The following is a 41,415-nucleotide window of genomic DNA, read 5'->3' on the forward strand; positions in this document are numbered from 1 at the left end:
ATCTTTGTTTTCGGACATGGGCGGCCCTCCCTTTGGGTTATCGTCCTAATTCTATCCGTTTTTGCGGTTCCCCACAAGAGATGTAGAAGATAAAACCTCTTGACCCGCGGCAATTATGTTTCTCTAGACCCACACGGCTCTTCTTTGCTAGGATAAAAAAGGACTTTTTGAACCCTCTGTAAAAGGTGGATCAGACTTTGGTGAATATCTATGACGATATACGAAAAGGAGAGCGGGGAGCTTGGGTAAGCATCGCGGCTTATCTGCTTTTGTCCTCCTTTAAGCTGATTAGCGGTTATTTGTTTGCGTCCAGCGCGCTGCTGGCCGACGGTTTTAACAACGTAACGGATATCGTGGCTTCGCTCGCCGTGTTGATCGGTCTGCGGATTTCACGGAAACCGCCGGATTCCGATCACGCCTATGGGCACTTCCGGGCCGAAACGGTCGCTGCGCTGATCGCATCGTTCATCATGGCGACGGTGGGGATTCAAGTGCTGGTGGATGCGGTTCGTTCCTTGTTCGCGGGCAAGGAGTCGCAGCCGGATTTATGGGCGGCCGGCGTGGCCGCGGCCTGTGCGGTGTGCATGTACGGCGTGTACCGGTATAACCGGAGATTGGCGAGGCAGATCAACAACCAGGCGCTGATGGCCGCGGCGAAGGACAATTTATCGGATGCCCTCGTTAGCATCGGGGCTGCGGTTGGCATTATCGGAGCGCAGTTCGGCCTGCCGTGGCTTGACGTGGTTGCTGCGATTGCGGTCGGCCTGTTGATCTGCAAAACCGCCTGGGATATTTTCCGGGATTCGACCTACCGGTTGACCGACGGCTTCGACCAGGCGGAGCTCAAGGACCTGCGCGGCGCCATCAGTCGTACGCCGGGCGTGGAGGGGATCAAGGACGTCAAAGCGAGGGTTCATGGCAATCACGTGCTGGTGGATGTCGTGATCGAGGTTGATCCCCATTTGAGCATTATTGAGGGCCATCGGATCAGCGACGAAATCGAAGATCGGCTGACGGATATGCATAACATAATGAACGTCCATGTCCACGTCGAGCCGAAGGATCTGGACGTTCTGGAGCCTGGGCGGCATCCTAGAGGGAAAAAATAGGGGAACTTCGGGTGTTCGGGTGCTGTATGCGTACACAGCTGGCGTTGCCCTAATGGATTTCGTCAGCTCGAGGAAACTTCGCTTCCTGTATGAGGGCAGCGTCTAATTATAGCATCACGGGATAAACTAGCATCATCAAAAAAAAGACCGGGGGATAACGGATAACCCCGGTCTTTTTTTGGCGGTGCTTGATTTTTGCTATTATGTATCAGGGTTACACCACCGCAGGAACATGTACCCAGGCCTTGCCGAGCCAAGTATAAATTTCGATCCACTCGCCGTCGCCGTTTACGTCGGAAGCATGGCTTCCGGTGCTGAATACGACCTGAGGGGAAAGGAAGTTCATAATTTTGCCGTTAGGGCTCTCACAAAACGGAGTGATGGCCGAAATCACGATCGGTTCGTTGTTTTCCTTCGCAAGGCTGCCCTGCTGGATCAGCGGTTCGTCAAACAGTTTCGTCGGCTCAACGATCGTTGTCGAAGTGCCGGTCACGGGAGCTGCCGCTGCTTCCGTCTCGGCCGCCGGACGGTCCTCATCGGCAAACGCGGCGGTCGCCATGGATGCCATCAGGCCAAAAGCTGCTGCAAACGTAATCATTTTTTTCATCTGTCATTCCTCCATTCATCTGTTTATTGGCTTCCCTACCATTTGAAATAACCCTCATCTGGCAGATTGAACCAATAAAACTTGATGTTTTATCTATTAAAAGCGTCAAGAGTTCAGGTATATTAATTTATAGTACTCATGCAAAAAAATCAACCAGGAAAGCGGTGGAACAAGTCCAATGATATCGAAGGAAAACGCGGTGATTTTATTCCAAGGGGACTCGATCACGGATGCAAACCGGGACAGGGGGCTCTACCAGAAGCATTTTATCGGGCAAAGCTATGTGTATTTGATTGCGGCGAAGCTGGCCAACGAACATGCGGAAAAACAGCCGGTATTCGTCAACCGGGGCATCAGCGGCAACCGGGTATCGGACCTTTATGCGCGCTGGAACGAGGACGCATTCAGCCTGAAGCCGGACGTGATCAGCATTTTGATCGGCGTCAACGATGCATGGCGGACGATGTCGGAGGAGCCGAGCGGCGTGACGGACCGTTTTGAAAGGGCATACAGACATCTGCTGGAAGAAACGAAGGAGGTGCTGCCCCATACCCGCCTGATCCTGTGCGAGCCGTTTGTTCTCAAGGGAGGAGCGACGGAGGCGAAATGGGAGGAGTGGCAAAAGCTTGTCGGCAAATACCAAGGGATCGTCCGCCAATTGTCGGAGGAATACGGAACGGTTTTTGTGCCGCTGCAGGATGCCTTTGACGAAGCCGTGAAAAGGGCCGAGCCGGAATATTGGCTTTACGACGGCGTGCATCCGACCCCGGCGGGTCACGACTTGATCGCCCGGCGCTGGCTCGAGGTGGTCGGCAGGGAAGGATTGGTGTGAGTTATGGAGTGAGGGCCTATACATTCAAAACGGTTTTTTTCCAAAGGAAGAAGACCGTTTTTTTTGATCGCAGCGCCTGATGTCGCATCATTCGGAGCATGATTCGAGTTTCATAGGCGATTTCAGTATAATGGGAGAATAGAAGGGCGGGAGAAAACCGCCCGGGACTGGAAAGGAGACGGAACATGAAAGTACTGTTTCGGACGATCGTTACGCTGCTTTTGCTTGCCGTCATCGCGTGCGGCCTCGTCATCTGGTATATTTCTCCCGATCAGAAGCTGGATTTGAGCTATCGGGACATTGACGTCAAAGCCAAAGCCGTCCAAATGCTGAAAACGCGCAAGCCGGAAATCACGCTCAGCGGCAGCGAACTGAACGAGTTGGCCAAAAAGGAACTGCTGAAGCATTTGGGGGATATTCCGCGGCAAATCACCGTCACCGGGGCTGAATTCCATTTCAGCGGCCAAGAAGTGACGGCGGATATTAACGGCAAATACGAGGATTTGATTCCGTTTGGCGCCAAGCTGAAATTTTACATGGAGGCCAACGGCAGCACGCTCGAGCTGCAGCATGAATCCACGCAAATCAAAGCGATTAAGATTCCCGCTTCCCAGTTGAAACTCGGAACGATTACGGTACAGCTAAAGGATCATCTGCCGGATATGCTGACCGTGGACCATATCGAGTTTCTGCCGGACGGGGCCAAGCTGAGCTTCAAGCTGGATTGGATGTCTTTGCCGTCGCTACTGCTTAAATAACAACGATTAGACGGATAAATCAAGAGCCGGGCGTCGAAAGCGACGTTTGGCTTTTTTTATGCCCGTTTTACTGTTTGGCAAAGGCCATGGGTTTGTTTCGGGCCTCACCCGACAGGGTAACTAACGCATATCAGCAAAAAACGGCCACGTGAAGAGCCGGATCAGCGCTTGTTGTCATCCTGGCCGCGGCCTTCCGCCGAAGCTGCCTATGGACAACGGTGCAATCTACTGAGGAAAGCGAGGTTTTGCTATGCTCGTCGGAGTGAGTGTCGCCGTCATCGCCGCCGCGTTCGCCGTGCTGGTCATCTATTTGATCAAAACGCTGCTGGCCGCGAAGGCATCGCTTGAAAAAACGACGCAAACGCTGCAGGAGATTCAGCAAACCATTGACGAACTGGGGTATGAAGTCAAACAAGTCGTCAGGCAGGCAAGCGACATTACCCGGGACGTTCGGCACAAAATGGAGCAAATCGATCCCGTGATGGACTCGGTAAAACATTTGGGCGAGGCGCTCAGCGAAATCACGCTTGCCGCGAAGCAAGCTTCAGCCGCCGTGATTCACAAAATCAAGCGGAAAAGCGAAAGCGTTCCCGCCAGACGGCAGTCCCCTTTGCTTGCCCCGGCCAATTCAGAGGAGCGCATGATTGAATCTTACGCTTCCACTTACGGGAGAAAAGGGAAGCAGAAAAAGGAGCCGGGCTGGATGAAATGGGGAGATCTCGCCGTTTCCGTCTGGCAGAAATTCCGCCATGAATGAAACGCCGTTTCGCACGAAAGGAAAAATCATCCGGGCTTGATCGGCCTTTTCATCATTCCATGTTTCACCATCGCACGAACCGGTTAATAGAAACATGAGCGGACGACAAAACGCTAAGGAGAGTGAATAACATGAATTCGTCAACCCATGCAAGATCGTATGCAAAAGTCGTGGAAAACGGCGTACAGGCCGTGGAGGAAGTCAATCGTCTTCGCAGCAGCGGTTACCTGAGCGAAAACATATTCGTTTTGGCCCATGACGACGACCGGACGGAACGGATAGCCGATACGGCGAATGCGAGCGAGATCGGCATTAAGGAAGAAGGCATGTTTGATGCTCTTGCCAATTTGTTCCGTCTCAAGGGCGACGAGCTTCGCGCCAAAATCACATCGCTTGGCTTTACGGAAGCGGAAGCCCAGTTCTACGAGAAGGAGCTGGACTTCGGGAAGGTTTTGGTCATTGCCAAACCTGCTTAAAGGCGTGGATGCCGCTTCGGATTTGGAATTCGGAATCCAGAATATAGATAAGGAATGGGACCTTTCGCCCCATTCCTTATCTGTGTTTTTGGAGCTGGGGCTACAAAATGGAAAATGTTGATCAATACGGCTCTCGGCCGAAAAGTTCTCTATTCGATTATGTTAGTATGGAAACAAGAGAATTCATAATACACTAAACCCATCGGCTCAAGGAGAGTGTTATGAGAATATTAATCGTTGACGATAATCCGACAAATATCATTATTATCCGGGAAATTTTGAAAAAAGAGAATTACCGGGACACCGCTTCGGCCTCCTCGGCCCAAGGGATGTTCGAAGCGTTGGGAATTGAAGGAAGCGGGGAAGATGATAGCGCCCTGCAGTCCCATGGTAAAAAGGTCAATATCGATTTGATTTTGCTTGACATGATGATGCCCGAAATCGACGGCATTGAGGCATGCCGGATCATCCAGCGCCACGAGCATCTCAAGGATATTCCCATCATCATGGTTACGGCGGTGGGCGACTCCAAAAAGCTGGCCGAGGCGCTGGACGCCGGAGCCGTCGACTATGTCACGAAACCGATCAACAAAGTGGAGCTCATGGCCAGAATCCGGCTGGCATTGCGGCTGAAAAAGGAAAACGACTGGCATAAGGAGCGCGATCAGCGCATCCAGGACGAGCTGCGGCTGGCGGCGCTTGTGCAGAATGCGGTGCTGAGCCCGCCGATTGAGGACAGCGCCTTCGAAGTGCATGCGATTTACCAGCCTTCCGCCGAGCTTGCCGGGGATTTGTACGCCTGGTATCCGCTTAGCGGAGGGCGGTACGGCGTCATTTTGCTGGACATGATGGGCCATGGCATATCCTCTTCGCTGTTTACGATGTTTATCGCATCGGTTTTGAAGGATACGGTCACGACCTACGTCGAGCCCGAAAAAGTGATTCAGGAGTTGAACCGCAGATTTAACCAGCTCCATATCGAAAACCAGCTTGTCCAATATTATTTTACGGCGATCTACCTGGTCGTGGATACGGTGGTGAAGCGGATCGATTACGTAAATGCAGGGCATCCGCCGGCGCTGTTTTTTCCGGACGGAAGGGAGGTCGTTCAACTCGACAAGGCATGCTGTCCGGTCGGCCTGTTCGAGAAAATGGACATCGAGCCGCAGACGATCCATTACGAAGGCGATGGGCACATCGCGCTGTATACCGACGGGCTGCTTGAGGTCGTGCAAGGGGAGCATGAGGAAAAAGTCGACTTTCTGATCAGCCGCTTGAGTCATTCCCACCGGTGGGACGAGAAGCGAATGTTCGATGCTTTTTTTGAAGACCGGGGCGCGCAGGAGCGGGAAGACGACAAATGCCTCGTCTGGATATCGTTAAAAGAGGGGGAAGGCGCGGAATGAAGCTGAAAACCAAGCTGATCATCGGCTTCTGCGTGTTGATGGTTCTTATGATCGTCATGACGATGATCGGCTACAACCGTTTAAGCGACATGAACCGGCAGCTGGACGAAATTTATAAAGAGAGATATTTGAAAGTCAGGTATTCCAGCAGCATGCGGAGCGAAGTGAACAACATTTCGCGGCTGCTCGTCAATGTAATGCTGAATAAGGACGATTCCCTTGAGGAGACCGAAAGCCAGATCAAGGATATGGTCGCCCGCGGGAATCAGAATTTGGAAAACCTTATCGCAAACACCAGCTCCGAAGAAGAGAGACGGATGCTGACCCGCGTGCAAAGCGCATGGAAAGGATTCCAACAATACGAACAGAAACAAATGGCGCTCGTGTCGCAAGGGCGATGGGAGGATGCCAACACGTACCGCAATACAAGCGGGCTCGCTTTGCAGGCGGAGGCGCTGGAGAGCGTAAACGAGCTTGCCTCCTTCCAAGATATGCAGGTCGACAGCGACATGAACGAAGCGAAAGCCAATTACGAGAGCTCCATCCAAATGACCGTCGCTTTGATGGCGCTTGGCCTGCTGCTGGGCGTGGCCGTGATCCTTTGGGTCATTCCGAGCATTACCAAAGGGCTGCATGTGGTGTCCATGATGATCGAGAGCTTCGGCAAAGGCCGCATCCGAACGATCCGCCGCATCAAGGTGACGTCCAAGGATGAAATCGGGCAGGTGGCCCGGGTATTCAAGGAAATGGCGGAGGACCTTGAGGAAAAGCAGCAGATTGAGCTCAGCTACCTGCAGGCCCAGAAGGACCTGAATTGGCTTAACTCCAACGTGAGACGCATTACGGAGCTGCTAAAGGGCATGAGTTCCAGACAGCAGGTCTCCCAAGCGTTTATTAGCGAATTTACACCGATCCTGGGAGGGATCTACGGGGCCATTTATATCCATGACGAGGACAAAGAGCCGGACAAGCTTGTTCTGAACGGCACCTACGCCCATGAGGGCGATCTGGCCACGAAACCAAGCATAGCAATCGGGGAAGGGCTTATCGGGCAAAGCGGGCTGGATCGCAAGCCGATCATGACGACGGTGCCGGAAAACTATTTGGCGGTGACGTCCGCGCTTGGCGAGAGCACCCCGGCACATCTGATGATTCAGCCGATCCTGTTCGAGGATGAGCTGCTGGGAGCCATCGAAGTGGCGTCGTTCGAGCCGTTTTCCGAGCTGCAGCAAAAGTTGCTCGCTCAGCTTGCCGACAGTTTGGGCATCGTGGTCAACAACATCAACGGAAGGCTGCGGGTGGAAGAGCTGCTGCGCGAGTCGCAGGCGCTCACCGAAGAGCTGCAGTGCCAATCCGAAGAGCTTCAAACGCAGCAGGAAGAACTGAGAAGAACGAACGAAAATTTGGAGGAGCAGACCGAAGCGCTCAAAAAATCCGAGGATCTGCTGCAGCGGCAGCAGGAGGAGCTGGAGCACTTCAACACCGAGCTGATCGCCAAGACACGGGCGCTCGAAGAGCAAATGCAGCAGCTTGAAGAAAAAAACATCGAAGTCGAAGACGCCAAGGCCAAGCTGGAGCGGCAGGCGATGCAGCTGGCGGTGACGAGCAAGTACAAATCGGAGTTTTTGGCGAACATGTCGCATGAGCTGCGGACGCCGCTGAACAGCCTGCTGATTTTGTCGCAGCTGCTGGCCGAGAACAAGGAAGGCAATTTGAGCGCCAAGCAGACGGAATATGCGCGCACGATATATACGTCCGGCGCGGATCTCTTGAAAATGATCGACGAAATTTTGGATCTTTCCAAAGTGGATGCCGGGAAGATGGAAATCAACCGGGAGCCGGTGCCGGTGCAGGAATGGAAAAGCTTTGTGCATCAAAACTTCATGCCGGTCGCGTCCAAAAAGCAGGTGGCGCTTAAGCTCAACGTGGATCAAGACCTGCCGGAATCGATCGTGACGGACGGCTACCGGGTGAAGCAAATCATCCGCAACCTGATGTCCAACGCGTTCAAATTCACGAACCGCGGCTCCGTCACCTTCAGCGTTCAGCGGGCCGAAGCGCGGGAACTGCCGTCCTACCTGGATGGGCGGAACAGCTACATCGCTTTGTCCGTGGAGGACACGGGCATCGGCATTCCCAAGGATAAGACGGAGCTTATCTTTGAAGCGTTCCAGCAGGTGGACGGGACGACCAGCCGCAAATACGGCGGAACGGGCCTGGGGCTTTCGATCAGCCGCGAGCTGGCCCGGCTTCTCGGCGGCGGCATCGAGGTTGAATCCGCCGAAGGCGTGGGCAGCCGCTTCACCTTGTACCTGCCTGTCATGTTTGACATGGCTGCATTCCAGTCGGCGCGCCGCGAAGCGGCGGCCGCAAGCGAGCCGCTGCTTGCCGAGGAAGCGGACAAGGCCGCCGGGACACCTCGTCCAGATGAAGCGGATGTTCAGGCTTTGACGGCGATCAAGGACGACCGGGACCTGATCGGGGAGAACGACAAGGTTCTGCTCATTATCGAAGACGATCCGAAGTTTGCCGACATCCTGCTCGAAATGGCCCGGGGCCGGGGATTCAAGGGGATCGTCGCCATGCAGGGCGACGTCGGGTTGCAGATGGCGGAATCGTATTTGCCGGATGCCATCATCCTCGATATCCAGCTGCCGGTGATGGACGGCTGGTCCATTCTCGGCGAGCTGAAAAGCAAATCGGCGACGCGGCATATCCCGGTCCATATCGTATCGGTCGTGGATGAAGTGAAGCAGGGGCTGAAGATGGGCGCGATCGCCTATCTGAAAAAGCCGTCCTCCAAAGAGGCGCTGGAAAAGGCGTTTTCGCACATCGAATCGTATACCGAAGGATCGGTCAAACATTTGCTGATCGTGGAGGATGACGAAACACAGCGCAGCTCGATCATCGAGCTGATCGACCACGACGACGTCGTTATTACGGCGGTTTCCACGGGCAAAGAGGCGCTGAGGGAGCTGCGGAACAAGCATTACGACAGCATGGTGCTGGATTTGATGCTCAGCGACATGACCGGCTTCGAGCTGCTGGATCAAATTCAGCAGGACGAGGAGCTGGAGGACCTGCCGATCATCATTTACACCGGCAAGGATTTGGACAGCAAGGAAGAAATGAGGCTCCGCAAATACGCCGAATCCATCATTATCAAGGACGTAAAATCGCCCGAGCGGCTGCTGGATGAAACGACGCTGTTCCTGCACCGGGTGGAAGCGAACTTGCCGGAAGACAAGCGCAAAATTTTACAAAGGCTGCACAACAAGGAAGTACTGTTCGAAGGCAAAAAGATTTTGCTGGTCGATGACGATATCCGGAACGTGTTCGCGTTGTCCAGCGTGCTGGAGAGCTACGACATGGACGTGACCTTCGCGGAAAACGGCCGGGAGGCGCTCGAAATATTGAACAGCGGCCGGCATTTCGACTTGGTGCTCATGGACATGATGATGCCCGAAATGGACGGCTACGAAGCGATGCGACAGATCCGCCGGCAGCCGGAATTCCAGAAGCTGCCGATCATCGCTTTGACGGCCAAAGCCATGAAGGAGGACCGCTCGAAATGTATCGAAGCCGGAGCCTCGGACTACGTCAAAAAACCGATCCAAACCGAACAGCTGCTTTCGCTTATGCGGGTCTGGCTGTATTCGTAACCCGGGGATTCGGGTAATGGAAAGTGTGATACGAAATACCGGGAGGAACATGAATGGATATTTGCATTTCGGATGATTTTGAGGAGCAATTGACGGCAGGAGGGAACCGGGAGCGCGAGGACATCGAGCTTGAGCTGTTGCTGGAAGGGATTCACCGGCTATACGGCTACGATTTCCGCAATTACGCGCTGCCGTCCCTCCGGCGGCGGATCTGGCATTTTATCCATTCGGAAAACGTGAAGAGCATTTCCGCCCTTCAGGAAAAAGTGCTGCATGACCGCGCGTGTTTCGAGCGGATGGTCCAGACGCTTTCCATTCCGGTGACCGAGATGTTCAGGGACCCGAACGTTTTTAAGGCCTTCCGCGAAAACATCGTGCCGATGCTGCGCACCTATCCGTACATCCGGATATGGCACGCGGGTTGTTCGACGGGCGAAGAGGTTTATTCCATGGCGATTTTGCTGCATGAGGAAGGATTGTACGAAAAATCGAGAATATACGCGACGGACATGAACGACCGCTCGCTTGCGGTCGCCAGGCAGGGGATATTCGGCATCGAAAAAATGAAGCAGTACACAAAAAATTACATCGAGGCCGGAGGCACCCGTTCGTTTTCGGAATATTACACGGCGAAATACAATTCGGTCATCTTTAAGCCGTTTTTGCAGAAAAACATCATTTTCGCCGAGCATAACCTGGCGACGGACCGTTCCTTTAACGAATTTAACGTCATTTTTTGCCGGAATGTGATGATCTATTTCAACGACACGCTCCGGAATCGGGTACACGGGCTGTTCCATGAAAGCTTAAGCCGTTTCGGCATTTTGGTCCTCGGCTCGAAAGAGTCGATGCAGTTTACGGAATACGGCGAGTACTACGAGCCGCTGGATCGTGTGGAGAAAATATACCGGAAAATGAAATAGGCTAATTGGGGGAAGTTCTATGGGGGTTCAAGAACCGATTCATATACTGCTCGTGGACGACCATCCGGAAAATTTGCTGGCCCTGGAGGCCGTGCTGGACAGCGAACGCTACAACCTCGTCAAGGCGACGTCCGGAGAAGAAGCGCTGCGCTGCCTGCTTAAGGATGAATTCGCCGTCATTGTGCTTGATGTGCAAATGCCGGGACTGGACGGGATCGAAACGGCGAAGCTGATCAAAAAAAGGGACAAAACGAAGGACATCCCGATCATTTTCGTTTCGGCGAACAGCAAGGAAGTGGAGCATTTGTTTGCGGGGTATTCCGCCGGCGCCATCGACTATATGGTTAAGCCGTTTATCCCCCAAATTTTGAAGACCAAAATCGAAGGGTTCGTCGAAATGTACTTGACGGGCAAAAAGCATAAAACCCAGTCGATGCTGCTGCAGCAAAAAACCCAGGAGTTGGAGAAAATCAACCAGGAGCTGGTGAAGGCCAAAGAGGCGGCGGAAATCGCCGCCAAAGCGAAAACCGAGTTTCTGGCCATGATGAGCCATGAAATCCGCACGCCGATGAACGGCGTGATCGGCATGGTCGACCTGTTGATGGAAACCGACCTCAAGGAAGAGCAAAAGGAATACGCGGAAATTATTCGCCACAGCGCCGACGCGCTCGTGACGGTGATCAACGACATCCTGGATTTCACCAAAATGGAGTCCGGCAAAATGGAGCTGGAGGAGCATCCTTTTGATCTCGTCGTCTGCATTCAGGAGGTGTTCAGCCTGTTTTCCGTCGAGGCCGGCAAAAAAAACCTGGAGCTCGTTTATTTCCTCGACGAACGGATTCCATCGGCGGTCTACGGCGATATGGCAAGGCTGCGTCAGGTGCTCATCAATTTGATCGCCAACGCGGTGAAGTTTACCCATGAAGGCGGCGTCTACCTGATGGTTTCTTTGAAGGAGCAGGCGGCCGGCGCCTTGGACATTGAATTTGCCGTAAAAGATACGGGCATCGGCATTGCGGAAGATAAAATCGACCGTCTCTTTAAGCCGTTTTCCCAGCTGGATTCGTCCATGACGCGCAAATACGGCGGAACCGGCCTCGGCTTGGCGATTTGCAAATCGCTTGTCGAGATGATGGGCGGCGACATCCGGGTCGAGCCGCCCGAAGATCAAGGAGCAACGTTTATTTTCAACATCATCGTAAAAGAAACGGAGCATGACGAATGCTTGGGCGGGCGCTTCGACGAGCTTTGCCTTCAGGTAAACCGGGACCGGAACGCGCCGCCGGACGTTCTGGTCGTCGACGATCACCCGGTGAACCAGAAGCTGATGGTCAACATGCTGGGCAAATTCGGGCTGAAGGCCGACGTCGCCGAGGACGGGAAGCAGGCCGTCGATAAAATGCAGAAGAGTCCGGGTTATCAATACATTTTTATGGACCTGCAAATGCCGGTGATGGACGGTCTGGAAGCCACAAAGCTTATTCGGGAGCGGCAGAAGCCTGTAAACCGGAGGCCGGTGATTGTCGCGATGACGGCCAACGTGATGGAGGGGACCTGCGACCGCTGCCTGAAAGCGGGGATGGATGATTACATCAGCAAACCTGTGCGGATGAGCAAGCTCAAGGAAGTGCTGAACCGTTTTCCGCTTTCTTTGCCATTATGAGCCGAAGATGATTCAAGCGGGCACGTTCAGGTTATTTGTAAATATCAGATCGTATGGAACTAAGATGAAGATGCGCCTGATATGACGAAATGAAATCAATTTTCGGGAGAGAATGTCTATGAATACAAATAAAAACGAAAAATTCAACGTAATGACAGAAAAAAGTGGAAATTCTTGCACCGTATATTTAAGCGGAGAACTGGATTTGTCGGTTGCCCCCGATTTCAGGCTTGTCATGGAGCCGCTGGTCTCGGATGCCGGTATCGATTTGATCATCAACATGAAGGATTTGAAATATATTGACAGCACCGGGATCGGGATTTTGCTTTCCATTCTGAAGGCGAGACACGGGATGCAGGCCCGCTTCCAGGTGGAGCAGATTCCAGCCCAAATCCAGAAGCTGTTTGATATGACGGGTATCGCCAAGTTTTTTGCCCCCACTGAGAATTCCCAATAGGAAAGGATCGAAGAATAGAATGAATGCTGAAGTGCAAAGAGTCGTGATCAGTCTGCCGGCCAAAGCGGAGTATGTGGATATTGTCAGACTGAATTTGTATGGGATCGCCTCGAAAATGGGTTTTTCGTATGAAGATATCGAAGATATGAAGGTAGCGGTATCGGAAGCGTGCAACAATTCGGTGCTTTATGCTTACGATAAGCAGGACGGCATCGTCGAGGTTGCGTTCGAGTTGTTTGAGGACATGTTGTCCATTACGGTACGGGACGAAGGGGAGAGCTTTGAACGGACTGCTTCGAACGGCAGCGTTACGCTTCACGACAAGGAACTGCTGGACGTAGAAATCGGCGGGCTTGGTTTCTACCTGATGGAAGCGCTCATGGATGAAGTCAGCATCGAAAACGCCGCCGGGCGCGGAACCAAGGTCGTGATGTCCAAACGTCTGATGAGAAGCGAGGAAAAGGTATGAACGATAAAGTGACTCCCCCTGAGTCCATGAGCGAGGCCGTAGGTTTGATTTGGCAGTACCAGCAGACCAAAGACAACGAAATCGCTACCGTTCTAATCCAAAAATATGAACCTATGGTGAAAATCGCAGCGGGCAAAATCGCCCGGAACCGGCCCGATTTGTACGAGGATTTGTACCAGGTCGGCCAAATGTCCCTGATCCGCCTTCTGCAGCAGTATGACATTGAGCTTGGGGTTCCGTTTGAGCCTTACGCCATGAAAAGCATGATCGGCCACATGAAAAATTTCCTTCGTGATAAGTCCTGGTACATCCAGGTGCCGCGGCGAATCAAGGAAAAAGGCGCGCTTGTCCAGCACGCCATCGACGAGCTGACGGTGAAGCTTGAACGTTCGCCGAATGTGGAAGAGATTGCGGAGTATCTGGATCTTTCGGTGGAGGAAACGGTGGAAGTGCTTGCCGGACGGGAATGTTACCATTACGTATCTCTCGATTCCCCGCTTTCCCAGGAAGAAACGGGGGCAACGCTCGGGGAACTGATCAGCTCCGAGGCCAACGATTACGATACGGTTGAAAAACGGATGGATTTGCAGCAGGCTCTAAGCCAATTGAAGGAGCAGGAGCAGCGGGTGCTGCTGATGGCTTTCCAGGACGGGGAATCCCAGCGCTCGATCGCCCAGAAGCTGGGCGTTTCACAGATGAGCGTCTCGCGCATTCAGAAGCGGGCAACCGAAAAATTAAAAGAAATCATGTCGAATTCATCGCTATGACGGACAAGCCTGTTTTTGCTTGCGCTCATGACGGGTATTTTTAGATAGGGCACGCAGCATCTTTCTCCGCGGAGAAAATGGCGTGTCCTTTTACATATTCGAAAGGCGGATGCCTTCCATCATGCCGGACCGACGAAAGGAGAAAGGCCTATGAACAATGCTTCCAATGCGGTGCAGCACCGCTTGCTGAATTTTGCGGGGGGGTGGCGGTGGTATGATTTGGCTTCGGGGGACTCCTCCGCAAACGCGCTTCGAAAGCTTCGCTTGGAATCCGACGTCATCGACGAGTGGCTGCGCGTCATTCCGGAAGTCAGCGAAAACTATATTTCCGTACGCTTTCCCGATGGCGTAAACGCCGTTATTTTCGGTACCCTCCCATACTCCGTTAACAGTGAAGTCACCAGCGTCAGCCCGGTGGACAGGCTTCATTTTTTCGTACAGGAGAAGATGCTCGTCACGATCAACATGGATCCGAATACGCGGGAAATGATGGAAGCCAAAGAAAGAAGCGCAATGCTGCAGCAATGCCAAACGGCCGTGGACGGCATGTTCGTGCTGGCCCGGACGCTGCTGCATTATTTCCACCAGGGACTGGACCGCTTCGAGGTGAACCTGCGCAGCATCGAGCGGGCCATGGAGCTGGACAATCAGCGCCATTTGATGGACAAAATTTTGAACTCCCGGTTTGAGCTTTTGTTTTGGAGCAATTTGTTCACACCATTCGACGAGTTCATCGCTGCAGCCAGGGAGGGGTATTTGGAGAGGCTGGAGAAAAGCAGGCAGTTTTTGCGGCTGATCCATCGCATGGAGCGGATGACCCGGGCCTTCCGGCATTACGAGGACGAAATCGACACCTTGATTTCCATCGATGAGGCCGTGTCCGCGTTCCGCGGCAATGAAATCATGAAAACGCTCACGATCGTGACCTCCATATTTACGCCGGCTACCGTCGTCGGTGCGATCTGGGGCATGAACTTCGACAACCTTCCGGCGATCAAAACGCCTTGGGGCTTCATCAGCGTCATGTTTGCCACGTTTTTATTTACGCTGGGCATGTACTGGTGGATGCACAGAAAAGGCTGGACCGGGGATCTGCTGCGGGTCAAGGGAAGGAAGTCGAAAATATGACGGCGACGCGATTCGCGCAGAAGCGGTTCGTCATAGACTATAAAGAGCGGTCCCGGGAGAAATGCGGGTACCGCTCTTGCTCATATGAAAACGGTGATCGGCTGCCCGACTCACCGTTTATACTCGTTGATATAGTGCTGCAGGTTGGCGATATACTCGCCGATGACGGGCATTTTGACGAAGAGGCTCAAAATGTACCCGAGAATTCCCAAAATGACAAACGTGCCGAGGGAGAGACCGAGGCCGCGGGCGATCCCCGAGGTGAAATTGGTGATGATCCTCTTTTTCGGGTTCGTGTAATTTTCGAGAACATCCTTGATTTCCGCTTTTTCGAGGGAATCGGCGATTTGATCGAGACGCCTGTTCAGCCTTTTGACCTCATGCCTCAGTTCGAACGGGTGCTCGTCGACGTCGACGCGATACGCGCTTGGTTTGCTCATGCTCATCCCTGCTTTCTTTCGGCGCATGGGCGCCTTTAATGTCGCCTTGGGCGCAGAAAAAGCCAGCCGGTTCAGCTGGCTTAGGGGTGAATCGTTTATCCGGCGGCAGGAGGAACTATTCCATCGATTCGCGGAGCTGTTTGGAGGCGTCCTCCGAAGCCGATTTGACTTTATCGGAGGCGCTTTTGGCGTCGTCGGCCAGATCGGCGGAAGCCTGCTTCACGCTTTCCATGATGCTGTTTTTGCCTTCGTTGACCGTTTTGGCGAGGTCCGTCGCTTTGGAGGAAACCGTTTTGGCGACGTCGGACGCCTTTTCTCCCCATGCCGAAGCCAGCTCTTTCGACTTGTCCGTCATGCTGCTGATCGTCCCGGACAAATCGCCCCGGAGCTCCCGCCCGGACTTCGGGGCAAACAGCAGCGCCGCAGCCGCCCCGAGCAAACCGCCGATCAGCGCTCCTTTAAGGAACGTGGAGGTACCGCCGCTTTGAACTTGGCAATCCGTTTCCGTTTTATTCATCGAGACCACTCCTTGTGTCAAATTTCATCCCGGCACTCGTCTGCAGCAATTCACCGATAATATGGCGAGGCGGCTGATGCAAATGCCGGAAGATTATGAATTCAGAACGACATGTTATTCGGGTTTGTCCTTGCTTATTTCGTATTTAAACGGTCTTATGGCGGCTGAAACAAAAATCATGAAATATGGAGCCGGGGAAAATAATGTACAATAACGGCGGCGATCTTCAAACTCTTTGAAATTAGTTGTATGATGGATAAGCGATTAGCTAAAGGAGAGATGGTCTGATGGAACCGGTACTGGTCAAGGAATACCGCGCGGGCATTATGGAATGCTCGCATCATGGACATATATGCATCGTAAACGGGCGGGGAGAAACCGAGGCGTTCGCAGGCGATCCCGATTTCGTCACCTTTACCCGTTCGGCCGCGAAGCCGCTTCAGGCGATCGCGCCGATCCGCGGAGGGATTGCATCCCATTACGGGCTGAACGAAAAGGAAATCGCGATCATGACGGCTTCCCACATGGCACAGCATGAGCATGTCGAGGTGCTGGAGAGCATCATGAAAAAAACCGGTTTGACGGAATCGGAGCTCGTCTGCGCGCCAAGCTTTCCGTTGAACGAAGAGAGCAAGGAAGACGTGCTGCGCAGGCATGGCGGCAAGCGCCGTCTATACCATAACTGCTCGGGCAAACATCTCGGCGTACTCGCTTACTGCAAAATGAAAGGATACCCGCTGGAAGGATACGCAGATCCGGGGCATCCCGTTCAAAAAGAAATCATTGAAACCGTATCGGCGATGTGCGGCATCGCACCGGAGCGGATCAGTCTGGGCACCGACGGCTGCGGTTTTCCCGTATTTGCTTTGCCGCTGTCGGCGATGGCTTCGGCATACGTGAAGCTCGCCTGCCCGGATCTTATTCAGGATGAAGGCATCAGGGAAGCGGTAGCGACCATCACCCGGGCGATGAACCTTCACCCCGAGATGGTGGGGGGCAGCGGCCGCGTCGATTCCCTTGTTTTGCAGGACGCCAATTTCATCGCCAAGGGCGGATTTAAAGGAGTGTACTGCTTCGGCCTCAAAAAAGAACGGCTTGGCATCGCTTTTAAGGTATTGGACGGATCGGAGGAAGAATGGGGATGGATCGTAGAGTCCATTCTGGAACAAATCGGTTACGGGAATGAGGGGCTCATCCGGCGGTTAAAAGAGTCTTTTACGCATGACATTTTTAATGACGAAGGCAAAAAGGTAGGGCACGCCGAAACGGTGTTCCGCCTGCAATCCGTATAACGCCCGACAAGCAAGTCCCACGGACTTCGGTTCCCGCGAATTGCCTGGAAGTTATCCATAAATCGCATATCATGTGCAGCGAAATCCCTTCCGGAGGCCGGAAGGGATTTTTTTGAAAAGATCCGAAAGCGTGGTTCTTCGCTGCCAAAGCCGCTTTATCCCGGAAAAAAATTTCCGCTAAACGCGGTCTGTCATCTTTGGAAGAAGATACGTCGATCGGCGTTTTTAATGTCCAAAGTGATTGAGCCGCAAAAGTTGGGGGTAAAAACTACATAATCAAAAGCAACCTTAACTGGACACACATTCATGGAGGTGGATGTAAAATGATTAAAGTGGTCACTTCAGCGGAACGTCATACGTCGGAGAAGGAGTGGATCCACAGCGAATTCAGCTTTTCTTTCGCCGATTACGATGATCCGAGCAACTCGCATTTCGGCTGCCTGCTGGCGCATAACGACAACCGGCTAAGTCCGTTGCAAGGCTTTAAGAAACATCCTCATCATGATTTGGAAATCGTCAGCTACGTCCTATCCGGGACGCTCCAACATAACGATAGCCTGGGCAACACGAAACGCCTTCCGGCGGGCTCGGTTCAGGTGATGAGTGCCGGTACGGGCATTAACCATTCGGAGACAAACCCGTCCGAAGACGAGCCTGTCAGGTTTATGCAGATGTGGTTTTTGCCTTCCGCGCCGGGGCACAGGCCGTCATGGACTTCCCGGGTCCTTTCCAGGGAGGAGCGGCTGAACAAGCTTACGCCGGCGGTAACCGGAAGGGAGGAAGGGCAAGAAGGGCTGCCGATCCATTCGGACATTGCGCTCTACATTCCGATTTTGGAGACGGGCAAAGAAATCGTGTTCGACCAGCAAGAGGAGAGAAGGACGTATTTGTTCCTCATTTCCGGCCATTTGGAAATCGGCTGCAACGACGGCACCTTCCAGCTCGAACCGGGGGACGCGGCCCGGATCCGCAACAACTGCGACCTTCATATCAAAGGGACGAGCAGCGACGGGGATGCGGAATTCGTGCTTGTCGATATTCCCTAAACGCCAGCCGGCTTGCAGAAAAGCCCCCTGCGGTGTTCCTTCGCACGCATGCGGACCAAGGAACATCAGGGGGCTTTCATATCCGTAAAAAAAGGCGGATTCATTTTTATCTGCTGCGCAAGCGGCCAAGCTCCGAAACCAAAGCTTCCACTTCGGAAATGCTGAGGTTCGATTTGTTCATCACAAGCTCGTAGACATCGCGGATATCCTCGTATTGATCCACCGAAAAGGCGGTGGAGCTCATGGCGGCGCCGCTGGCCATTCTCAGCTTGGTTTTGATCTGTTCGATCATGTATTCGATATTTTCAGCCGTTTTTTGCGATAAATCCATGGGGAGGATCATCCTTTCCAATTTCTTTTTTACGCTGCGAGAGTTTATGACTTCCTTAGTCCCTGCCAAAAATGTGTGAACAGGTTGCGAAGCCAAGGCCCGATTTGCCTGGGGACTAGCCGGGCTGTAACCATTGTAGCACGTCTGAGTGTCCGGTACAGGAAAATGATTTTTCTTGCCGGCCGATTTGCAGTAAAATCGAAAGGAAACTGTCGATCAAGCTGCAAGGGAGGCATTTTGCCTTGTTGAATCAAGACTTTCGCTCTGGCCGGGCCAAGGGCGGAAACAGCAAAAAAACGGATGCCGACGGACTGCGCTCCTTTTTTGCGGATATCCGCGGCCGGCATGAACCCGGCGACGTAACCTTTTTGTGCATCGGCACGGACCGTTCTACCGGCGATGCGCTCGGCCCGCTGACGGGAAGCGCGCTTTCCGATTATGGCTTTCCCCATGTCGTAGGGACGCTGCTTGCTCCATGCGACGCTTTCAGCCTGGAAGCCCTTTTGGCGGACATTCCCGCAAGCCGTGTAGTGGTCGCCATCGATGCCTGCCTGGGTCAGCCGCAATCGGTCGGAAGCTTTTTGGTTTCGGACGAGCCGCTGTTGCCCGCACGGTCGGTAGGACAAGCGCTTCCTGCCGTCGGCCATTACAGCGTGGCCGCCGTCGTGAATGCGCTTGGTCCCAAACCTTACGCGACGCTGCAGATGACATCGCTGCATCATGTGATGACGATGGCCGGCCAAATCGCCTCGGCCGCGGCGGAAGCATTCGGAATGATCGCGGATGCGGGCGCAAACCGGTTAAGGGGTTGGCCATTTATTTAAATTCTATGGGCGTACCGCCCGGAATATGGCTGCATAAGCGGATCGGAAAAAAAAGTGTTTTGCCAAATCCTCACGAAAGAAGGGTTTTATGATGAATAAAGTAGTTTGCGACGGATATACGCTTTGTTATACCGATCAAGGAGAAGGGGAGCCGGTGGTTCTTCTTCACGGTTTTTGCGGAAGCTCCGGCTACTGGGAGCAGCTGGTCCCGCTTTTGTCCGGCAGCTACCGCTGCATCGTGCCCGACCTGCGCGGGCACGGCTCGTCCGACGCCCCGCTGGGCAAGTATTCGATCGAGCAAATGGCGGATGATGTCCTGAAACTTCTGGATGAGCTGAACCTGCCGAAAGCAACGATGTTGGGCCATTCCATGGGCGGGTACGTCACGCTTTCGTTTGCGCAGCGGTATGCCGCCCGGTTAAACGGCTTTGGCCTCATCCATTCAACGGGATACGCGGATGACGAAGCGAGCAAGGAAAAACGGCTGAAGGCGGTGAGCACCATCCAATCGGAAGGGGTTACCGCTTTCATCGACGGCCTGATTCCGGGCTTGTTTGCGCCGGACACGGCGAAGTCCCAGCCGGAGCTTATCGAAAAAGCGAAGGAAATCGGCTATTTGACGCCGCCGCAAGGCGCCGCGGGCGCGGCTTTGGCCATGCGCGAGCGGCCGGACCGCCGGGACGTCATTTCCGCTTCGGCGCTGCCGGTGCTGCTGGTGGCCGGCGAAAACGATCGGGTGGCGCCACCGGAAAAAGTATTTTCCGCAGACCGTCCGAACATAACAAAAGCGACGATTCAAGGAGCAGGTCATATGAGCATGATGGAAGCACCGGAGAAACTGGCTCGGGTCATTCTTCGTTTTTTGGAGCAGACCGCATCGAACCGGGACCTTTAATACGCTGAAAACTTCACCCCGTTACAGCTTCACGCGATGAACAATAAAGCCGGACCCCTTATCATTCAAGGGGAGCCGGCTTTTTGCCGATGTTTTGCACCTATGAGCCGGTCTTAACGCTTCATAAGCTGAAGGTGGTAGTGAAGTGACCATACGATGGGCTGCGGTGTCGAGTTCGTTCAGTGTCCACGACGAAACTCGCGTATAGGCGGAAGGGGAGATGTCGTCCCGCTGCGACCGGATTTTTCCCCTCCGGCTCCACCCGCATCCGATTTTGCTAACGGTCCGCTGGCTTTGGCATTCCGAATATCATACAATCATTAAAAAGAATGTTCCTTATCAGGCAGCGCCGGCTATCTTTTCGGAAAATATGATTCCGGCACGGACAGGCAGCAAAAGGAAATTTTCGCGAGCGCCTATATCGAATTTATTTTGGAAAGGGTTGAGGGGCATTATGTTCAGGAAAGACTATTTGCTGCAGATGGTGGAAGACATGGTTGAAATGGTTGGCAAAGTATTCGGTCTCAAACAGCAGAAAAAATATATCGAGGCTTTATGGGAAATCGACGACTTGCTGAGCAAAAACTTCCGTCTGAATTCGAAGCTTTTGAATTCCCTGTCCGTTGAGGATATCATAGAGATGTTTCGCTTGGGCGGCGGCATCGAAGCCGATAAACTGCAAACCGTAGCCAGGCTCCTTCAGGAAGAAGGCGGCGTTTACATGGATATGGATCGACAGGATGAAGGGTTGACCCGCCTGATGAAATCGCTGCACCTGTATCTCTATGCCGATCTTCACGGGGCGGACCATACGATGCTGAAGCTGCCGGAACGCGTGGCCGAGCTGAAGGAACAGGTTAAAGGCTACAGGCTTCCGGCCACAACGGACAAGCTGCTGTTTGGCTATGAAGAGGAGCAGGGACGTTACGCCGAAGCGGAAAACGCGCTGTACCGGCTGCTTAGTCAACAGGAGCTGACCGAAGAGGAAGGCCATGCCTTCTATCAAAGACTTTTGGCGCGAAGCGACGAGGAGCTTGAAGCAGGCGGACTTCCCCGGGAAGAGGTGCGGGAAGGCGCGGAAGAACTGCGGCGGACGATCAAAAAGCTTCATGTTGAAAATACGGGAAAGTGAGATGTACTCTCTTGGAATCTTTACGCAAACTCATCCATGACATTACGGAAGAAACGACATTGATTACGGCGACGCTGAGCCAGCTGCGCAAACGCGAGGGCGCGACCTTCACGAAGGTGCAGATCAAGCCGGTCGAGCTGAAGAAGAAGATACATTACCAGTTCGCATACGTTCATCCGAACAAGGTCGTCCATCAAAACATCCCCGCGGAAGAGGCTGAGGAAGCGATCATGCGGCTGTTCGAGCAAACGTTCCGGCAAGGGATGATTTGCACGCCGGATGCGGACTATCAGATTTTGGTCAGCAAAAAATACAAGGTGTCGATCCTGACCAAATCTCCGACCAAAACGACGGCCGACCTCGCGCATAACCGCAAAAAAAAGTATGTGCTGGAAGAGGGCCATCCGATTTCGTTCCTGGTCGAACTGGGTATAATGAATGACCAAGGGAAGGTTTTGGCCCGAAAATACGATAAGTTCAAACAGATCAACCGTTTTCTGGAGATGGTGGAGGACGTGCTTCCGGCGCTGCCTGAGGGACGCCCGCTGACGATCGTGGACTTCGGCTGCGGCAAGTCGTATTTGACCTTTGCGCTCTATCACTACTTGTCGATCCAGGAACGGCGGCCGCTGAAAATCATCGGTTTGGATTTGAAGGCGGACGTCATCGAGCACTGCAACCAGCTTGCGGACAGGCTGCATTACAGCAACCTGCGGTTTTTGGTCGGAGATATCGCCGACTACGACGAGCTGGAGCAGGTGGATATGGTGGTGACGCTCCATGCCTGCGATACCGCGACGGACGCGGCCTTGGAGAAGGCGGTCCGCTGGGACGCTTCGGTCATCCTTTCGGTGCCGTGCTGCCAGCATGAATTGTTTAACCAGATCGACAACGAGGTCATGGAGCCGCTGTTTTCCCACGGCATCCTGAAGGAGCGTTTCTCGGCGCTGGCAACCGACGGCATCCGGGCCAAGCTGCTTGACATTCTCGGGTACAAAACGCAGCTGCTCGAATTCATCGACCTGGAGCATACGCCGAAAAACATTTTGATCCGGGCGGTCAAAAGTCAAGCTTCCGACAAGGAGCAGCTATGGCGCGAATATACGGCGTTCCGCGACTTCCTCCAAGCCCGGCCGTATTTGGAAAAAGCGTGCGCGGATCTGCTGCCAGGCGCGAAGGACAATTCGAAGTAACGCTGTCGTTACCCCATCGGGGCTTCAGGAAAAGGAATAGGAGGCAGAACGTGAAACGCTCTGTTCAAGGCGTGGGAGAAGCGGCGCTGATGGCGGTGCTGCTTATATCTTGTCTGAATTCCGGCTTTTATTTTACGGCGGATTTATATCCGGCCTGGATGCTGTACGGCCTGCTGCTGTTTTTTGGGGGCGCTGCAGCGCTGATCCGGCATGCGGCGGCATCCGGAAATGAAAGGGTCGGGTCGGCAAGTTTCGGTTCCGTCTCCGAAACCCTATGGATCCTAAGCCCGTTTATATTGATGACTGTATATGCCTTTCACTGGCTGCTGGGGCCATTGTCCGTTCACGGGACGGTGAACCAGCTGCTGCGGTGGGGGTTTTACGGTCTTTTTGCCGTTTCCGCAGCTGCCGTCGCCCGCCGCAAGGGAGGGCAGCGGGTTCTGGCGGCGGCCTGGCATGCGGCAGGCGCGCTCCTGTGCGGTTCGGCGCTGTTGGCGATTTGCGGCGTACTGCCGCTGCCGCATGCGGTCGTGTTCAGCTCGAACGCCGGCATCAGCGCCAGCGGAGCCAGACTGGCCGGCCTTGTGGAATATCCGAACACGTTCGGCATGCTTATGGCCGCCTTCCTGCTGGAGCGGCTGTTTGCGCTGCTCCGGCATGAGCCCGGAGCAGGGGAGGCCCGGCTGCTGCGGGCTGCGCTCCCGCTGCTGCCGTACGCCGCCGCGCTCCTCCTGAGCGAGTCGCGCGGCGCGTGGCTTGCGGCCGGCGCGGCCCTGGCCGCCGGCCTTGCCCTGCAGCGGCGGCGCAGCCTCGCGCCGCTGCTGCTTGCGGCCGCGGCTTTCGCGGGCGCGGCCTTGCTGTACCGCCAGCTGGCAGCCGCCGCGCTGGCGGTACGGCCCGTCCCCGGCCTGCTCGCGCTGGCCGGGGTTTGGGCCGGCAGCATGCTTGCCGGCCTGGGGGGTTGCCGCCTCGCGCGCAGCGGGGCGGCTTCCCGCCGCCGCCTGGCCTGGGCGGCAGGCGGCATCCTCGCGGCCGCAGGTGCGGCCGCGGTGTTGCTGACGGCGCAGGAGCGCATCGTCCGAAACTTCGGCACCGTCACGGCGCGCGGGGCGATGTACCGCGACGCGTGGCGGCTGTTTGGACAGGCGCCCTGGTTCGGGCAGGGCGGGGAGACCTGGCGGTTTTCGTACCGCGCCGTGCAGTCGAATCCTTATGTCGGCAGCCAGGTTCACAGCGGTTACCTGGACATGCTGCTGAACACGGGCATCCTTGGCACATCCGTTTTGCTCCTGATGCTCGCGGCTGCCGGAGGAATCCTCTTTCGCCGCCGGCGCGAGCTGTTGCCGGCTTACGCCGTTTTCGCGCTGCATGGCGCCGTCGATCTTGACTTCAGTTTCGGACTGGTCTGGCTGCTGATGTTTTTGTTGGCTGCACGGGGGCTTTCCGATCAAACGGCGAAAGCCGACGGGGTTCTGGCACCAAGAGAGGAAGAAGGGGAACAATCCTACGAAAGGGCGGGGAAAGCAGCGGAAGGTTCGCGGCGCCGATCGCAGCTTGCCCGGTTCAGATATCGCCTTTCGGCGCTCGGCACGGCATCGCTTCTGCTGCTTTGGCTTGGCCTCACCGGGGGAGGCGTTTGGCTCGCCTTCCGCGGAGAAATGGGCCACCGGCTGCATGAGCAGGCGATGACCGAAACCTCGCAAGTCCAAGCCGCCGCGCTTCTGCGCTCCTCGCTGGAATGGAATCCGGCCGATGCCGGGACGGCGCTGGAACTGGCGCGCAGGCTGCCTCCCCGAGATGCGGAGACGGTGCTTAAGCGGAGCTTGTCCTATTCGCCCGGACACCCCGGTCTGCTGTTCGCCCTTGCTGACAATGCCGTCCGGCGAGGGGATGCCTATGCCGCCGCCTTTTGGACAGAGGCCGGCTTTCAAAGGGACAAATACAACGCGGGCGAGCAGACCAAAAGCCTGGAGGGCCTGTTCCGGCTGGCCCGGCGCAAGCTGGCGTCAGGCAGCGTGACGGAAGCCCGCCGGACCGTTGCCGCCGGGCTTGCGCTGTACGACGAATATGTCCGCCGGGCCGCAGACTCTAGCCGGGCCCAGGTCCGGAATGACCGGGAGTTCGGTCTGACCCGCGAAGCTCGCATATGGGGCCGCGAGCTTGCCCGGCTCGAACGATCCCTCCCCGTTTCGGAATAAATGCACGGGACCGGCTGCGGAAACTTCGGCCGCCGGATCGAAACCCCGACGCTCGGCACCGTCTCTTCTTGGCTGAATTTTTACGGAACCGGCCGTTCAGCCGCCGAAAGCTTCGCGGAAGGCTTTTCCGAGATGCTCTTCGTCCACCTTCCAAAGCGCGGCCAACTCGCCGCGGACCGCTTCGTCCCACCAATCGCACAGCAGCTTCCGGTTGCTGCGGTTTTCGTGGATCCAGATCAGGTTGCCGATCACCTTGCGGTAATAGAGCGCTTCGCCTTCGCGGAGGGCGTCATCCGGGACGTATACTTTCAGCCGCTTGACCGTCCGGTACAGCTCTTTGCTGCAGGCTCTGCGGATGCCGCGGGCCGAAGGCAGCGGAGCGTCTTTTTTCTGAGAAATCGGCGGCATGTGACCTACCTCCTTTTATTCCCCACCATATGCCGGAGAAGCGGGCAAAGACACCTTTCCGGCGCAATTGGGCGCAAGTAGAAGTCATGTCCGCTACTATGCTAGAATAGATTTGGATAGGGACTTCAAAGTACATATAGAAGAGAGGGGCCACAGTGCATTTTATTTCGGATATCGTCAGCCAATTGTTTCATTGGATTCAAAGTCTGGGTTATTTCGGCATCATGCTGGGCTTAATGATTGAAGTCATACCGAGCGAGATCGTGCTTGCTTACGGCGGCTTTTTGGTATCCTCGGGTCATATCAGCTTTATCGGAGCCGTGCTGTTCGGTATTGTCGGCGGCGTCATCGCGCAGCTGTTCGTGTACTGGATCGGGCGTTACGGCGGCAGACCGGTGCTCGAGAAATACGGGAAATATATTTTTATTCATAAAAAACATATCGACGCTGCAGAGCAGTGGTTCAACAAATACGGCACAGGCGTCATTTTTACGGCTCGGTTTATTCCGGTAGTGCGTCATGCCATCTCGATTCCGGCCGGGATTTCCAAGATGAACGTATGGCGTTTTATTCTGCTGACGACGCTGGCAATCATTCCGTGGTCGGTGCTGTTCGTTTATCTCGGGTATGTCCTCGGAGATCAGTGGGAGCACGTGAATGAAAAAGCAGGGCCGTACGTGACGCCGATTTTGCTCGTTGCGCTTGCGCTGTTAATCGTGTATTTTGTTATCAAAATGGTGAAGTCGAGATCCAGAAAGGGGACAAAGTAAATGACAGTCAATTTGGCGGACAAGCTGAATACCGGGCTTTCCCCGCAGCAATTCATTGACGGCATGCAGAAGAACCGGGAGGAATTCCAGTCGGGTTATGAGGCGTTCTCGTGGGAAAACGACGGCGACCGCGAATTTTTCGAAAACCTGCGATCCCGTGACGATTTGCGCGTGTTGATTTTAGCTGCGGATTGGTGCGGAGACGTCGTGCGCAACGTGCCTGTCGTGTTCCGGGCGCTTGAAGCGGCGGACATCCCGACCCAAGTGCTTATTCTCGAAGAAAACTTCGACGTGATGGACCAGTTTTTGACGATGGGGGGACGAAGCGTGCCTGTCGTCATTTTTACGGATACGGACGGAAACGTCCTGGGCAAATGGGGGCCGCGGCCCGCGCATGTGCAGCAGATCATGGTACGGTTCAAGCAGCAGAACCCGGACCGGGAGGCGCCCGATTACCAGGAAAAAATGGCCGAGTGCCGCAAAGAGCTTATCGCAGCTTACGGGGAAGGAACCGATCATCATGCGGTCGTTATCAAGGAACTGCGTGAACTGATCTCGGGGTTTTAGGCGAAATGCTGAACATTCAAACCTTTTGCCTCGGACCGCTGCAAACGAACGCTTACCTGCTGACAGGAGAAGATCCCGGCCGCGCCGTGATCATCGATCCGGGAATGAACCCCGGCGCCCTCATCAAAAAAATCGAACCGCTCGAAATCGAAGCGATCCTGTTGACTCATGCGCATTTCGACCACATGGGCGGGGTGGATGAAATCCGGAAGCTTAAAAACTGTCCGGTGTACCTGCATGATCTGGAAGCCGATTGGCTTGAAAATCCGAAGCTGAACGGGTCGCTGAATTGGCCGCAGGTGTCGCCGCCGCTTTCAACCGCTCCAGCCGAATTCGGTCTGGACGAAGGGCAAAAGCTGGAGCTGATCGGCCATACCTTTACGGTGTATCATACGCCGGGGCATTCGCCGGGAAGCGTGAGCTTTTTATGCGGGGACGATCTTTTTTCAGGGGATGTGCTGTTCAAGCTTGGCGTCGGAAGAACGGATTTGTACGGGGGACGGGAACGGGATCTGCTCGATTCCATCCGGAACAAGCTCTTTACTTTTAAAGACGAAGTCAAAGTCTATCCGGGCCACGGACCGAAAACGACTATCGGATACGAGCGCGCCCATAACCCGTATGTGTCATAAACCTATCCGGAGGTCATTTTCTCGACAGAAATCGAGAAAAACGGCTGGACAAACGGTAACACTCTTGATACAATGATGTTAATTTAATGTTACATTTACATTCGCGAAGCACGCAAGCTGTGGATTTATCCCGGTTTGCGTTCTTTTTTTGCAGTGTATATAATTTGATCTATCAGTAGTGTTTTCTGATAGATTTCCGGGAGAAACTTCTGATAACCGGGATAAAGCGCTATAAATGAGGCTCGGCGTACAGATGTTGTTCGCGGTTTTTCGGCTTTAAATTCAGCTATTTGCCATTTTTTTGGCCGACATTTTGTGCGAATGGCCCGGGTTTTTTTGAAATTAGGCCTTTTGCTTCGAATTCGGGCGGGTTCCGAGTAGACAGGCTCACTTTTTTTTAGTAGACTATACAAACAATGATAGACATCTAGGAGGTAGACGATGCTGCAACTTGGGGAAAAGATTGTGATCGTCGCGGACGCCTTTGAGCAGAACCTTCCTATAGGGGAATACGGTTATCTGATTGCTTATGACCGGAACCCGGACAACGCGTTTGATTATGTGATCCGGGTGCCTAAGATTAACCGAAACTTTTTCGTGCCATCGGGTGATGTGCAGCCGGAAGAGCTGCTCATTCAGCATGAAGTGGAGATGACCACGCGGGAAGCGCTGATCGATTACGCCCTTGCGACATATAACGAGAAGCTGTTTCATCAGATTATGAACGGCGAGCTCGATCAGGAAGAAGAAGAAGAGGAATCGGCGCCAGAGGTGCTTTCGCAGGCGGAATTCATCAAGCAAGTGAATTTGCGGGCCTGGATTTAGAAGAGTCGGCTACATGCCGGCTCTTTTTTGTGTATATGGTTTACTAAACCTTCACACTGGCCGTTCGGCGGGGGATCCGAACTGTAGGTTGAAAATGCCCGGATACCGGATACGGATGCATGCCGCTATGAAAATAGCGAAGCTTTGTTTTTTTATATGAAACGCGGTATACTTTTTTGGTACTAAAAATAATAAAATGGTTTTATTGTTACCGAAAATGAATGCGGGAGGTTGTTCATGAAAGAGAAATTGCAGCAGGCCGCGCTTACGCTGCTGAATCGCAAAGGCTTCAAATTTACGATGGGGGATCTCGCATCCGAGCTTGGAATCAGCAAACGAACCATTTATGAGCATTTCGCATCAAAGGAAGAACTGATCGGCGCGATCGTGGACGAAGCGATCCACGAAGTGCTGCAAACCCAGCGCGACATCTATGGGCGTCCGGATTGGAGCGCCGCGCGGAAACTAAAAGCCATATTGTCGATCGTGCCCAGCGGACTACGGCTTGCCGATGCGCGGGTGCTTGAAGAGATGCGTCGCCACGCTCCGCAGGAATGGGTCAAGGTCGATCGTTTATTGGAGGAGGAATGGGGCACCGTTGAAGCCTTGCTCCAGGAAGGCATCGCGTCGGGGGAACTGCGTCCCGTGGACATTCCGTCGGTCGTTCAGTGCATGCGCGGAGCGTCGTTTGCCGTTTTTGACCCGGATTTCCTCGTGAACGCGAAGGTGTCCCTCGTCGGCGCCGTTGATGCGATGGTCGATACGCTGTTATTTGGCATTGTTTCGCAAGGGGACGGAAAGAGCAATATAGCCGAATCTTCGGAAGGGATGTGATGAAGGCATGTCATGGGTTTATTTGATTTTTGCGATTGCGCTGGAGGTCGGGGGAACCGTCTCGATGAAGATGTCCAACGGCTTTACCAAAATCGTACCGTCCATACTGATGATCGTGCTGTACATATTAGCCTTTTCCAGCTTGAACCTGGCTCTAAAGCAGGTGCCTGTCAGCGTCGCCTATGCCATATGGTCCGGAATCGGCACGGCAGCCATTGCCGTTATCGGGTACATGTATTTCCATGAATCGATGACGCTGGTCAAAGCCGTTTCGATTGCCTTAATCATCCTGGGCGTCATCGGGCTGAATTTGGGAGATCGAGCCCATGGAGCCCGCTCGTCGGGAGAGCCTTCGGACATTTCGGAGAAAAAAATCCAAACGGAGCTTGCGGCGGGCATTTCCGAGCTGGCGGACGAACGGGGAAAGGGGATCTGATCCAATGAACGTTTCCCATCGAAAAGAGCCCTCCATGCACGCATTGAAATGGTTTTTTCTGTTGACGGATATTTCGTTTATTCTATATTTCGGCGCGACGGCACTGGGCCTCATCCCTCCCGAATGGGCTTATTCCGATTATAGGAACCCGATTTTGATCGCTTGGAACTGGTCGTTTTTTCCGCTCGACATGCTGGTGTCGGCAACCGGATTGACGGCGCTGTATTTGTACCGCAAGCCATCGCCGGCCTGGAAATCGGCGGCCTTGATTTCGCTCGTATTGACGTTTTGCTCCGGGATGATGGGCATTTCCTATTGGGCGATCCGCTGCGAATTTGATCCCGCATGGTGGATTCCGAATCTGTTCCTTATGATATACCCCATGTTTTTTATCCCTAAGTTTTGGAAAAACACGTTTGCTATACGGGTTTGAAGAGCTTGGCAAAGAGCCTGCAAAGGCTGCGCGGACCGGAGCGGAGGCCTGCCGGGGAATCCGGCGGAGCGCCCGGTTTTTCCGGCGGGAGCCAAGCTCCGCATTGAATTGTCTTTGGTTCTACAATATAATTAGAAACGTTATCCGAGGCTTTAATCCTTTAATATAAGAAGGAATAAGGAGGAATCCGATTTATGAGCATCACCAATCAGGACGTTCGGCACGTGGCCAAGCTTGCCCGCCTCAATTTGAGCGCGGAAGAAGAGCAGATGTTCACGGAACAGCTGAACGCTATTTTACAATATGCGGAAAAATTGAATGAACTCGATACGGACGGGGTTGAACCGACGACCCACGTGCTGCCTGTCAGCAATGTCATGCGCGAGGACGTGAAACGCGAAAGCTTGCCGATCGAAAAGGTCATGCTGAACGCGCCGGACGAAGAAGACGGACAGTTCAAAGTTCCGGCCGTGCTCGAATAGAACGTTTCATTACGAAAGGAGGAAGAGGCAACTTGAGCCTGATCAATCAAAATTTGAAAGAAATACATAGCAAGCTTCATCAAAAGGAGCTTTCTGTGCTGGAGCTGGTGGAAGAAACGTTCCGCACCATATCGGAACGGGATGAACGGATCGGCGCGTATTTGACTTTAAACGAAGAGGGCGCGAAAAATACGGCCCGCCGTCTGGACGACAAATTGGCGTCGGGAGAGGAGCGCGGCCTTCTTTTCGGGCTGCCTGCCGGCATCAAGGACAACATCGTGACGGAAGGCATCCGCACGACCTGCGCGAGCCAATTCCTGTCGAATTTCAATCCGGTATATGACGCGACCGTCGTGCGCAAGCTGCGGGAAGCCGACGCCGTCACGATCGGAAAATTAAACATGGACGAATTTGCGATGGGCGGTTCGAACGAAAACTCGAGTTTCCATCCGGTACGCAATCCATGGGATCTTGAACGCGTTCCGGGCGGTTCCAGCGGCGGCTCGGCGGCATCCGTCGCCGCGGGCGAGGCCTATTTTGCGCTTGGTACGGACACCGGCGGCTCCATCCGCCAGCCGGCCTCCTATTGCGGCGTTGTCGGCCTGAAGCCGACGTACGGGCTCGTGTCCCGTTTCGGCCTGGTCGCTTTTGCTTCTTCGCTCGACCAGATCGGTCCGGTCACGAAAAACGTCGAAGACGCTGCCTATGTCCTGCAGGCGATTGCCGGTTACGACAATATGGATTCGACTTCGGCCAACGTCGACATTCCGGATTATTTGAGCGCACTCACGGGTGACGTCAAAGGGCTGCGCATCGCCGTTCCGAAGGAATATATGGGAGAAGGCGTCGACGCGGGCGTGAAGCAGCAGGTCCAGGCTGCGCTGAAACTGCTTGAAGGCATGGGCGCGGTCGTCGAGGAAGTATCCCTTCCGCATACCGAATATGCGGTTGCCGCTTATTATTTGCTGGCTTCCTCCGAAGCTTCTTCCAACCTGGCCCGTTTCGACGGCGTCCGTTACGGCGTGCGGGCCGGACAATCCGGCAACCTGCTGGATCTGTACCTCGAATCCCGCAGCGAAGGCTTCGGTCCCGAAGTCAAGCGCCGGATCATGCTGGGCACCTACGCGCTGAGCTCCGGTTATTACGATGCGTTTTATCTGAAGGCGCAGAAGGCGCGTACGTTGATCAAACGCGATTTCGACCAGGTGTTCGAGCAATATGACGTGATCATCGGGCCGACGGCTCCGACGCCGGCGTTTAAGCTGGGCGCTCAGGTGGACAATCCGCTCACGATGTATCTGAACGATATTTTGACCATTCCGGTGAGCCTTGCCGGCGTACCGGCGATCAGCGTTCCTTGCGGTTTTTCCGAGGGGCTGCCGGTCGGCCTGCAAATCATCGGCAAACCGTTTGACGAAAGCACGGTGCTGCGCGTGGCGGGAGCTTTCGAGCAAAACACCGAACATCATAAACAGCGGCCTAACCTGTAAATCGGCTTAAAAGGAGGGAACCCAAACATGCCATCTTCAAAATACGAAACTGTCATCGGACTCGAGGTCCACGTCGAGCTGAAGACCGAGTCCAAAATTTTTTGCGGCTGTTCGACCGAATTCGGCGCTCCGCCCAACACGCACACGTGCCCGATCTGCTTGGGCCATCCCGGCGTGCTGCCGGTGCTTAACAAGCAGGCGGTAGAATACGCGATCAAAGCGGCGATGGCGCTCAATTGCGAAATCGCGGACGTAAGCAAATTCGACCGGAAAAACTATTTTTACCCGGATTCGCCGAAGGCTTATCAAATTTCCCAATACGATCAGCCGGTCGGACAAAACGGTTGGATCGACATCGAAGTCGACGGCACAACGAAACGGATCGGCATTACCCGCCTCCATTTGGAGGAAGACGCGGGCAAGCTGACGCATATCGACGGAGGGTATGCTTCGCTGGTGGACTTTAACCGCGTCGGCACGCCGCTCGTGGAAATCGTGTCGGAACCGGAAATTTCTTCGCCGGAAGAGGCCCGCGCTTATTTGGAGAAGCTGCGCGCCATCATGCAATACTGCGAAGTATCCGACGTCAAAATGGAAGAGGGTTCGATGCGCTGCGACGCGAACATCAGCATCCGTCCTTATGGGCAAAAGGAATTCGGCACGCGTGCCGAGCTGAAAAACATGAACTCCTTCCGCGGCGTGCAAAGAGGTCTCGAATACGAGGAATACCGCCAAGCGGAAATTTTGGACGAAGGCGGAACCGTCGTGCAGGAAACCCGGCGCTGGGACGAAGCGCAGGGCAAAACGTTTACGATGCGCGGCAAGGAAGAAGCTCATGATTACCGCTATTTCCCGGACCCGGATCTGGTGAAGGTATACATTGACGAAGAATGGAAAAACCGCATCCGCGAATCGATTCCGGAGCTGCCGGACGCACGCAAGGCGCGTTATACCAATGAATACGGTCTGCCTAGCTACGATGCCGAGGTGATCACCTCCTCGAAGCCGATCGCGGATCTGTTCGAAGACAGCCTGAAATACACGAAAGACGCGAAATCCGTTTCCAACTGGATTATGGGCGAGCTGCTCGGCTATCTTAACGCCAACAACCTGGAATTTTCCGAAGTGAAAATGACGGGCCAAGGTTTGGGCGAAATGATCGGCCTGATCGACAAAGGCACGATCAGCACGAAAATCGCCAAAACCGTCTTTAAGGAAATGCTCGAAAGCGGCAAGCTTCCGCAGCAAATCGTCGAGGAAAAAGGACTCGTCCAGATCAGCGACGAAGGCGCCATCAAATCGATCGTCGAGCAGGTGGTCGCCGCGAATCCGCAATCCGTCGAGGATTATCGAGCGGGCAAGCAGAAAGCGATCGGCTTCCTGGTCGGCCAAGTCATGAAGGAGAGCCGCGGGAAAGCGAATCCGGCGATCGTCAACAAATTGCTGGAAGAAGTGCTCAAGCAGTAAGAGGAACGGGTCTTGGGGCTTGTCCGCCGGACAAGCCCTTTTTTGTTAGGCGAATCTTTTTCGCCTGTTCATTTGTTCTTTTTTTGACTTGCGGCGTATAGCCTGAAAAGGGGGATCCCTGTGATAACCAAGCTTTCATTGCAGGACGGGGACATGGTGGACCAAATTTGGAGGCTGCAGCACATTGCTTACCGGCTGGAGGCCGAAAAAATCGGGTTTTACGATATTCCGCCGCTGCTCGATACCCATGAAACGCTGCGGAACTGCGGCGAAACGTTTTACGGCTGCTTGGACGAGGAAGGGGAACTGCTTGGCGCGGTGGCGACGAAACAGGAAACGCCGGGATCGCTGACGTTGATGCGCATGATGGTCCATCCGGGCCATTTTCGCAAAGGCATCGCGGGGAGCCTCATCCGGCATGTGTTTGAAAGCCATCCGAACGTTCCGCTGTTTATCGTATCGACCGGCGCCAAAAATGAACCTGCGGTCGCGTTATACCTCAAATACGGTTTTGTGCCTTACGAGACGTTTGAAGTGGCCCCGGGCGTGGAGCTTACGACCTTCCATAAGCGGGCGGACATATCGATTTAAATGATCCTTCCTATGGCAGCGCAATTGCATTCATAGGGAGAAATGGGGAGAGATTGGCTTTTGACGGATCCATGGTATATAGATAACGTGCATATCCTGCTGCGCCTGCTGTTGTCTGTGCTTTTGGGCGGGCTTGTCGGTTTGGAACGGGAACGCTCCAACCATGCAGCCGGCCTTCGGACTCATATCCTTGTATGCATGGGATCGACGCTCATTATCATGTTGTCCATTTACGGTTTTTCCGAATTCGTGCACGAGGTCAACATCCGGATCGATCCTGCGAGATTGGCCTCGGCCGTCATTACGGGGGTCGGCTTTTTGGGGGCCGGAACGATTTTGTTTACCGGGAAATCGATTACGGGCCTAACCACGGCCGCGTCGATATGGGTCGTTGCCGCCGTCGGGCTCGCTGTAGGCGCGGGTTTTTACTTTGCCTCCGTGGCGGCGACGTTTCTTATTTTGCTGACGCTGGTCGTGTTCAACAAGCTGGAGCAGCGGTACATCCGCAGCAGCAAGCTCCATTTGATATCGGTTTGCGCCATTTCTGCTCCGGGGCTGCTCGAATCCATATCCGACCTGCTGGAGGAAGAGGAGATTACCGTGAAAAAAGCGGTCGTCAACGAGCGAAGCAACGTGCCGTACGGCGAGCTTCAGCCGCCTTCAACCACGGTCGAAATCGCTTTGAACGCGCTCAGCAAACGGGCATTCGATCCGCTGGAGCTCGCTTCCCGGATTCGCAGAATTGACGGGGTATCCACGGTCTCCATTGATTAAATACGTACCGAAAACTCCCTTCCCAAAAGGGAGTTTTTGCTTATTTCAGGGCGCACATCCAGATATTTACCTGTTATTGTGCCGGTTATATAGGGTAGTATCATCTATATAGAATATAGGGTAGGCTTTTTTTGCTTAAAAATGCTTGAAGATCATAGAACAACCTAAGCGGGAAGGAGCGGGAACATGCACAGCGTTAAACATACCGGCGGTTCGGACAAAGAAGCGGCAAAAGGACACCGCATGCGTAATAAAAAGAAAACCGTTGTCCGCTCCCGGCGCCTGTTCTCCCGCAAACGCAAATTTATGGCCGGATTGCTGGCTGCCGTTTGCCCGGGTCTCGGCCATATCTATCTCGGGCTGTACCGTAAGGGCATTGCCTTTATTTTTACGCTGCTTTTGGACGCTTCGGCGCTTTTGTATTTCTCGTCCATCGGGATGCAGATCAACGTACCGCTGCTTATTTTGCTGGCGCTCGTTATTCCGGTGACTTATTTTTACAACGTGTACGACGTGCTGCAATCGGCGGATTACGTCATCCTGCACAGGGTCCGCAATTCGGGGCAAGAAGTTCGGGAGGCTTCACCGTACCGGAATCCGTTTACCGTCGAACGAAGCTCGTTTTTTGGAATCATGCTGATCGCGGGCGGTGCGCTTATGTTTCTTTTTTACCAAAAGCCGCGGTGGCTGAAGATCTACTTGGAGGATTACGGTAAAGTCGTGGTTGCGGCGCTCCTGGTGGCTGCGGGCTTGTGGGCAGGGTGCCGGGAAATATGGATTTTGCGAAAACAACGCGGCTCCCAAAACCCGGATCGGGAAAAGAGCGGTCATTAAGGCGAGCGAACGGAGGGATATCATGAACCGGAAACGGCGCATGCGCGTCGGAAGATTCACGGCTGTCCTGCTGCTGATCGCGACGGGCGCGCTTCTTTTTGACGATGCCCTTTATGGCACCGATCACTTGCTGCTGCTGTTGAAATGGTGGCCGCTCATCATCGTGCTGTGGGGGCTTGAATATATCATATTGCATCTGATATCGCGGCATGCTAAAGGAGCGGGCCGGCGATTCCAGCTGGATCTGCGAGGGGTGACGCTGGCGGTGGTCTTGTCGGCATCCGTGTTTATCGTGGCGGAGCAAAAGCATTACTTGCATCTCTGGAACAAGGTGAGCCTGAATCTCGCCGCGGCCGGCGTTGACTACAGTGAAGCGGAAGGGAACAACGTCGGAAAAGATTTGCTGGCAGTACCCGTGACGCTGAAGACGCAAAACATCAACGTCGAAAACATTAACGGGGATATTATCGTCCAGCGCGGGCCGGTGGCGGACATCGGGGTTCAGGCGGAGATCTGGGTGGATCAGATTACGGGCCCGGAAGCCGAAGCGATTGGACGAGAATCTTCGCTTGATGTCAGCGGCGACAGCACCATTACCATTCAAACCAAAGGGAAAGCGTACGGACAATCCGGCAAAAGGCAGCCGCGCATGAATCTGACGATTACGCTGCCGGAGGACCGGCGTTTCGACCTGTCGCTGCGGACGATGAACGGAAGCATCCGCTTGCAGCATGTCGAGGCGATCAAGCAAATTTCGATGGAGACGGCCAGCGGCGATCTTTATCTGAATCAAGTGACCGGGAACGTAAAGGGCAGCACGATGAACGGAAAGGCCAACGCTTACCATGTCCTGGGCTCCGTCGATTTAAGCACCAATCAAGGCAGCATGCAGGTGGTGGACGTTTCCGATGCCGTGACCCTTACGACGCAGGTGGGCAATTTGTCGGTACGGAAATCGCTTGGGGCTATTGATGTCCGAACGAAAAACGGGAATATCGACGTGGACGGAATCCGTTCCGGTTTGAAGGCGGAATCGCTGAACGGCGGCATTACGGCACGTTCCGGCGTCGTCGGAGGCGATTGGGACATTTACAGCGCCGTAGGGGAGCTTACCCTTGCGCTGCCCGAAGCGGGGAGCTACGAAATCGACGGCAGCATCAGCTACGGCGATATCCATAACCAGTTTCCGGAGTTCACCGTGGATAAAAAGAACATTACGGGCACCATCGGCCTGGGGGAACATAAAGTCCATATCGAAGGCAACAGCGATCTGAGCGTGAATAAATATTGAGAGGGCGCATATCGTTTATTCCAAGTTCTTTCAGGGAGGGCCCCTTCGTTGACAAAGTCGAAACGATGAACGTACAATAAAGTTATAAATATGCTTTGAATGCTCAATTGAAAATTGATTTCGTTAACATTCGAGAATATTAGAATTCTGTTTAATTTATAAGGCGGTGGGTAAGATGTCAACGCGAGTCGAGCATGCATTGGAACAACTGAAATCGAATGGTGTTCGGATTACGCCCCAGCGTCATGCGATATTGGCTTACCTCATGGAGTCCATGAGCCATCCAACAGCGGATGAAATTTATCGTGCGCTGGAACCTAAATTTCCGAGCATGAGCGTAGCAACCGTATATAATAATTTGAAAATGCTGATCGAAGCCGGTATGGTTCATGAGCTGACCTATGGAGATAATTCAAGCCGTTTTGATGCGAACGTATCGGATCACTTTCACGTGATTTGCCAGAAATGCGGAAAAATCGAAGATTTCAGTTACCCGTCCCTGGAGGACGTGGAGCATACTGCTGAGAAAAGCACCGGCTTTCAGATCCAAGGATTGCGCATGGAGCTGTACGGGATTTGCAGCAGTTGCAAAAATAAGTAAAGCATCCGTTTCATGCTTCCTGCTTTCGATAAAACGTGCGGATTCCTGCAATGGATCCCACGTTTTTTTAGTTAACAATCTTTTCGGCAATACGAATCTTTAGATTACGGAGGATCAGCCTTTGAGTAGAAGTAGACGTAAACGCCGTCCCACGGCGAAAAGGCGGTTTGCCATTTTTCTCGGATTATGCCTGATAGCAGCCGGAGCTTATGTGACCGTTACCGAGGTGCTTCCGAATCCGCTGCATGAAAAGCCGGACTGGAAAGGGATGGACAAGCCCATATTCGTTCAGGGCAAATTGCTCGACGAACCTGCCGAGGGTTCGGGCGAACAGCTGAAGCTGCCGCTCTCGGTGCTGCAGGAAACGGTAGACCCTAATATACGCTATGAAAAAGGATCGCAGTCGCTGATCTTGACGACCCCCGCCAAGGTGATGCATTTGCAGACGGGGGAAAAGGATGCGCAGCTGAATAATAAGCAGGTACAGCTCCGTTTTGCGCCGGAGGAGAAAAAGGGCTTGCTCTACATGCCGATTCAACCGCTGAAAGAGCTGTACAGCGTCACCGTTCATGAGGACCGGAACACGGGCGCGGTGCTGCTTCTGAGAGCCGGGGATACGGTGCAGATGGGCAAAGTCGCTGGCAATGGAGATTCCAAAACGGCGCTTCGGAAGGGGCCGTCCAAACATGAACGGATTTTGGCGGACATGCCTGGGGGTACATCCCTGCGGATTTGGGGATCCGAGGCTTCATGGTATTTCGTGCAGATGGATAACGGATATGCCGGTTACGTGCCAAAGTCCAAGGTAAAGCTCGGCGAAAAGAAAACGGTCGAAGCCGTTCCCGAAAAGCCTACGCAAGCCGAACGGAACTGGGAAGGCAAACCGGTAAACCTGGCCTGGGAGGCCGTTTATCAGAAAAAGCCCGACCCGTCCGTCATCGATCAATTGACCGGGGTCAATGTCGTCAGCCCGACCTGGTTCAGCATCATCGACGGGGAGGGCAACGTCCGCAGCAATGCAGACACCGCCTACGTGCAAAAAGCCCATGCCCGCGGCATGGAAGTATGGGGGCTGCTCAACAACAGCTTTGACCCCGATATTACTTCGGAAGCGATGGCCACCTACGAGACCAGATTAAACGCCATCAACCAGATCCTTGAATTCGCCAAGATGTATCATTTGGACGGCATCAATCTGGATTTCGAAAACGTCAAAACGAAAGACGGGGAAAACGTGTCCCAATTCGTTCGCGAATTGAAACCGCTGGCCCGGGCGAAGGGTTTGGTCGTGTCGGTGGACGTTACCCCGAAGTCGGGGAGCGAAATGTGGTCGCGTTTTTTGGATCGGCGTTCGCTTGGGGAAACGGCAGACTTTATTATTTTGATGGCCTATGACGAGCACTGGGCATCCAGTCCGAAAGCCGGATCGGTGTCATCTCTGCCATGGGCCGAGTCGGCGGTCCGCAAAATTCTCGAGGAGGACGAGGTGCCGCCCGAAAAATTGATTTTGGCGGTCCCGCTGTACACGCGGATCTGGTCGGAAGAAGCGAAGGACGGTAAAACGAAAGTTTCCTCCAAGGCGGTAGGAATGAAAACCGTAAATGAAATCATCGCGGAGAAGAAGCTGAAACCGCAGTATCTGGAGGACGTGAAGCAGAACTACGTCGAATACACGGAAGACGGCGTAGTGAAAAAAATATGGATTGAAGACAAAACGTCGCTCGCCGAAAGGGTGAAGCTGGCTAAGGAGCTTCATCTCGCCGGCGTCGCGGCATGGACCCGCAGCTTCGGTACCGATGAAGCCTGGGATGTGCTCCAAAATATTTCAAAGTAATGCATGCTGCACTTATAAGTGATTCGAAAATTTTCGTGAGTCATTGTATTGTTTCTTTTTGATCCTTGAATTTCTTATAGTTGAGATCCGCTAGAGATATTCCGTATTGAACGCAAAGAACCGGCCATCCGTTAAGGGTGGCCGGTTCTTTGTTTTTTAGCACTCGGAAGCGAAAGGCGCTTAATGATGATGGACGGCTGATGAAGGGCTGCCTTGCGTTTCTTTGTGTTTTTGAAGTTCTTCCAGCTCGTCGTCCGTAATGTCCGCCAGGTTGATGTCGGTCGTCATGATGGTTCGGCAGAACATGCAGCGGTCCGTTTTTCCGAGCATTTTCGTCGGTTTGTGACATTCCGGGCATTCGATCGTTTTTACGCTCGTGGAAAGCATCCCGGCCCAAAAATAAATCCCCAGGCTGCCCATCATGGCGATCAGGCCGATGATGAGACCGATCGCCGCCACGATTTTTCCGGCTTGTCCCCAGAAGACGATCCCTGCCGTGCCCAGCACCATCAGCATCATGCCGATGATCGTCAGCAGCAGTCCCCAGGTACGGAAAGCAACGATTTTTGCTGTTTTGAAGATCATGGATCATTGGCTCCTATCATCGATTTAGTTGTATTCAAAAAGAGGAACTGACATGGAACATGTAGAAGTATATTATAACTGAATTGGCTGCTTTTCGCCAAGGAATGCATGGAGGGAGACATGGATTTGTCCAATTTGTCTTTTTTTTATGGAGAGTCTTTTGATACCGATGCCATCGGCATGATTATATATCGTCAAGAAGCCCACAAATTCGACGGATCTTTGCTTCACGACTTCGATTATATCGTCCTCATCGTTCGCGAAGGCCAGGAGGCGGAGCTGGTGGTCGAGCATACGCTCGTAGGAGGACTGCCGTGCCAGACGCTGCATGTTTCGGCCGAATCCCTTCAGAGCTGGCTGATAACAGGGGACAAAGGAGACTTGATTCGCTGTTTCGTGGAAGGGGAGCTTGTTAGAGATGACGGCGGCAAGCTGGCCCGGCTGCGCCATGAATATGCGGCGTTCGATCAGCCGCTGCGGGACCGGCAAATGCTGTACGAATTTTCGCGGTTCCTCAGTATTTACGTCGAAGCAAAGCGTTATTTGCAAGCAGGTTACGTCATCGATGCTTATCAATCCGTGCTGGATTCGCTCAAGCATTGGGCGAGGATCGAACTCATCGAACGCGGGGTGCTGCCGAACCAGGCTGTATGGGAACAAGTCAAAGAATTGAACACGGCGATCCACAAGTTGTACGAGGAATTGACCCAGAGCACGGAAACGATTCGGCAGCGGGTAGAACTGGTGCTTCTGGCCTGCGAATTCTCCGTGATGTCCAAGATGGCCGAGTGCTCGGTCCTGCTGTTCCGCGTTTTGGGAAGCAGAACTCAGCCGTGGAGCATTGAGGAATTGATACATCATCCGGATTTGCGCATCGTGAAAAATGAGCTGCCGCTTGTCATGCGCAAGCTGGTCAACCGGTCCCTGGTAAAAGAAACGGCAGCATGGTCCGACGATTCGGGATCGGACAGCCCGGGGATTCGTTATTCGACGGAATAATGCTCTGAACATCGATTATTATTAAGTAATTACTTTGGTGCGTTCATTTTGAGGGAGAAAAGCTCTCCCTCTTTGTTTATGCATGGAAAAGACGCATCGGGGAAAGTTATAAGCAGTATTTGCGTTTTTTGACTTAGAGGTTGACTCATTAATGTTTTATGTGTTAAATTATAACTCGCCCCATGAAACCTCGGGTTATTAATAACGAGGATTCGACAAGCGCAAACATCGGCTGAAAAAAAGATCGAAAAAAGTGCTTGACGAAATGATGGGCGACATGATATATTATAAAAGTCGCCGCTGAGATGCAGCGATGAGCGAAATAAGAGAATTTGATCTTTGAAAACTGAACAACGAGTGAGATTAGACCTTGCTTGCAAGGTCGACAGCGAAGCAAAATCGATTCAAGTCTTTTGATTGAATGATTTGCGGAGCAATGAGGTTTCGGCGACGAAACCGAAACGTGAGATTGTCGGGTTCATGACAACTGTCTGAATCGATAATCGAGCAAACTTGAGAATTATTTCTCGTCAGATTCAAAATGAGTCACAAACTTTCTTGGAGAGTTTGATCCTGGCTCAGGACGAACGCTGGCGGCGTGCCTAATACATGCAAGTCGAGCGGACCTTAGCGATCTTCGGATCGCTCTTGGTTAGCGGCGGACGGGTGAGTAACACGTA

General features: G+C 53.7%; 44 protein-coding genes and 1 rRNA gene (1 of these 45 cut by a window edge). 38 read left to right on the top strand and 7 right to left on the bottom strand.

The window, feature by feature from the left end:
- Positions 1-18: the start of a hypothetical protein gene (locus tag RJP21_RS26090; protein ID WP_160044517.1), read on the bottom strand. The gene continues 168 nt to the left of window position 1, outside the view; the window shows 18 of its 186 coding nt (coding positions 1-18); the start codon lies at positions 16-18; the stop codon falls past the left edge of the window.
- Between the two features lie 179 nt (positions 19-197).
- Between RJP21_RS26090 and RJP21_RS26095 the strand changes: the two genes are divergently transcribed.
- Positions 198-1,109 carry a cation diffusion facilitator family transporter gene (locus tag RJP21_RS26095; RefSeq protein WP_310861881.1) on the top strand — a complete coding sequence of 304 codons (912 nt, stop codon included), beginning with the start codon at positions 198-200 and terminating at the stop codon, positions 1,107-1,109.
- Between the two features lie 214 nt (positions 1,110-1,323).
- Here RJP21_RS26095 and RJP21_RS26100 read toward each other — a convergent pair whose 3' ends face one another.
- Positions 1,324-1,716 (bottom strand): hypothetical protein, encoded by a 393-nt coding sequence (locus RJP21_RS26100; protein WP_310861882.1) that lies wholly within the window; start codon positions 1,714-1,716, stop codon positions 1,324-1,326.
- Between the two features lie 178 nt (positions 1,717-1,894).
- Between RJP21_RS26100 and RJP21_RS26105 the strand changes: the two genes are divergently transcribed.
- The 12 genes from RJP21_RS26105 to RJP21_RS26160 all read left to right on the top strand — a co-directional run bounded on the left by RJP21_RS26105 (position 1,895) and on the right by RJP21_RS26160 (position 15,014).
- Positions 1,895-2,548 carry an SGNH/GDSL hydrolase family protein gene (locus RJP21_RS26105; RefSeq protein WP_160044514.1) on the top strand — a complete coding sequence of 218 codons (654 nt, stop codon included), beginning with the start codon at positions 1,895-1,897 and terminating at the stop codon, positions 2,546-2,548.
- A 185-nt stretch (positions 2,549-2,733) separates the two neighbouring features.
- On the top strand, positions 2,734-3,306 hold the full coding sequence (locus RJP21_RS26110; protein WP_310861883.1) for a hypothetical protein: 573 nt from the start codon (positions 2,734-2,736) through the stop codon (positions 3,304-3,306).
- Between the two features lie 250 nt (positions 3,307-3,556).
- Positions 3,557-4,063 (top strand): DUF948 domain-containing protein, encoded by a 507-nt coding sequence (locus RJP21_RS26115; protein WP_310861884.1) that lies wholly within the window; start codon positions 3,557-3,559, stop codon positions 4,061-4,063.
- A gap of 131 nt (positions 4,064-4,194) precedes the next feature.
- Positions 4,195-4,539 carry a YflT domain-containing protein gene (locus RJP21_RS26120; protein WP_160044510.1) on the top strand — a complete coding sequence of 115 codons (345 nt, stop codon included), beginning with the start codon at positions 4,195-4,197 and terminating at the stop codon, positions 4,537-4,539.
- A gap of 221 nt (positions 4,540-4,760) precedes the next feature.
- The gene (locus RJP21_RS26125; RefSeq protein ID WP_310861885.1) at positions 4,761-5,945 is read left to right on the top strand and encodes a SpoIIE family protein phosphatase; all 1,185 of its coding nucleotides are present in this window, start codon (positions 4,761-4,763) and stop codon (positions 5,943-5,945) included.
- The gene (locus RJP21_RS26130) at positions 5,942-9,607 is read left to right on the top strand and encodes a response regulator (protein WP_310861886.1); all 3,666 of its coding nucleotides are present in this window, start codon (positions 5,942-5,944) and stop codon (positions 9,605-9,607) included. Before RJP21_RS26125 ends, RJP21_RS26130 begins: the two co-directional genes overlap by 4 nt.
- Before the next feature lie 53 nt (positions 9,608-9,660).
- On the top strand, positions 9,661-10,530 hold the full coding sequence (locus tag RJP21_RS26135; RefSeq protein WP_310861887.1) for a CheR family methyltransferase: 870 nt from the start codon (positions 9,661-9,663) through the stop codon (positions 10,528-10,530).
- Between the two features lie 19 nt (positions 10,531-10,549).
- Positions 10,550-12,193, top strand: coding sequence for a response regulator (locus RJP21_RS26140; RefSeq protein ID WP_310861888.1), 1,644 nt, complete (start codon positions 10,550-10,552; stop codon positions 12,191-12,193).
- 118 nt (positions 12,194-12,311) lie between these two features.
- A complete protein-coding gene (locus tag RJP21_RS26145; protein WP_310861889.1) occupies positions 12,312-12,650 on the top strand; it encodes an STAS domain-containing protein in 339 nt (112 codons plus the stop codon).
- 19 nt (positions 12,651-12,669) lie between these two features.
- Positions 12,670-13,119: an anti-sigma B factor RsbW gene (gene rsbW / locus RJP21_RS26150; RefSeq protein ID WP_160044504.1), complete on the top strand. Its 450-nt coding sequence runs from the start codon at positions 12,670-12,672 to the stop codon at positions 13,117-13,119.
- Positions 13,116-13,886 carry a sigma-70 family RNA polymerase sigma factor gene (locus RJP21_RS26155; protein WP_160044503.1) on the top strand — a complete coding sequence of 257 codons (771 nt, stop codon included), beginning with the start codon at positions 13,116-13,118 and terminating at the stop codon, positions 13,884-13,886. Before rsbW ends, RJP21_RS26155 begins: the two co-directional genes overlap by 4 nt.
- 150 nt (positions 13,887-14,036) lie before the next feature.
- Positions 14,037-15,014, top strand: coding sequence for a magnesium transporter CorA family protein (locus RJP21_RS26160; RefSeq protein ID WP_310861890.1), 978 nt, complete (start codon positions 14,037-14,039; stop codon positions 15,012-15,014).
- Positions 15,015-15,124: 110 nt separating this feature from the next.
- Here the strand turns inward: RJP21_RS26160 and RJP21_RS26165 are convergent, their stop codons facing one another.
- Together RJP21_RS26165 and RJP21_RS26170 are read right to left on the bottom strand one after the other, a co-directional pair.
- Positions 15,125-15,481 (bottom strand): DUF5665 domain-containing protein, encoded by a 357-nt coding sequence (locus RJP21_RS26165; RefSeq protein ID WP_373309284.1) that lies wholly within the window; start codon positions 15,479-15,481, stop codon positions 15,125-15,127.
- A gap of 88 nt (positions 15,482-15,569) precedes the next feature.
- Positions 15,570-15,971 (bottom strand): YtxH domain-containing protein, encoded by a 402-nt coding sequence (locus tag RJP21_RS26170; protein WP_160044500.1) that lies wholly within the window; start codon positions 15,969-15,971, stop codon positions 15,570-15,572.
- A gap of 287 nt (positions 15,972-16,258) precedes the next feature.
- Between RJP21_RS26170 and RJP21_RS26175 the strand changes: the two genes are divergently transcribed.
- Both RJP21_RS26175 and RJP21_RS26180 read left to right on the top strand, forming a co-directional pair.
- Positions 16,259-17,263: an asparaginase gene (locus RJP21_RS26175; RefSeq protein WP_310861891.1), complete on the top strand. Its 1,005-nt coding sequence runs from the start codon at positions 16,259-16,261 to the stop codon at positions 17,261-17,263.
- 323 nt (positions 17,264-17,586) lie between these two features.
- A complete protein-coding gene (locus tag RJP21_RS26180) occupies positions 17,587-18,309 on the top strand; it encodes a pirin family protein (protein WP_310861892.1) in 723 nt (240 codons plus the stop codon).
- 106 nt (positions 18,310-18,415) lie between these two features.
- On the opposite strand, the gene RJP21_RS26185 is transcribed toward RJP21_RS26180, so the two are convergent.
- On the bottom strand, positions 18,416-18,640 hold the full coding sequence (locus RJP21_RS26185) for a DUF1128 domain-containing protein (protein WP_160044497.1): 225 nt from the start codon (positions 18,638-18,640) through the stop codon (positions 18,416-18,418).
- Between the two features lie 242 nt (positions 18,641-18,882).
- On the opposite strand from RJP21_RS26185, the gene yyaC reads away from it, so the two are divergent.
- From yyaC to RJP21_RS26210, 5 genes are all read left to right on the top strand, one after another.
- A complete protein-coding gene (gene yyaC, locus RJP21_RS26190; RefSeq protein WP_397386288.1) occupies positions 18,883-19,464 on the top strand; it encodes a spore protease YyaC in 582 nt (193 codons plus the stop codon).
- A gap of 91 nt (positions 19,465-19,555) precedes the next feature.
- Positions 19,556-20,359, top strand: coding sequence for an alpha/beta fold hydrolase (locus tag RJP21_RS26195; RefSeq protein WP_310861913.1), 804 nt, complete (start codon positions 19,556-19,558; stop codon positions 20,357-20,359).
- 454 nt (positions 20,360-20,813) lie between these two features.
- Positions 20,814-21,491, top strand: coding sequence for a DUF6483 family protein (locus tag RJP21_RS26200; RefSeq protein ID WP_310861893.1), 678 nt, complete (start codon positions 20,814-20,816; stop codon positions 21,489-21,491).
- 11 nt (positions 21,492-21,502) lie between these two features.
- Entirely contained in the window at positions 21,503-22,684 is a 1,182-nt protein-coding gene (locus RJP21_RS26205; protein WP_310861894.1) for a class I SAM-dependent methyltransferase, read from the top strand.
- 50 nt (positions 22,685-22,734) lie between these two features.
- A complete protein-coding gene (locus RJP21_RS26210; RefSeq protein ID WP_310861895.1) occupies positions 22,735-24,882 on the top strand; it encodes an O-antigen ligase family protein in 2,148 nt (715 codons plus the stop codon).
- Between the two features lie 96 nt (positions 24,883-24,978).
- Here the strand turns inward: RJP21_RS26210 and RJP21_RS26215 are convergent, their stop codons facing one another.
- Positions 24,979-25,290, bottom strand: a complete 312-nt coding sequence (locus tag RJP21_RS26215; RefSeq protein ID WP_160044493.1) for a dehydrogenase — start codon at positions 25,288-25,290, stop codon at positions 24,979-24,981.
- Between the two features lie 155 nt (positions 25,291-25,445).
- On the opposite strand from RJP21_RS26215, the gene uptA reads away from it, so the two are divergent.
- The 16 genes from uptA to RJP21_RS26295 all read left to right on the top strand — a co-directional run bounded on the left by uptA (position 25,446) and on the right by RJP21_RS26295 (position 39,151).
- Complete coding sequence (gene uptA, locus RJP21_RS26220) at positions 25,446-26,060, top strand: undecaprenyl phosphate transporter UptA (RefSeq protein ID WP_310861896.1); 615 nt, start codon at positions 25,446-25,448, stop codon at positions 26,058-26,060.
- Positions 26,061-26,627, top strand: coding sequence for a thioredoxin family protein (locus RJP21_RS26225; RefSeq protein ID WP_212958724.1), 567 nt, complete (start codon positions 26,061-26,063; stop codon positions 26,625-26,627).
- Positions 26,628-26,632: 5 nt separating this feature from the next.
- Positions 26,633-27,259, top strand: a complete 627-nt coding sequence (locus tag RJP21_RS26230) for an MBL fold metallo-hydrolase (RefSeq protein ID WP_160044490.1) — start codon at positions 26,633-26,635, stop codon at positions 27,257-27,259.
- A gap of 441 nt (positions 27,260-27,700) precedes the next feature.
- The gene (locus RJP21_RS26235; RefSeq protein ID WP_310861897.1) at positions 27,701-28,084 is read left to right on the top strand and encodes an ATPase; all 384 of its coding nucleotides are present in this window, start codon (positions 27,701-27,703) and stop codon (positions 28,082-28,084) included.
- 237 nt (positions 28,085-28,321) lie between these two features.
- Positions 28,322-28,918 (top strand): TetR/AcrR family transcriptional regulator, encoded by a 597-nt coding sequence (locus tag RJP21_RS26240; protein WP_310861898.1) that lies wholly within the window; start codon positions 28,322-28,324, stop codon positions 28,916-28,918.
- Positions 28,919-28,925: 7 nt separating this feature from the next.
- Complete coding sequence (locus tag RJP21_RS26245) at positions 28,926-29,354, top strand: DMT family transporter (RefSeq protein ID WP_310861899.1); 429 nt, start codon at positions 28,926-28,928, stop codon at positions 29,352-29,354.
- Positions 29,355-29,388: 34 nt separating this feature from the next.
- Positions 29,389-29,787 (top strand): DUF5360 family protein, encoded by a 399-nt coding sequence (locus tag RJP21_RS26250; protein WP_310861914.1) that lies wholly within the window; start codon positions 29,389-29,391, stop codon positions 29,785-29,787.
- Between the two features lie 194 nt (positions 29,788-29,981).
- Positions 29,982-30,269: an Asp-tRNA(Asn)/Glu-tRNA(Gln) amidotransferase subunit GatC gene (gatC, locus tag RJP21_RS26255; RefSeq protein WP_310861900.1), complete on the top strand. Its 288-nt coding sequence runs from the start codon at positions 29,982-29,984 to the stop codon at positions 30,267-30,269.
- Between the two features lie 32 nt (positions 30,270-30,301).
- Positions 30,302-31,759 (top strand): Asp-tRNA(Asn)/Glu-tRNA(Gln) amidotransferase subunit GatA, encoded by a 1,458-nt coding sequence (gene gatA, locus RJP21_RS26260; RefSeq protein ID WP_310861901.1) that lies wholly within the window; start codon positions 30,302-30,304, stop codon positions 31,757-31,759.
- A gap of 27 nt (positions 31,760-31,786) precedes the next feature.
- Positions 31,787-33,226 (top strand): Asp-tRNA(Asn)/Glu-tRNA(Gln) amidotransferase subunit GatB, encoded by a 1,440-nt coding sequence (gatB, locus tag RJP21_RS26265; RefSeq protein ID WP_310861902.1) that lies wholly within the window; start codon positions 31,787-31,789, stop codon positions 33,224-33,226.
- A gap of 120 nt (positions 33,227-33,346) precedes the next feature.
- Positions 33,347-33,817: a GNAT family N-acetyltransferase gene (locus RJP21_RS26270; RefSeq protein WP_310861903.1), complete on the top strand. Its 471-nt coding sequence runs from the start codon at positions 33,347-33,349 to the stop codon at positions 33,815-33,817.
- A gap of 60 nt (positions 33,818-33,877) precedes the next feature.
- Positions 33,878-34,591, top strand: coding sequence for an MgtC/SapB family protein (locus RJP21_RS26275; RefSeq protein WP_310861904.1), 714 nt, complete (start codon positions 33,878-33,880; stop codon positions 34,589-34,591).
- Between the two features lie 186 nt (positions 34,592-34,777).
- Positions 34,778-35,425 (top strand): hypothetical protein, encoded by a 648-nt coding sequence (locus RJP21_RS26280; protein ID WP_310861905.1) that lies wholly within the window; start codon positions 34,778-34,780, stop codon positions 35,423-35,425.
- A 22-nt stretch (positions 35,426-35,447) separates the two neighbouring features.
- Positions 35,448-36,716: a DUF4097 family beta strand repeat-containing protein gene (locus RJP21_RS26285; protein ID WP_310861906.1), complete on the top strand. Its 1,269-nt coding sequence runs from the start codon at positions 35,448-35,450 to the stop codon at positions 36,714-36,716.
- Between the two features lie 175 nt (positions 36,717-36,891).
- The gene (locus RJP21_RS26290; protein ID WP_160044481.1) at positions 36,892-37,317 is read left to right on the top strand and encodes a Fur family transcriptional regulator; all 426 of its coding nucleotides are present in this window, start codon (positions 36,892-36,894) and stop codon (positions 37,315-37,317) included.
- A gap of 121 nt (positions 37,318-37,438) precedes the next feature.
- On the top strand, positions 37,439-39,151 hold the full coding sequence (locus tag RJP21_RS26295) for a glycosyl hydrolase family 18 protein (RefSeq protein ID WP_310861907.1): 1,713 nt from the start codon (positions 37,439-37,441) through the stop codon (positions 39,149-39,151).
- 180 nt (positions 39,152-39,331) lie between these two features.
- On the opposite strand, the gene RJP21_RS26300 is transcribed toward RJP21_RS26295, so the two are convergent.
- Complete coding sequence (locus RJP21_RS26300) at positions 39,332-39,736, bottom strand: YgzB family protein (protein WP_160044479.1); 405 nt, start codon at positions 39,734-39,736, stop codon at positions 39,332-39,334.
- 120 nt (positions 39,737-39,856) lie between these two features.
- On the opposite strand from RJP21_RS26300, the gene RJP21_RS26305 reads away from it, so the two are divergent.
- Together RJP21_RS26305 and RJP21_RS26310 are read left to right on the top strand one after the other, a co-directional pair.
- Positions 39,857-40,735 carry a nucleotidyltransferase-like protein gene (locus tag RJP21_RS26305; RefSeq protein ID WP_310861908.1) on the top strand — a complete coding sequence of 293 codons (879 nt, stop codon included), beginning with the start codon at positions 39,857-39,859 and terminating at the stop codon, positions 40,733-40,735.
- A gap of 555 nt (positions 40,736-41,290) precedes the next feature.
- A 16S ribosomal RNA gene (locus RJP21_RS26310) occupies positions 41,291-41,415 on the top strand; the annotation flags it as partial.

The organism is Paenibacillus sp. VCA1, assembly GCF_031583795.1.
Taxonomy (GTDB): Bacteria; Bacillota; Bacilli; order Paenibacillales; family Paenibacillaceae; genus Paenibacillus_AQ; species Paenibacillus_AQ albilobatus.

Coding starts and splice junctions, on each gene's coding strand:
- RJP21_RS26195 (WP_310861913.1), top strand. CDS start 19,556: ATGAATAAAGTAGTTTGCGACGGATATACGCTTTGTTATACCGATCAA.
- gatB (WP_310861902.1), top strand. CDS start 31,787: ATGCCATCTTCAAAATACGAAACTGTCATCGGACTCGAGGTCCACGTC.
- RJP21_RS26120 (WP_160044510.1), top strand. CDS start 4,195: ATGAATTCGTCAACCCATGCAAGATCGTATGCAAAAGTCGTGGAAAAC.
- RJP21_RS26245 (WP_310861899.1), top strand. CDS start 28,926: ATGTCATGGGTTTATTTGATTTTTGCGATTGCGCTGGAGGTCGGGGGA.
- RJP21_RS26300 (WP_160044479.1), bottom strand. CDS start 39,736: ATGATCTTCAAAACAGCAAAAATCGTTGCTTTCCGTACCTGGGGACTG.
- RJP21_RS26170 (WP_160044500.1), bottom strand. CDS start 15,971: ATGAATAAAACGGAAACGGATTGCCAAGTTCAAAGCGGCGGTACCTCC.
- RJP21_RS26235 (WP_310861897.1), top strand. CDS start 27,701: ATGCTGCAACTTGGGGAAAAGATTGTGATCGTCGCGGACGCCTTTGAG.
- RJP21_RS26145 (WP_310861889.1), top strand. CDS start 12,312: ATGAATACAAATAAAAACGAAAAATTCAACGTAATGACAGAAAAAAGT.
- RJP21_RS26105 (WP_160044514.1), top strand. CDS start 1,895: ATGATATCGAAGGAAAACGCGGTGATTTTATTCCAAGGGGACTCGATC.
- RJP21_RS26165 (WP_373309284.1), bottom strand. CDS start 15,481: ATGCGCCGAAAGAAAGCAGGGATGAGCATGAGCAAACCAAGCGCGTAT.
- RJP21_RS26305 (WP_310861908.1), top strand. CDS start 39,857: ATGGATTTGTCCAATTTGTCTTTTTTTTATGGAGAGTCTTTTGATACC.
- RJP21_RS26185 (WP_160044497.1), bottom strand. CDS start 18,640: ATGGATTTATCGCAAAAAACGGCTGAAAATATCGAATACATGATCGAA.
- RJP21_RS26110 (WP_310861883.1), top strand. CDS start 2,734: ATGAAAGTACTGTTTCGGACGATCGTTACGCTGCTTTTGCTTGCCGTC.
- RJP21_RS26285 (WP_310861906.1), top strand. CDS start 35,448: ATGAACCGGAAACGGCGCATGCGCGTCGGAAGATTCACGGCTGTCCTG.
- RJP21_RS26140 (WP_310861888.1), top strand. CDS start 10,550: ATGGGGGTTCAAGAACCGATTCATATACTGCTCGTGGACGACCATCCG.
- RJP21_RS26180 (WP_310861892.1), top strand. CDS start 17,587: ATGATTAAAGTGGTCACTTCAGCGGAACGTCATACGTCGGAGAAGGAG.
- RJP21_RS26125 (WP_310861885.1), top strand. CDS start 4,761: ATGAGAATATTAATCGTTGACGATAATCCGACAAATATCATTATTATC.
- RJP21_RS26160 (WP_310861890.1), top strand. CDS start 14,037: ATGAACAATGCTTCCAATGCGGTGCAGCACCGCTTGCTGAATTTTGCG.
- RJP21_RS26175 (WP_310861891.1), top strand. CDS start 16,259: ATGGAACCGGTACTGGTCAAGGAATACCGCGCGGGCATTATGGAATGC.
- RJP21_RS26100 (WP_310861882.1), bottom strand. CDS start 1,716: ATGAAAAAAATGATTACGTTTGCAGCAGCTTTTGGCCTGATGGCATCC.
- RJP21_RS26215 (WP_160044493.1), bottom strand. CDS start 25,290: ATGCCGCCGATTTCTCAGAAAAAAGACGCTCCGCTGCCTTCGGCCCGC.
- RJP21_RS26200 (WP_310861893.1), top strand. CDS start 20,814: ATGTTCAGGAAAGACTATTTGCTGCAGATGGTGGAAGACATGGTTGAA.
- RJP21_RS26225 (WP_212958724.1), top strand. CDS start 26,061: ATGACAGTCAATTTGGCGGACAAGCTGAATACCGGGCTTTCCCCGCAG.
- RJP21_RS26135 (WP_310861887.1), top strand. CDS start 9,661: ATGGATATTTGCATTTCGGATGATTTTGAGGAGCAATTGACGGCAGGA.
- RJP21_RS26155 (WP_160044503.1), top strand. CDS start 13,116: ATGAACGATAAAGTGACTCCCCCTGAGTCCATGAGCGAGGCCGTAGGT.
- RJP21_RS26250 (WP_310861914.1), top strand. CDS start 29,389: ATGCACGCATTGAAATGGTTTTTTCTGTTGACGGATATTTCGTTTATT.
- RJP21_RS26290 (WP_160044481.1), top strand. CDS start 36,892: ATGTCAACGCGAGTCGAGCATGCATTGGAACAACTGAAATCGAATGGT.
- RJP21_RS26230 (WP_160044490.1), top strand. CDS start 26,633: ATGCTGAACATTCAAACCTTTTGCCTCGGACCGCTGCAAACGAACGCT.
- rsbW (WP_160044504.1), top strand. CDS start 12,670: ATGAATGCTGAAGTGCAAAGAGTCGTGATCAGTCTGCCGGCCAAAGCG.
- RJP21_RS26240 (WP_310861898.1), top strand. CDS start 28,322: ATGAAAGAGAAATTGCAGCAGGCCGCGCTTACGCTGCTGAATCGCAAA.
- RJP21_RS26280 (WP_310861905.1), top strand. CDS start 34,778: ATGCACAGCGTTAAACATACCGGCGGTTCGGACAAAGAAGCGGCAAAA.
- RJP21_RS26130 (WP_310861886.1), top strand. CDS start 5,942: ATGAAGCTGAAAACCAAGCTGATCATCGGCTTCTGCGTGTTGATGGTT.
- gatC (WP_310861900.1), top strand. CDS start 29,982: ATGAGCATCACCAATCAGGACGTTCGGCACGTGGCCAAGCTTGCCCGC.
- RJP21_RS26115 (WP_310861884.1), top strand. CDS start 3,557: ATGCTCGTCGGAGTGAGTGTCGCCGTCATCGCCGCCGCGTTCGCCGTG.